Here is a 57,671-nt window from a genome sequence, read left to right as displayed (position 1 = left end):
TCTTTTACAGCTGGGGCGGCGGCGTCCTTGAGGAGCAGTCTAAGACTGGTGCGCTGAAGGATCTGACCGAGGTTTTCGATGCCGATGGCGGCAAACTGCGCCAGGCCTATAATGCGTCTGCAATCGACGGCCTGTCCTTTGACGGCAAGGTCTGGGCCGTGCCTTATCGTGTCAGCCTTGTCAGCTTCTTTTATAACAAGGAACTGTTCGCCAAGGCAGGTGTGAAGGCCGAGGATATCAAGACCTGGGCGGATTTCAGCGCAACCGTCAAGAAGATCAAGGACGCGGGCATCGTGCCGATTGCCGGCGGCGGCGGAGAAAAATGGCCGATCCATTTCTACTGGAGCTACCTCGTCATGCGCAATGGCGGGCAGGCCGTGTTTGATGCCGCCCGCAAGGGCGAAGGCGAAGGCTTCATGGACCCTGCCATCATCAAGGCGGGTGAGCAGCTGGCCGAATTCGGCAAGCTTGAACCTTTCCAGCCCGGTTATCTCGGCTCCACCTGGCCGCAGGCGCTCGGCGTCTTTGGTGACGGCAAGGCTGCAATCATTCTCGGCTTCGACAATACCGAAGCGAACCAGCGCAAGAATGCCGGCGACGGTAAGGGTCTGGCCCCTGAAAACATCGGGCGCTTTGCCTTCCCGGTTGTCGAAGGCGGTGCCGGCAAGGCCACCGATACGCTGGGCGGCCTGAACGGTTGGGCGGTCACCAAGAATGCGTCCAAGGAAGCGATCGATTTCGCCACTTTCCTCACCAGCAAGGAAAGCGAAGAGAAGATGGCGACCGCCGGTATGATCCTGCCGGTTGCCACGGGTGCAGCCGGTGCGGTGAAGAACCCGCTGTTGGCGGATTCGGCCAAGCAGCTCGCCGCCTCCACCTGGCACCAGAACTTCTTCGATCAAACGCTCGGCGCCGCCGTCGGCCGCGTCGTCAATGATATTTCGGTCGAGATCGTATCCGGCCAGATGACCGCCGAAGAAGGTGCCCAGCAGATTCAGGACGCATTCGAGCTGCGCTGATCTGACGATTTCCATGGCAGCGCCGCGAATGTGCGGCGCTGCTTATCTGCCTCCATGAAAGCGGATAGAGATGACGGATATTTCCATGACTTCTGCGTCCATGCCGGCGCGTGGCGCGACAAAGGGTAGGCGCAAGCGGAGTTCAGTCGCGCATGATCGGGCGCTGACCCTATTGGTGTTCCTGCCGCCCGCGCTGCTACTCTTTACCCTGTTCGTCATCCTGCCCATGGGTGAGGCGGCGTGGTATAGTCTTTATCGCTGGAACGGTTACGGCACACCGACCGATTTTGTCGGTCTGAAGAATTTCCAGGTCCTGTTCGGCAATGCCGCCTTTTCACAGGCTTTGCTCAATAACGGCCTGATCATCCTCATCTCGATCCTGATCCAGATACCGCTCGCCATCTGGCTTGCCATGATGCTGGCGCATCGCATTCCCGGCGTCGTTGCCTTCCGGCTGGTGTTCTTTCTGCCTTACGTCCTGGCGGATGTTGCTGCGGGTCTGATCTGGCGCTTCGTTTATGATGGCGACTATGGCCTCTTTGCCGCGATTTCCAACTTCTTCGGATTCGCCAATCCTTACGTGCTGGCCGATAGGGATGTGGCGATCTATGCCGTGCTCGGCGTCATCGTGTGGAAATATTTCGGTTTCCACATGATGCTGTTCATCGCGGGCCTTCAATCCGTCGACAAGAATGTACTGGAAGCGGCCGAAATCGACGGCGCGTCCGGCTGGCAGAAATTCCGCTACGTCACGCTGCCGATGCTCGGCTCCACGGTTCGCCTTTCCGTCTTCTTTGCGGTCATCGGCTCGCTGCAACTGTTCGACATGATCATGCCGCTTACCGGCGGCGGTCCATCCAACTCCACGCAGACCATGGTCACCTTCCTCTACACTTACGGCGTCATGCGTATGCAGGTGGGCCTTGGCAGTGCGGTGGGCGTTGTTCTTTTCGTCATATGCGTGACGCTCGCCTTCGGTTACAAAAGGATATTCATGCGCCATGACTGACACATCCACTTCCGTGCGCATGCCGCTGCAAACCAAGCTTTATCTCTATATCTCGCTGAGCCTGATCGCGGCCGTCGTGCTCATTCCTCTTCTGACGACGGCCCTTGGCGGCTTCAAGACGCTGGGAGACCTGCGCGTCAACCCGTTCGGTATCCCGGCCGAATGGCAATGGGCCAATTACGGCGATATCCTGCTTGGCAAACGCTATTGGCTGCAAATCTTCAATTCGCTGGTCATCGCATTGCTGACGGTCTTTCTCACGCTGACCGTCTCGGCCATGGCCGCCTTTACCTTCGCACATGTAAAATTCTTCGGCTCGTCCTTCCTGCTCAATTATTTCCTGCTAGGGCTGATGTTCCCGGCGGCCACGGCCATCCTGCCGCTGTTCATCCGCATTCGCGATTTGGGCCTTCTCGACACCTATTGGGGTGTGGTGCTGCCACAGGTGGCTTTCGGCCTTGGCATGAGCATTCTTCTGTTCCGCAACTATTTCCGCAATTTGCCGGATGAGTTGTTTCAGGCAGCCTTTGTGGATGGCTGCGGGTATCTGCGCTTCTTCTGGCACATTTCCGTGCCGCTTTCGCGGCCGATCGTGGCGACCGTTGGCATCGTCTCTTTCGTCGGCAGCTGGAACAGCTACATCCTGCCGCTCATCATGCTGAATTCGGAATCGAAATATCCCTGGCCGCTCGGCATCATGGTGTATCGCGGCGAGTTCGGCACGGAATGGCAGCTGGTTCTCGCCTTCATCACGCTGACGATCCTGCCGACAGTCATCGTCTTCTTCCTTGCACAGAAACACATCATCGCGGGCCTGACGGCCGGTGCCGTCAAATCGTGACATGAAAGGAGCAAAATATGGCTTCCGTCGAACTTAAGGATATCCGCAAGTCCTATGCCGCGCTCGATGTCATTCACGGCATCTCACTCGATATTGCCGATGGTGAATTCATCGCGCTGGTCGGCCCTTCGGGTTGTGGCAAGTCCACGCTGTTGCGCATGATCGCGGGGCTGGAGGAAATCACCGATGGGGAGATTCTCATCGGCGACAAGGTGGTCAATGGCATGACCCCGCGCGAGCGCAACATCGCGATGGTATTCCAGTCCTATGCGCTTTATCCGCATATGACAGTGGCTGAAAACATGGGCTTCAACCTGAAACTTGCCGGCCAGCCGAAAAGCGTGATTGAAGAGCGCGTTGCGGAGGCCGCCCGCATGCTCGATCTCGGAAACCTGCTCGACCGTAAGCCCTCGCAGCTTTCCGGCGGCCAGCGCCAACGTGTCGCCATGGGGCGCGCCGTTGTGCGCAATCCGGCCGTCTTCCTGTTCGATGAGCCGCTTTCAAACCTCGATGCCAAGCTACGCGTGCAGATGCGCAGCGAAATCAAGGCGTTGCACCAAAAGGTCGGAACGACCTCGATTTATGTCACCCATGACCAGATCGAGGCGATGACTCTGGCCGACCGGGTGGTGGTGCTCAATCAGGGCCGTATCGAGCAGCAGGGTACGCCGCTCGAACTTTACAAGACCCCCGCCAATCTCTTTGTCGCCGCCTTCATTGGCTCGCCCGCGATGAACCTGATCGAGGGTGTGGTGGATGGCGAGGGCGACCAGCCTGCCGCCCGGCTGAAGGATGGGACGGCGATCCGCATCGCCGCTGACAGAAAGGTCAAGCGCGGCCAGTCGGTCACGATCGGGCTACGCCCGGAACATATCGGTTCGGCGATCGGCGGAGATATCTCGCTTACGGGCAGAACGGTACTTGTGGAGCCAACCGGCGCACAGACCCATGTGGTCTTCGAACTCGCAGGCGATCAGGTCACCGCAGTGGTGGATGGCGAGCAGCTGGTGAAGGTCAATACACCCTTTGCCGCCAGCGTTCATCATGAGCGGGTACATGTCTTCGACAGGGCGAGCGGGCTCGCGCTCTAAGCGCCCCCAATGTTTTGATGGAATGCTGAAATTCTCTTGCCCTTTCGCTTTTGGGGCTTGTCTGAAAATAACGAGCGGTTAGCTTGGCGCTTGGGATCGAAGCGGGTTACCGCGCAACTGTATCGATGCAGGAGGAGATTTTAATGAGAACGATCAAGGGACCGGCGCTTTTTCTCGGCCAGTTCGCAGGCGATGCCGCACCGTTCAACAGCTGGGACAGCATAACCAAATGGGCGGCTGAGAAAGGCTATATCGGCGTGCAGGTGCCGACCTGGGCAAGCCAGCTGATCGATCTCAAAAAGGCCGCGGAATCGAAGGATTATTGCGACGAGTTCGCCGGTGTCGCGCGCCAGAATGGCGTGGAAGTCACCGAGCTTTCCACTCACCTGCAAGGTCAGCTCGTCGCAGTTCACCCGGCTTATGACGAGGCCTTCGATGGTTTTGCCGCACCGGAAGTGCGCGGCAACCCCAAGGCGCGCCAGGAATGGGCGGTGGAGCAGGTAAAGTTTGCGCTGAAAGCCTCAAGAAATCTCGGCATCAAGGCACATGCGACATTCTCCGGCGCGCTTGCCTGGCCGTTCGTCTACCCGTGGCCGCAGCGCCCGGCCGGTCTGGTGGAAACGGCCTTCGACGAACTGGCGAAACGCTGGACCCCGATCCTCGATTATGCCGATGAACAGGGCGTAGATGTCTGCTACGAAATCCATCCCGGCGAAGATCTGCACGATGGCGTGACATTCGAGATGTTCCTGGAGCGCGTGAAGAACCACAAGCGCGCCAACATGCTCTACGACCCCTCGCATTACGTGCTGCAATGCCTCGATTATCTCGACAATATCGACATATATAAAGACCGTATCAAGATGTTCCACGTCAAGGATGCGGAGTTCAATCCAACCGGACGGCAGGGCGTCTATGGTGGTTATCAGGGCTGGGTCAACCGTGCCGGCCGGTTCCGCTCGCTCGGTGACGGGCAGGTTGATTTCGGTGCGGTCTTCTCCAAGATGGCGGCCAATGATTTTGACGGCTGGGCCGTGGTTGAGTGGGAATGCGCATTGAAACACCCTGAAGACGGCGCCCGCGAAGGGGCGGAATTCGTCAAGGCGCATATCATCCGCGTCACGGAAAAAGCCTTTGACGACTTCGCATCAAGCGGCACCGACGATGCGGCCAACCGCCGTATGCTTGGACTTTGAGAGCATTGCAGAGGAAACATTATGGCTATTGAAGGAAAGACAACCGACAAGGCGAACAAGCGGATTCGTCTTGGCATGGTGGGCGGCGGTTCGGGTGCCTTTATCGGTGGTGTTCACCGCATGGCCGCAAGGCTCGACAATCGTTTCGATCTCGTGGCAGGGGCTCTGTCCTCGACCCCGGAAAAATCCCTGGCTTCCGGCCGTGAGCTGGGGCTCGATCCCGAACGATGCTACGGCTCTTTCGAGGAAATGGCCGAAAAAGAAGCGCTGCGAGAGGATGGCATCGAGGCGGTGGCGATCGTCACCCCAAACCATGTCCATTATCCGGCCGCGAAGGCGTTTCTGGAGCGCGGCATCCATGTCATCTGCGACAAGCCGCTGACCTCCAATCTGGAAGACGCCAAAAAGCTGAAGGACGTGGCCGACAACGCGGACGCTCTGTTCATCCTGACGCATAACTACACTGGCTACCCCATGGTACGGCATGCGCGGGAACTGGTGGAATCGGGCGCTCTCGGCACGATCCGTCTGGTGCAGATGGAGTATCCGCAGGACTGGCTGGCGGAACCCATCGAGCAGACGGGCGCCAAGCAGGCCGTCTGGCGCACCGACCCGGCGCAATCGGGTGCGGGTGGTTCCACAGGCGATATCGGCACGCATGCATATAATCTTGGATGCTTCATTTCCGGCCTGGAAGTCGACGAACTGGCGGCGGATGTGCACACCTTCGTCGAAGGCCGCCGGCTGGACGACAACGCGCATGTGATGCTGCGTTTCAAGGCGACGGATGGCAAGCAGGCGGCCAAGGGGCTGCTCTGGTGCAGCCAGGTTGCGGTCGGTCACGAAAACGGGCTGAAAGTTCGTGTGTATGGTGACAAAGCCGGCATCGAATGGACGCAGGCTGATCCGAACTATCTCTGGTTCACGAAGCTCGGCGAACCCAAGCAGTTGATCACCCGCGGCGGTGCAGGCGCCGGGGCTGCGGCGGCGCGCGTCACCCGCATTCCATCGGGCCACCCGGAAGGCTATCTCGAAGCGTTTGCCACCATCTATACTGAAGCGGCCCATGCCATTGAGGCCAGCCGCGACGGCTCGGCGCTGGACAAGGCGGTGATTTATCCGACCGTCGATGACGGGGTAAAAGGCGTCGCCTTCGTTACGGCCTGCATCGAATCCGGCAAAAAGAACGGCGGCTGGGTGAAGCTGTAAGATTGGACACGACCCTGCCCGCGCATTTCTTCTCCCCGCCGGGGAGAAGAAATGCGCGGTACGGGCTCGCTCCTTCGTTATCGCCTGGTCTCAAGGCTCAAGACTATTGATAAGAGCCAGGAGACATCGACTGCACCCGTTGCGTTACGGGGCAACCGTCCTCGATCTTGGTCCAGGACGAAACGTTGAGCTTCATCTCGCAACGTGCGAGATAGGAGCCGCCATCGACCTTCAGGCAGGATGTCTGGCCGAGTTCGAACATGGCACCGCGATTTCGGCATTTGCAATTGTGGGCATCCGCCAAAGTCGGAATAAGGGCCATGATCAGGCCGAATATGAGTACTCCAGAACGCATGGCTGAAGCTCCAAAGGATATCGCGCTAGGTTACTCCTCTCCGAAGGCATAGTCAAAACGTCTTCCCTCCGAGAAGCCCGCGTCGGAAGGCCCATAATAGTCACTGCAAACTTCTCCGCTATTACCCGATCAGAATCGCCCTGATATCATTCACATTCGTCAGGGTCGGTCCCGTGACGACAAGGTCTCCTGCTGCATTGAAAGCGGTGTAGCTGTCGTGGCTCATGAGCGACTGGCGCGGATCGACACCGGCTTTGCGCATGCGGGCAAGCGTGTCCGGTGTCACCACCGCACCTGCCGCATCCTCCACGCCGTCTATGCCGTCGCTGTCGCCGGCAATGGCCCAGATGCCATCCGCACCCTTCAGCGTCAGCGCAAGGCTCAGCAAGAACTCCGTGTTGCGACCGCCCTTGCCTGCCGGTCCCTTGCCGCCAACGCCCCTGTTCAGCGTGACCGTGGTTTCGCCGCCGGAGAGCAGGACGGCCGGGCCTTTGACCGGAAGGCCCTTGCGGCTGGCGGAAAGCGCGATGCCGGCCATGACTGCGCCGACATCTTTTGACTCACCCTCCAGTGAATCTCCGAGGACGAGCGGCGTAAGCCCAAGTTTCACTGCCTCATCCGCTGCCGCCTGCAGGGCGAGCGAGGGGGCGGCGATGAGCCGGATATCTTCCGCGATTTCGCCCGCCTTCGGGGTTTCCTCGCCTTTTTCCAGCACCTTGCGCACGTTTTCGGGAAGATCGAGCGCATAACGGGAGACGATTTCCCGCACGGTTTGAATGTCACTCGGATCGGCAACCGTTGGCCCGGAGGCGATCTCTGAGGGGTCGTCACCCGGAACGTCGGAAATCAGCAGTGAAACGACCTTGGCGGGTTTGGCGGCCAGCGCCAGCCGTCCGCCCTTGATGCGGGAGAGGTGTTTGCGCACCGCATTCATTTCGGAAATCGTCGCGCCGCTGGCAAGCAAGGCACGGTTGACAGTCATCTTGTCCGCAAGCGTCATGCCTTCGGCTGGCGCGACCATCAGTGCCGAACCGCCGCCGGAAATCAGTGCGATCACCATATCGTCGGCGGTGAGCCCTTCGACTGCGGCGAGAATGCGTTTTGCCGCTTCCGCGCTCTTCTCGTCGGGCACGGGATGGGAAGCCTCGATGATTTCGATACGCGCCGTCGGCACGGCATGTCCGTAACGCGTCACCACCACACCTGAGAGCTCCACATGTGGCCATGCCGCTTCAAGCGCTGAGGCCATGGCGGCGGAAGCCTTACCGGCGCCCACGACCACGCAACGCCCTTTGGGCGGGGAGGGGAGGTGGTGTTGCAGCACCTTTGCCGGATCGGCGCTGGCGACTGCGGCCATGAAAATGCGGTTGAGAGCGTCTCTTGCGGAGGTGTCGTTCCATGCGGTCATCAGGTCATGCTCCAAGCCAGAGGAAGCCGAGCGCAAACAATGCCGGCAATGCCTGAATGAACAGGATCTTCATATTGGCAGTGATCGCGCCGAAAATACCGGCGATCAGAACGCAAGTCAGGAAGAAAACCTTGAAGCTGAGCCCGTCATCGCCCTGTGTGAGCCCATAGATCAGCCCGGCTGCGAGAAAGCCGTTATAAAGCCCCTGATTGGCGGCAAGCACTTTTGTCTGCCGGGCGAAATCCGCCGAGAGACCAAAGGCTTTTCGGCCGGCCGGCTTTTCCCACAGCAGCATTTCCAGAATGACGATGTAGATATGAATCGCCGCAACCACGGCAATCAAGATGCTGGCGATCATCGGTGGTTCCTCCAAACCATGATGTCCGTTGCCTGCCGCTGTCGGGGGGAAACAGGCGGCGAGCGGACAATTCCGTTTTAACGATGGGGCAGAGCGCCGCAAGGCCGGAATCCTCTCTTCCCGTGCAAACTGTTGAAGAGCGCCAACCTGTTGCTTGACTCTTTACCGAAATAGGAACAAAACAAGAACAATTAAGATGAATAACCGGAATTGAAACCTGTCATGCCATGCAAAAGCGCGCGGATCAGTTGCTCCTTGTCGAAGAGCTGCGTGAAAGGCTGGAAAGGATCGGTAACGGCGCTCCGCGCCTGCACGAGACTTTGCCTTTCGGCGTGGATGCCCTCGACCATCACCTGCCGGGAGGCGGGCTAAAGCTCGGCTGCCTGCATGAGGTGAGCGGCGGCGGCAATGGCGCTGTCGATGGCGCGGCGGCTGCCCTTTTTGCGGCCGGTGTGGCGGCAAGGCTTTCCGGCAAGGTTTTATGGTGTGTCACCCGACGGGACCTGTTCATGCCGGGGCTGACGCAGGCGGGCCTATCGCAGAACCGGCTCATCATCGTTGAATGCCGCGATGAGAAAGGCGTGCTCGATTGTTTCGAGGAGGGCCTACGCTGCAATGGTTTCGGCGCGGTGATGGGCGAACTGGCGAAATTGCCGATGAACGCCTCGCGGCGGCTGCAGCTGACGGCGGAAACCTCTGGCGTTACCGGCATCGCCATCCGCCGTTTCAGGCGTCCGGCCGATGCGGCGCTGTTCGGCGAGCCGACCGCGTCCGTTACACGCTGGCGGATTTCCGTGCGGCCCTCTTCGCCTTTGCCGGTGCCGGGGGTGGGCAGGCCGCGCTGGTTTCTTGAACTCTTGCGATGTCGCGGCGGCGAAAGCGCCGAATTTGAAGTGGAAGCCTGTGATGCAAAGGGTCGTCTCGCTCTACCTGCCGACATGGCCGACGGATCGCTTCCGGCGTCTTTCGGGGCAGAACGCGCCGCCGGCTGAAAAGCCGCTGGTCATGATTGGCCGCCAGGGCAGCCGCCGGCTGGTGCTGGCGCTCGACAAGGCGGCAAAGGCGGCGGGCATCCGCCCCGGCACGCCGGTCAGCAAGGCGCAGGCGCTGGTGCCGGGTCTTCTTATGGAAGATCTGGACTCGGCTGGTGATGCCCGCGCCCTTGAGCAACTGGCCTTTCATTTTTTACGCATCTACGCCCCCATTGTCGCTGCCGACCCGCCGGACGGGCTGGTGCTGGACACAGCGGGTGCTGACCATCTGCACGGCAATGAGACGCTGATGCTGAGCGGCATGGTCAACCGCCTGCATGCCGCAGGCTTTGCCGCCCGCGCCGCCATTGCCGATAGCTGGGGGGCGGCTCATGCGCTGGCACGTTTCAGCCGTGAGGAAATCAGCATCATACCGCCGGGTAGCCAGAGAGCGGCGATCAGCGGCCTGCCGCTTTCTGCGCTGAGGCTGGAGGAGCGTATCGTTTCCGGGCTGAAAGTGCTCGGCTTCCGCAGCATCGGTGAGCTTGCCGAAGCCCCGCGCGCGCCGCTGACCCTGCGTTTCGGCCCCGAGCTTGTCCGTCGTCTCTCGCAGGCTTTCGGAGAGATCGGCGAACCCATCGAACCGGTGCGGGTGGCCGAGCTGGTGGAGGTGCGGCGCGCCTTTCCTGAACCCATCGCAGCAGCGGAGACGATTGCCCGTTATACGCAGAAGCTCGTTGTCGACCTTTGCGCCGCGCTGGAAAAGCGCGGTCTTGGTGCTCGCCGGGTCGATCTGGTGCTGCACAGGGTCGATAGTGGTCTGCAGGCCATAAGGGCGGGCACATCAAGACCGGTGCGCGATGTCAAACAGCTGGTTCGGCTTCTGACCGACCGTATTGACACCATCGATCCCGGCTTCGGCATCGAGATGATGGCGCTGACCGCCACCCATGCCGAACCGCTTCTCGCCGCACAGGCTCGATCCTCGCTTCTGGAGGAGGGGCGTGCGGACATCGCCGATACGGTCGATGTCATCCTCAATCGTGGCCACAGGGTCTATCGTTACGCGGCGGTGGCGAGCGATGTGCCGGAACGCTCCCTTACCCCCGTTGCGGCGCTTGCGCCAGAAGATAGGCTCGGCTGGCCTGGCCACTGGCCGCGTCCGGTCAGGCTTTTTGCAAGGCCGGAACCCATCGAAACGCTGGCGCTGCTGCCGGACCATCCGCCGCGTTATTTCCTCTGGAAAGGCGTGCGCCACAATGTGCGACGCGCCGACGGGCCGGAGCGCGTGTTTGGCGAGTGGTGGAAACGCGACCGGGAAAAGGCCGCCGTACGCGATTATTTCACGGTGGAAAATGAAAGCGGCGAGCGCTTCTGGATTTTCCGCTCCGGCGACGGCGAACATGCCGAGACCGGTTCGCAAGGATGGTTCATCCACGGGGTCTTCGCATGAGTACGCCGCGTTATGCCGAGCTGCAGGTGACCACGCATTTTTCCTTCCTGCGCGGGGCCAGCTCCTGCGAGGAGCTTTTCGAACAGGCCAAAAATCTTGGCATCGAGGCGCTCGGTATCGTGGATCGCAACAGCCTTGCGGGCATTCCCCGCGCTTACGAAGCCGCCAATAATCATGGCGTCCGCCTCGTCATCGGCTGCCGGCTCGATCTGGATGACGATATTTCCGTGCTCGCCTATCCCATGGATCGCCAGGCCTACGGCCGTCTTTGCCGGCTGCTTTCCGTTGGCAAAAAAAGAGGCGGCAAGGGCAAATGCCGGCTGACATGGGACGATCTCGTCACCTATGGCGAAGGACTGATCGTCGTGCTGCTCGCCGATCTGGCCGACGATCTCTGCGCGCTTCGCCTGCGCCGGCTCAAGGCTGCTTTTTTCGACCGCGCCTATATGGCGCTCAGTCTCAGAAGGCGGCCCAACGACCAGATGCGGCTTTTCGAACTGTCGAAGATGGCGCTAGCCGCAGGGGTGCCGACCGTGGTGACCAATGACGTGCTGTTTCATGTGCCCGAGCGCCGCATGCTGCAGGATGTCGTCACCTGTATCCGGCACAATTGCACCATCGATGAGGCGGGGTTCCGCCGCGAGCGCCATGCCGACCGTTATATGAAACCGCCGGAAGAGATGCACCGGCTGTTCGCCCGTTACCCCGAGGCGCTCTCCCGCAGCCTTGAAATTGCGAAACGCTGCAAATTTTCGCTGAAAGAACTGGTCTACCAATATCCCGAAGAGCGTAGCCTGCCGGGGCTGACGGCGCAGCAGGCGCTGGAAAAGATGGTGTGGGAGGCGGCGCCGGGGCGGTATCCGGATGGTTTGCCGGATAAGGTGGAAAAGGCTTTGCATCACGAACTTGGCCTGATCGGCAGGCTGGAATATGCTCCCTATTTCCTGACGGTGAATGCTATCGTTCGCCATGCACGCTCGCTGGATATTCTCTGTCAGGGACGCGGCTCGGCCGCCAATTCGGTGGTGTGTTACGTGCTTGGCATTACCGCCATCGATCCCGTCAAGGTCGATCTCCTGTTCGAACGTTTCGTTTCCGAGGAGCGACGCGAACCGCCGGATATCGATGTGGATTTCGAACATCAGCGGCGCGAGGAGGTCATCCAGTGGGTCTATGATACCTATGGTCGCGACAAGGCCGCGCTGTGCTCGGTCGTCACCCGTTATCGCGGCCGCGGGGCGTTGCGCGATGTCGGCAAGGTTCTGGGTCTGCCCGAAGATTTGACGAAACTGCTATCCTCACAGGTCTGGCGCTGGAGCGAAGGGGTGGATGAGAAGCAGCTCAAGGAGCTGAACCTCAATATGGAGGACCGCCGCCTGAAACTTGCATTCGAGCTTGCCAACCAGCTTGTTGGTACGCCGCGCCACCATAGCCAGCATCCGGGCGGCTTTGTTCTGACCCATGACCGGTTGGACGAGTTGGTGCCGATCGAACCTGCTGCCATGGACAAACGGCAGATCATCGAATGGGATAAGGATGATGTCGATATCATGAGGTTCATGAAAATGGACTGTCTGGCGCTCGGCATGCTCTCCTGCATGAAGCGCGGCTTCAACATGCTGGAAGAACGTACCGGTGATAAGTACGATCTCGCTACCGTGCCGCAGGATGACGATCCCACCTATGAGATGATCCAGAAGGCCGATACGCTTGGTACCTTCCAGATCGAAAGCCGGGCGCAGATGTCGATGCTACCGCGGTTGAAGCCGAAGATATTTTACGATCTCGTCATACAGGTCGCGATTGTTCGCCCCGGCCCCATTCAGGGCGATATGGTGCATCCTTATCTGCGCCGCCGTGATGGGAAAGAGAAAGAGCATTACCCTAAAGAGGAATTGAGAGGGGTGCTCGGCAAGACGCTCGGTGTGCCGCTGTTTCAGGAACAGGCCATGCGTGTCGCAATCGAATGCGCCGGTTTTTCACCCGGCAAGGCGGATCAGTTGCGCCGCGCCATGGCAACCTTCAAGAATGTCGGTACCATCTCCAAATTCAGGCAGGATCTGATCGATGGCATGGTGGAGCGCGGTTATGAGAAAGAATTCGCCGAACGTATCTTCAAACAGCTCGAAGGTTTCGGCAGCTACGGTTTCCCTGAAAGCCATGCGGCTTCCTTCGCGCTGATTGCCTATGCCTCCTCATGGCTGAAATGCCATTATCCAGATATTTTCTGTACGGCGCTTCTCAATTCGCAGCCCATGGGTTTTTATGCCCCGGCGCAGATCGTGCGAGATGCGCGTGATCATGGCGTGGAGGTGCGCCCAGTCTGCGTCAATAACAGCCGCTTCGATTGCACGCTGGAGCCGACGGGCAAACGAGATGTAAATGGCAAGGAGCGTTATGCCGTGCGGCTCGGCATGCGTCTGGTGAAGGGGCTTGCCAACAAGCACGCTGCCGATATCGTCGCCGCCCGGCAGGACCGGCCTTTTGCCTCGGTGGACGATCTCTGGCGAAGGGCGGGCGTTCCGACCGCCGCCCTAGTCTGCCTAGCTGAGGCCGATGCCTTTCTGCCGTCGCTTTCGCTTGCCAGACGCGAGGCGCTCTGGGCCATCAAGGCTCTGAGGGATGAGCCGCTGCCGCTTTTTGCCGCCGCCGCCAGCCGGGAAAACACTGTCGTGGACGAACTTCAAGAACCCGCCGTCGCGCTCAGGCCCATGACGGATGGCGGTGAAGTGGTGCAGGATTACGGGCATGTGGGACTGACCCTGCGCGAACATCCCATGACCTTTCTGCGGCGCGATCTTTCCCGCCGCCGCATAGTCACCTGCGCGGAGGCGGCGCGTGTGCGGGATGGCACATGGCTGGAAACGGCCGGTCTGGTGCTGGTGCGCCAGCGCCCCGGTTCGGCAAAGGGCGTGATCTTCATGACGCTGGAGGATGAGACGGGCATCGCCAATGCCGTCCTTTGGGTCAAGACCTTCGAAAAATACCGGCGCGTGGTGCTGTCGGCCGGCATGGTCGGCATTTACGGCAAGATCCAGCGGGAAGGCGAGGTGGTGCATCTGGTCGCCCACCGGCTGACCGATCTGTCAGAGGCACTGGCAAGTGTGGGCGAGCGCAACCGCGCCTTTCCCCTGCCGCATGGGCGTGGCGACGAGTTCCACCATGGCACGCCGCCGGAGGATCATCGCGCGTTCCGCAAACGTCCCCAACCTGTCTTGGAGAATGATGACACGGTCGAGCGGATAAAGGTCATTTCACGCAATTTCCACTGAGAAGCTTTTAAGCCGCATCTTCCAACCCGGCCGCATCTTTCCTGCGAAACTGGCTCGGTGGCGCACCGAGCACCCGTTTGAAGGCCCGGCTGAAGGAGGCTTCGGAATCGTAACCGAGCTTTTCTGCCGCCACCGTCACGCGCATGCCTTCGCGCAGCCAGAGCCGTGCCTGATGCATGCGTACGCGCACCACATAACGCGCCGGGCTTTCGCCCACTATGCGGGTGAAGCGTTCCGCGAAACTGGAACGGGATGCACCCATAAGCGAGGCGAGTTCTTCCACGCTCCAGTCTTTTTCTGGGTTGAGATGAATGGCGGCCAGTACCCGGCCGAGTTCGGGATTGCGCACGGCGGCCAGCCAGCCGCTGGAATCGCCGCAGCCATGTTCCACCCATGTGCGGATCAGGGTTGCGGTCAGCACATCGGCAAGCCTTGCCAGAATACCGCCTGCGCCGACGCGGTTCAGCTCCACCTCGCGCGCCATGGCGTCCAAGAGATGGGGAATTGCCGGGTCGCTTTTGGCCAGATCGCTGGTCAGCATCACATCCGGCATCAGCTGCAACAGCGGGTGCAGATTATCCATATTGAACCGCATCGAGGCGGTAAAGGCCACGGTATCGCCGCCCGCGCTGGCGCATTCCATATCAAAAATGCCCTGGCAAACTTCCTTTTTGCCAAACCGGTCAAAGGGAGAGGGCGTCACATTCTCGCCGCTGGCAAGCACATGGGCGTGACCCCTGGGCAGAAGCACGGCATCGCCGCATTTGAGCGTCTGCCATTCGCCGGAAGGCTTCTGCAGTTTCGCCTGACCGACGCCGATGAAATGAAACCGTGCGGCGTCCTGTTCGGGAAAAGCCGTCGCCCAGGGTGTCGCCATGCGGCAACGGCCGTATTCCACACCGTCCAGTCTCAGGCCACGCAGCATCTCGGTCAGGGCATCATTCATGGCAGCTCTTAAAATTCGGACGATCGGTTAAGGAATTTTGATTTTATGGCATGAAAACGCCTGGATGTCACGTGCTGCGTGAAGAGCGGCCTGCGAAGCGGGCCACTGTGGTTCCGTGCCGGAGGGGGCTCTAAACCGTCTTGATCGCGTTCTGCGTGCGGTCCTTGCCGACCTCGATCACGTGACGCATAGCCTTTACCGCCGCATCCGCGTCACGCGCCGCAATTGCATGCACGATGCGCAGATGGTTGGAGGCGATTTCGGCGATGGTGCCCGTCGAAGCGGCTGGCGACGACAGCTGGAAGGAGATGGCCAGCGCGGCTTCAATCAGGCCGCTTGCCGAGCGCATGAAGGGATTGCCGGACATATGCGCCACGGCAAGGTGGAATTCGAGATCGACTTTGGCGATGCTTTCGGGCGTATGTTTCGGATTGTCGAATTTGGCGGCGATGACATAGAGGGACACGATGTCGTCATTGGAGGCCTGTAGGGCCGCTGCGGCTGCCGCCGCCGGTTCCAGCGCCAGGCGGATTTCCGCCAGATGCTTGACGAATTCCTGGTCTATGCCGGCCTCGCAGCGCCAGCCCAGTACATCCGGATCGAAGAAGTTCCAGCTCGAACGGTCGAGAACGCGGGTGCCGACCTTCGCTTTGGGCTCCACCAGTCGCTTCGCCGCCAGCGTCTTCATCGTCTCGCGCAGCACTGTTCGCGAGACGCCGAAGCGCATGGAAAGCTCCGCGTCGTTGGGCAGCAGGGAGCCTTCCGCAATTCTGCCCGAAACGATGGCGCTGCCGAGTTCGGAAACCACATGGGCGTGGCTGTTCCGGCGTTTTCGCCCGCTAATCGTCGTTTCGAGCAGCCCCAAGCAAGCCTCCCTTGGCAATTATGCCGGATGCGGTCCGGCCAGTCTCCTGTTTGAATACCAGATGATTGCGCGCTGCAACACGATGAAGATGAAAAGCAGCACACCGATGACGATTTTCGTCCACCAGGAAGAAAGCGTTCCGTCAAAAACGATGTAGGTCTGGATCAGCCCCTGTATCAGAAGGCCGATGAAGGTTCCTGCCACCAACCCCGTGCCGCCGGTCAAAAGCGTGCCGCCAATGACGACGGCGGCGATGGCGTCGAGTTCCACCCCCACCGTCGCCAGCGAATAACCCGAAGAGGTGTAGAGCGTGTAGACGATACCGGCGAGGCCGGAGAGGAAACCGGAAAGCGCATAGATGCCGATGGTCGTCGCTCCGATCGGCACGCCCATCAGCTCTGCCGATTGCGGGTTGCCGCCAAGCGCGTAGACATTGGCGCCGAAGCGGGTGCGGCTGGCGATCAACATGCCCGCCGCAAAAACGAGGAGCATCAGCATGGCCAGTGCCGTCAGCCTGCCGCCGCCGGGAAAGCGATAATAAAAGCCCTGTATCGCATCGATGAAGGGATGCGAGATCGGCACAGACTGGGTGGAGATGAGGTAAGCCGCGCCACGCGCCAAAAACATGCCGGCCAGCGTCACCACGAAAGGCGGGATCGACAGGAAGCGGATCATCGCCCCCATCAGGCAACCGAACAGCGTCGAGACCGCCAGCACGATGGCGAAGGCGAGCAGCGGATGGATATTATAGGTGCCGACCATCACGGCTACGAAGACGCTGGTAAAGGCGATGACCGAGCCGATGGAGAGATCGATGCCGCCCGACAGGATGACGAAGGTCATGCCGACGGCCGCGATGCCGAGAAAGGCGTTGTCTGTCAGAAGATTACCTATCACCCGTGTCGAGAACATCGCCGGATATTGCAGCACGCAGAGGAAATAGGCGACCACGAAGATCGTCAGCGTGGTGAGGAAGGGCAGGTTGCGGCTGTGGATCATCGCGCGGTTCCTTCCTTGGTCATGCCATCGGCGGCGGCCGGTTTAGCGTTTGGCTTGGGTGGTCTGACGAAGCCCAGCACCGTGATGATTGCCGGCGATTGCAGCGTCAGCACGACCATGATGATGCCGGCCTTGATGATGAGGTTGAATTCCGGCGGAAAGCCCGAGACGAGGATGCCGGTATTGATGGTCTGGATGATGAGCGCGCCGATCAACGAGGCGGTAATGGAGAAGCGCCCGCCATTCAGAGAGCCGCCGCCGATGACTACCGCCAATATGGCGTCCAGCTCCAGCCACAGGCCGGCATTGTTCGCATCCGCGCCGCGAATATCTGCGGTCACGATCATGCCGGCGATGGCCGCGCAGAGGCCGGAAACGGCATAGACGAAGAACAAGAGGAAGCGCGCCTGAACTCCGGCAAGAGCTGCGGCGCGGCGATTGATGCCGGTCGCCTCGATCAGGAAACCAAGCGCGCTCTTGCGCACCAGAAGGCCGATCAACAGCGCCGCCGCCACCCAGACGATGACGGGCAGCGGGATGCCTGCGAACGAGCCGGAGCCGATGGCGGCGAAGCTGTCATTGTTGAAGGTGAGAATGACGCCTTCGGTGATGAGCTGGGCGATGCCGCGTCCCGCCACCATCAGGATCAGGGTGGCAATAATCGGCTGAATGTCAAGAAGGGCGACCAGCACGCCGTTCCACAGGCCGCAGGCAATGCCCACCGCAAGTGAGATGACGATGACCGAGGGAATGGAATGGCCATTGCTGATCAGCGTGGCCGCAACCGCGCCGCAGATGGCGATGACCGCGCCGATGGAAAGATCGATGCCCTTGGTGGCTATGACCAACGTCATGCCGATGGTCAGCAGAGCCACGGGAGCGGCGCGCACGAGAATATCCACCAGACTGCCATAGAGTCGGCCGTTCTGGAACGAAACATGCAGGAAACCCGGAGAAATGATTGTAATCGCTGCCAGAATGATGAAGAGCGCGGCAAGCTGCGGAGCAAGTCGTTTGAAGCGTCGTGTCATTGCTGCCATCATGCCGCCTCCGTTTTCGCCGCATCGGCAATCGCTCGCATGATGTTGTCGGCGGTCAATTCGCCGCCCTTCAATTCGCTGACATGGCGGCGGTCGGACAATACGACGACACGATGGGCGACGGCGGTCAGTTCTTCCAGTTCGGAGGAGATGACGACGAGCGACATGCCCTCGCTGCAGAGTTTTTCGATCATTTTCAGGATTTCCGCATGCGCACCGATATCGATGCCGCGTGTCGGCTCATCGAGGATCAGAAGCCGGGGATGGGTGGCGAGCCAGCGCGCCAGAATGGCCTTCTGCTGATTGCCGCCGGACAGGAATTTGATCGGCCGTTCGGGGTCGGCCGGACGGATATCGAGCGATTTGATGAAGCTTTCGGCAAGTTCCGCTTTTTGCCGGCGGGAGAGCGGCCGTGCCCAGCCCTGCCGGGCCTGCAGCGCCAGCGCAATATTATCAGTGACGGAAAAGTCGCCGATGATGCCGTCTGTCTTTCGTTCTTCCGGACAGAAGCCGAATCCGGCCGCTATCGCGGCCTCGGGCGACGAAATCGCCACCGGTTTTCCGTCTATCGTCGCGTTGCCGGTATCGGGACGATCAATACCGAACAGCAGAAACGCGGTTTCCGTTCGGCCGGAGCCAAGGAGACCGGCGACGCCAACGATCTCGCCTGGGCGGATGCCGAGATCGAAAGGGGCGATGCTGCCGCGTTTGCCGTAACCTTCGAAACGGATCGGGGGTTCACCCTCGATAACGGTATCGTCCGCCGCCTGATGTGCCTGGGTGATGTGCTGCATTTCGCGGCCTAGCATCATCGCAATGAGTTCGGATCGCGGCAGACTGCCGATATCGCGCGTGCCGACGAGGCGACCATTGCGCAGAACCGTGACGCGGTCGGCAATATCATAGACCTGATTGAGGAAATGGGTGATGATGATGATGCCGATGCCGCGCGCGCGCAGGTTTCTCAGCACCCCGAACAGCATTGCGACCTCGTGGGCGTCGAGGCTGGCAGTCGGCTCGTCCAGCACCAGCACCTTGCCGGAAAGATCGACGGCGCGGGCGATAGCAATGATCTGGCGGATGGCGACGGAATAGCTGGAGAGCAGGGCGTTGACGTCGATGGAAAGACCATATTGCGTCAGCAGCGCCTGTGATTGCTTCTGCATTGAGGCGCGGTCGATCATGCCGAAGCGGTGGGGCTGGCGGCCAAGAAAGAGATTTTCCGCAACCGTCAGGTTTTCGAGAAGGTTCACTTCCTGGTAGACGGTGCCGATGCCGAGCGCCTGCGCCTCGCCGACATTGGCGGGCGCAATTTCTGCGCCCTCCAGAAAGATCGAGCCGCTGTCGCGGTGATAAACGCCGGTCAGGATTTTGATGAGCGTCGATTTGCCCGCGCCGTTTTCGCCGAGAAGCGCGTGGATCTCGCCACGTCCGAGCGAAAAATCAACGCCGTCGAGCGCCGTTATACCCAGAAAGGATTTACCGATGGCGCGTGCTTCCAGAAGTGGTGCCGTTTCGGACATTGAGCAGTTTCCGTATTGCAATGGGTCTCGCCACGAGGGCGCAGAATGATCACATAAAGCGAGCGGTGGCCGCTCGTTTCTTCTCCCCGCCGGGGAGAAGGTGGCCCGAAGGGTCGGATGAGGGGGGAAACATTGCCGGATTTCGGAGAGCTTGCCCCCTCATCCCGCTGCCGCGACCTTCTCCCCGGCGGGGAGAAGAAGCAGGCCACACCCGCTCGCTCCATGAAATCATTCAGTATCGGATTTTCGCCCGTCGTTTCACAACCGAAAGAAACGGCGCAGCTCCTGCGCCGTTTCCCCGAAGAAATGGCTTAGTAGCCCAGGCCCTTCTTCGCCTCGTAGACCTTCATCGGGTCATCGGACGCCGTGTAGAGCTTGGATTCGGTCTGAATCCACTTCGGCGGCTCCTTCTTGTCCTTCAGATAGGCTTCAAGGGCGTCGAAAGCGGGTCCCGCCATGTCAGGCGTGAGTTCGACGGTGGCGTTGGCTTCTCCGGCCGCCATGGCCTTGAAGATGTCAGGCACCGCGTCGATGGAAACGATCTTGATGTCGGTTCCGGGTTTCAGGCCGGCTTCCTTGATCGCCTGGATCGCCCCAACGGCCATGTCGTCATTGTGGGCGTAGACAGCGCAGATGTCCTTGCCGCCGCCTTCCGCCTTGATGAAGCTCTCCATCACTTCCTTGCCCTTTGTGCGGGTGAAGTCACCCGTCTGCGAGCGCACGATCTTGATGTTGGCGTGGGAAGCGATGGCCTCTTCGAAACCCTTCTTGCGGTTGATGGCGGGCGAAGAGCCGGTCGTGCCCTGCAATTCCACAACCTTGCAATCCTTGGAGCCGACGTCCTTGACCAGCCAGTCGCCGGCAACCTTGCCTTCGTGAACCTGATCGGAGGTTACGGCCGTCAGGTAAAGATCGTCAGGAGCCTCTATCTGGCGGTCGAGCAGGATGACAGGGATTTTTTCTTCCTTGGCTTCCTTCAGCACGGCGTCCCAGCCCGTTGCGACGACGGGTGCAATCAGGATCGCATCGACGCCCTGCGCAATGAAGCCGCGAACGGCCTTGATCTGGTTTTCCTGCTTCTGCTGCGCGTCGGCGAATTTCAGCGTGACGCCGCGCTTCTCCGCCTGCTGCTTGGTGACGGTGGTTTCAGCCGCGCGCCAGCCGGATTCCGAACCGATCTGCGAGAAGCCGACGGTCAGCGATTGTGCGGAAACACTTGATGCAAGGCACAGCGAAACGGCGACAGTAACTGTCGCGAGAGCTTTTCTCATCTTAATCCTCCCAGAGATGATGTCAGCGTGACGCCAACACTATGAGCATATAGTAATACTCTTGAAAAGAGGCATTTTCGAATAATTGAATTTTCGGGCACGATATTCATTTGCAAATTTTAACATTTAACCTGTAATATCAATTAGATGTTTAATTCGAGTTTATCGTTTCGAACGATCTTGTCTGCCGCGCCTTCTGGTGTCGCCGCGCTTGACAGCGTATGATTTTATCTAATAGTAATACAAATAAGAAAGCGATTTTTGCCGGAACTTTCGCGCCCCCGGGACGAAATTTAGTCGGCAAAAGAGGGAGGGAGATTCCGTTGCGTAATCCCGCGATGGGCGTAAATGCCGAAAAATATTCGGTTAAAGCCGAAGTGCAGCTCGATGCCACTCGTCTGGGCTCACTCTGTCGGTTATGCGTGATCTCCGAAACGCTGATTCCATTTTCCTTGTGCGCAACATAAGCTTGTCGCATTTCGTAATATTTTACCGTTGGCCACTTCCGGCTGGAGACCCGCATCATGACGACATCTGATAATCTTCCTGCAACTCAGGGCAAGCTGCGTTCGCGCGCGTGGTTTGACAATCCCGCGAATGCGGACATGACGGCGCTTTATCTCGAGCGCTACATGAACTTCGGTCTCAGCCAGGCCGAACTGCAGTCCGATCGCCCGATCATCGGTATCGCGCAGACGGGCTCCGACCTTTCCCCCTGCAACCGCCACCACCTGGAGCTGGCAAGCCGCCTGCGTGAAGGTATCCGTGAAGCCGGCGGCATCGCGATTGAATTTCCCGTGCATCCGATTCAGGAAACCGGTAAGCGCCCAACCGCCGGTCTTGACCGCAACCTCGCTTATCTCGGCCTCGTGGAAGTGCTTTACGGTTATCCGCTCGACGGCGTCGTCCTGACCATCGGCTGCGACAAGACCACGCCTGCCTGTCTCATGGCGGCGGCCACCGTCAACATTCCGGCCATCGCCCTTTCCGTCGGCCCCATGCTGAACGGCTGGTTCCGGGGCGAACGCACCGGTTCCGGCACCATCGTCTGGAAGGCGCGCGAACTGCTGGCGAAGGGTGAGATCGATTACCAGGGCTTCGTCAAGCTCGTCGCCTCGTCGGCTCCCTCCACCGGTTATTGCAACACCATGGGCACGGCAACGACCATGAACTCGCTTGCCGAAGCGCTGGGCATGCAGCTTCCGGGCTCCGCCGCCATTCCGGCGCCTTACCGTGACCGTCAGGAAGTCTCCTATCTTACCGGCCTGCGCATCGTCGAAATGGTGAAGGAAGACCTCAAGCCTTCCGACATCATGACCAAAGACGCCTTCATCAACGCCATCCGCGTCAACTCGGCCATCGGCGGCTCCACCAACGCGCCGATCCACCTGAACGGCCTTGCGCGCCACGTCGGCGTCGAGCTGACGGTGGATGACTGGCAGACCTATGGCGAAGACGTGCCGCTGCTCGTCAACCTGCAGCCGGCCGGCGAATATCTGGGCGAGGATTATTACCATGCGGGTGGCGTTCCCGCCGTCGTCAACCAGCTGATGACCCAGGGACTGATCATGGAAGACGCCATGACGGTCAACGGCAAGACCATCGGCGACAATTGCCGTGGCGCGATCATCGAAGACGAGAAGGTCATCCGCCCCTATGAGCAGCCGCTCAAGGAGCGCGCCGGCTTCCGCGTTCTGCGGGGCAACCTATTCTCCTCCGCCATCATGAAGACGAGCGTGATCTCGGAAGAGTTCCGCAACCGTTACCTCTCCAACCCGAACGATCCGGAAGCCTTCGAAGGCCGTGCCGTGGTGTTCGACGGTCCGGAGGACTACCATCACCGCATCGACGATCCGTCGCTGAAGATCGACGCCAATACCATCCTCTTCATGCGCGGCGCCGGTCCCATCGGTTACCCGGGTGCGGCGGAAGTGGTGAACATGCGCGCACCGGATTATCTTCTCAAAGAAGGCGTCAATTCGCTGCCCTGCATCGGCGATGGCCGCCAGTCCGGCACGTCGGGCAGCCCGTCCATCCTCAACGCTTCACCGGAAGCGGCGGCAGGCGGCGGTCTCGCCATCCTGCAGACGGGCGACCGCGTTCGCATCGATGTCGGCCGCGGCAAGGCGGATATCCTGATTTCCGGCGAGGAACTGGCGAAGCGTTACGAGGCGCTTTCCGCCGAGGGCGGTTACAAGTTCCCCGACCACCAGACGCCATGGCAGGAAATCCAGCGCGGTATCGTCAGCCAGATGGAAACCGGCGCGGTTCTGGAACCGGCCGTGAAGTACCAGCGCATTGCCCAGACCAAGGGCCTGCCGCGCGACAACCATTAACATCCATCGTCGGATTTGCGCGGCCTCGAGGTTTTCCCGGGGCCGCTTTTCGTTTGGTTTGATGGTAAACTGAAAATATCGAGGTTACGGCGCTTGTCTGGCGCAGTAGCCCACGCGCCCCGTAGCGATGAGGCAACGGAAAACCTATTTTGCCGATGGTTTAAAAGCTTGCCAGGCAGGCGTCAGATCACCGGGTAAAGCGACCAGAAGAACAGCTCATATTCCTGATCGCGGTCGTCATCGTGCGACTCGTCGTCGGGTCTGCGCGGCGTTTTGTCCTGAAACTCGGTCTCCACCCGCTCCTTGACGACGGGCATCCTTCGGCCGATGCCAAAGAGGTCAAAGGAGAGCATGTTGAAACCTGCTACCATGGCCATTTCCCTTCTTCACGCGAGTTAACAGTGTGTTAAGTTTCGCGCGTTGCCATGATTTCGTCAAGATTGGCCGGGGAATTTGTCTACCATTTTTAACGACAATGCCGTGACTGACATTTCAACGCTGCAGGATTCGGCGCAATGAACGTTTATCAGGGGCGTTGAACGCTGTTCGCAGGAGAGTCAAAATAGGTTTTTTCGGCCGCTTCCAGCGCGGAATCGGTATCTGCGGCATGGCCGAGGCTTTTCAGGGCGCTGGCGAAGGCCGCGATATTGGCTTTCACAGCCTCCGGATGCGCCCGCCGACCGGTGTGATTGAGCCTTATCAGTCGTTCAGCGCCGGGGCCAACACCGTAAGAAAGATCTGCGCCCTGTTTTTTGGATGCAGCCGCGAGAAAATCTCCGGCTTCCAGGGTATCCGGCAGGATCGCCGTGGAAACGAGGGCGGAGGCGTGCGCCTCCTCCACCCAGGTCAGGATACCGAGCGCCCTGATGCCGCTCCGGGTGGCCGCCGCCGCTCTTTCGTGGCGTTCGTTGGCGGATGCCAGACCTTCCGCCTCTATCCTGTCGAGGGCGGCCTCCAGCGCGTAGAATTCCAGCGGAGCGGGCGTTCCGGGCAGCGCGCCGCGGCCGGCATCGAGCCAGAGTTTTTTCTGGTCCAGAAGCGAGAGCATGGAGTTTTCCAGCGCCCTACCATGCGAAAATAGATCCCACGCCCGTTCACTGATGGAAATGGCGGAAACCCCGGCCGGGCCTGCCAGCGCCTTTTGCGGGCCGATGACGGCGATATCGATGCCCAGCCGGTCGACCTCGAAGGTATGGCCGCCGATGGACGCCACGGCGTCGACAAGGGTCACGATACCCCTTTGCCGAGCGAGCGCGGCAATGGCGGGCAGGGGGTTGAGAATGCCGCTTGCCGATTCCGCATGGACGATGGCGAGAAGATCGAAGTCCGGGCCCTCGTTCAGCGCCCGCTCCACCTCCTCCAGCGTGACCGGCTTTGCGGGACTGGTTGTCAGGTTGCGCACCGTCGCGCCGCCTCTATTGAGCCAGCCGCCGAACCATGCGCCATAGGGGCTGGTGACGATGTTGAGCGCTCTAAGACCCGGTCGGGCAAGGCTCGTCGCCGCCGCCTCGAGTGCCAGCACGGCTTCCGCCTGTATGAGAAGGACGTCGTTGCCCGTGCCCATCAAGGCTGCCAGTCGATCAGCCAGAATGGCGTAACGCTCCGCGGGAAAAGCGGGTGGGTCAAGCAGCAATGCATAATCGGGAACGGGCATGTCTTTTCCTTACGTGGCAATGGTCAGGCGCGGTGCGGCGTCGATCAGGGTTCTGGCGGTCGAGGATTGCGGCGCCGAAACGATATTTCCCGTCCTGCCGATTTCAACGATCTGTCCCGCTTCCATGATGGCGACGCGGTGGCAGACGGCGCGGATAACCGCGAGATCATGGGAGACGAAAATACAGGAAACGGCCGTCTCCCGCTGTATTTCCACCAGCAGTTCGAGGATTTGCCGGCGAACCGAAACATCGAGCGCGGAGACGGCCTCGTCCAGAATGAGAAGCGACGGTTCGAGCGCAATAGCCCGTGCAATCGCGACACGCTGTCTTTGGCCGCCGGAAAGCTCGAAGACCGAGCGGCCGGCATAGCTGGCGGGCAGGCCCACGCGCTCGAGAAGACGGTGTATTTCCGCCGCGCGGTCGCGTCTTTTCACCATGCAATGGATGCGCAGCGGTTCACCGATGGCATCCTCGACGCTGGCGCGCGGATTGAAGGCGCCATGCGTGTCCTGAAACACCATCTGCATATGCCGGCGGGCGGCGCGAAGCTTGCCTCCGTCAAGCGCCAGCCAGTCACGGCCTTTGAAATGGATCGTGCCTCCGTCGGGCGGGATCAACCGCATCAGAATGCGCGCCAGCGTCGATTTCCCGCAGCCGGAGGGACCGGCAAGTCCCAGGGTCTCGCCGGGCTGAAGCGAAAAAGAGATGTCGGCAAGCGCCGCCACTGTTCTTGCGCCGGTGCGATAGGTTTTCGACAATCCGTCGACCCGCAGAAGGGCTTCGTTCATGACGCGGCCTCGCTGATGAACGGCGGAGTGGAGAGATCGAGATAATCGGCAAGCAGCGCGCGCGTATAGTCATGGGCAGGCGTGGAAAGCACCCGCCGCGTCGGGCCGTGTTCCACCAGCAGCCCCGCGCGCAGAACCGCGATCTCGTCGGCAAGGCTGGAGGCAAGGCCGATATCATGGGTGATGAACACCAGCGTTTTGTTTTCCCGCCGCACCAGATCGTCCAGCAGCATGGCGATGGCGGCCTGGCTGACAGTATCGAGCGCGCTCGTGGCTTCGTCGGCGATCAGGATCGAAGGATTGGCGGCAATGGCGGCGGCAATTGCCACGCGCTGTCTCTGGCCGCCGGAAAGCTGGTGCGGATAGGCGGCAAGCAGGTGGGAAGGATGCGGCAGCCGCACCCGGTCCAGAAGGTCGCGGGCAAGATCGCGCGCCTTCCTCCACGACAGATCGAGATGCCGAACGGCGCCTTCCGCCACCTGTTCGCCGATGGTGAGAACCGGGTTCAGCGTCGCGCCGGTATCTTGAAAGATCGTACCGATATCGCGTCCGGGCTGCGGCCTGCCGTGAAACAGGCCGCTATCGCGGCTCCAGGAAATATCGCCGGAAACCCGCGCATTGCCGGGAAGAAGACCGGCAATGGCTCTGCCGAGCGTGGATTTTCCCGAACCGCTTTCGCCGATGATCGCCAGCCTCTGCCCCTGCCGGATCGTCAGCGAAACAGTCTGCAGTGCCGGTGCATCGCCTGCCGCATAAAAAACGCTGAGATCGTCGATCCGGCATAGCGCATTTCCGCTCATGGCTCTTGCCTCCTCGTCGCCATCGCCCTGTTGACGCCTTCTGCGAAAAGATAAACGCCGAGAACGGTGACCAGAAGGCCGATGCCGGGGATGACAGATAAAAACGCGGCCGAGCGCAGGACGTTACGTCCTTCGGCAATCATAGAACCCCAGGTGACGATATTGGGATCGCCAAGTCCGAGGAAGGACAGCGCCGCTTCGGTGAGAATGGCTGCCGCGACGATGATGGCGGCCAGCGCCAGAACCGGCGGCAGGGCGTTCGGTAAAATCTGCCGGAAGGCGATTTCTAACGGATGCATGCCGATGGCGCGGGCGGATTGAACATAATCGCGCTCGCGTATGCTCAAGACCTGCGCCCGCATCAGCCGCGCCGGATCCGCCCATGCGCCGAGCGCAATGGCGAGAATGACAATGGGCATGGAAGGGCCGATGGTGCTGACGAAGGCGAGCGCGAGCAAGAAATTCGGCACGATCTGGAAGGCGTCGGTGACGCGCATCAGTGCTTCATCCACGAGGCCACCTGCAAAACCGGCAATGGTGCCGATGACGGCGCCGATCACCAGCGCCGCGGCGGCGGCGCCAATGCCAACGAGCAAAGAGGACTGCGCGCCGTGGGCAAGTTTGGCCAGCACATCTCGGCCGAGCCGGTCGGTGCCGAGAGGCAAAGCGGCATCCGTAAAGGGCGCGATCAGCGGCTCACCGGCGATGGCCAGCGGGTCACCGGGAAAAACGACGGGCGCGGCGAGCGCCGTCACGGCAAGCAGCGCCAGAATGATGGCGCCTGTGGCGCCTTCGAAACTGCGCAGCAGCCGGAGAGCGAAACTCATGCCTGTCGCTCCCCGCTGCCGATGCGCGGATCGAGAACGGCATAGAGAATGTCGACGGCGAGATTGACGAGGATGACGAAGACGGCGCTTGTTAGAATAATGCCCATCAAAAGCGGCGTGTCGCGACCGCTGACCGCCTCCTGCGCCAGCCGGCCAAAGCCGGGAATGGCAAAGACGCTTTCAACTACGACGCTGCCGCCCAGCATGGTTGCGGCCTGCAGGCCAAGCACGGTGACGAGCGGAAGAGCGGCATTGCGCGCGACATGGCGCAGCACGATCCGCCGTTTGGAAAGCCCTTTTGACCTGGCGAACAGCACGAAATCCAGCGGCCAGACCGCCGCCATGGCGGTGCGCATGACGCGCAGGAAAAGCGCGAGATAAATGAGGCCGAGGCTGGCGACCGGCAACACGAGATGGCGGGCAATATCGAGCGCCCTTGCAAATCCCTGTTTGCCCGAGGCGATGGTTTCGATGCCGGACGTGGGCAGCCATTTGAGTTGAACGGCAAAGACGATTGCGAGCACGAGGCCAAGCCAGAAGCCGGGCGTGGCGTAAAGCGCCAGCGAAAACGTTGAAAGCACGCGGTCCGCCAGCCCGCCAGGACGCGCCCCCGCAACGATGCCAAGCCCGGTGCCGAGGATGAAGGCGAGTGTGGTAGCGCTGCCCATAAGGAGAAGCGTGTTCGGCAGTCGCTCGAGGATCAACCCCAGCACAGGGCGGTCGAAGGCAAGCGACCAGCCGAGATCGAGCCGCAGCACCGAGCTGGCATAGAGCCAGAAACGGGCCAGCACCGAACCGTTCAGGCCATATTGCTCGCGCAATACATCCCTGAGCCCGGCATCACCGCCGCCGATGGAGACGAGATAGGCGTCTACCGCGTCTCCGGATGCGTGTTCAAGCAGTACGAAGGTGAAGACGAGGACAATCAGCAGCACCGGAATGGCGCTGACTGCCCTACGCTTCAGCAATGTTGTTGCACGCTTCACGGCGCGTCCTCAGCCGTCGACCGTCGTATCCGCCCAGTTGGAGACGGCCCAGCGGGGATTGCTGGCGACATGTTTGACCGTATCGCGCGCCACGGTAATGAAGCCCCATTCGGCAACGTTGATCAGCGGCAGATCGGCGGCGACCTGCTTCTGGAAATCCTTGTAAAGCGCCGTGCGTACCGCCGTATCGACCGTTATCGCCGCATTGTCGATCAGTTCGTCCAGAGTCTTGTTCTCGTAACCGCCCTGGTTGGAGAAGCCGACGCCGGTCGGAATGCCGGAACGCACGAGAATGGTGGTGGAAATTGCCGGGTCGCCGCGGAAGACCGGCGGCGCGATGGCGAGATCGAAGGCATGATCGGTGTAAACGGCCTTCTGGTGAGCGGCTGAATCATTGTTGACCAATTCGGCATCGATGCCGATTTCCTGCAACGCCTGACGAAGATAGGAGCCGAACTGCCTGGTTTCATTGAAGTAAGGCGCCGGCAGAAGTTTCAGCGAGAAACGTGTTCCGTTCGGGCCGCGTGCATAACCCGCCTCGTCCAGCAGGGCGTTGGCCTTGGCCACATCGAAATCATAGGTCTCGACATCGTCGGTGTAGAATTCAGGGGCGTTCTTCGGTATCGGGCCGGTGGATGCCGTGGCGTAACCGAGGAAGATCTTGTCGATGACGAATTTTTTGTCGATGGCGTGGGCGATGGCCTTCCGGACCTTGAGGTCGGCCAGTTCCTTGCGGCGGTGATTAATTTCCACCACCAGCTGATAGGTCAGCGCCTCGTAACCATCGGCGATAACCTTGATCCCAGGCACCTTCGAGATGCGGTCGAGATCGGCCAGCGGCACGGCGGAGAAGGCGGCCAGCTGTATTTCTTCCGCTTCCAGCGCCGAGGCAGCGCCTGCGCGGTCGGGCAAGACGCGATAGATGATCTCTTCGAGCTGCGGTTCGTCCTTGCCCCAGTAATTGGGATTGCGGGTCAGGCGATAATATTCGCCGGGTTTGTATTCGGCAAAGACGAAAGGCCCGGTGCCGACCGGTTTGGTATTGGCCGGGTTGGTGGCGATATCGGTGCCTTCATAAAGATGTTTCGGCACGACGCTGGTAACGACCGGCAGCGCGTTGCGGATGAGCTGGAACGGCGTTGGCTTGGAGAAGCGGAAGATTGCCGTGTGTTCATCCGGCGTGTCGACCTTATCGAGATTGGCAAAGACCAGCCGTCCGAGGTTTTGCAATGGTTTCCAGACGTAGAGCGCCGAAAAGGCAACGTCCGCGGAGGTAAAGGGTTTGCCATCATGCCAGGTCACGCCCTCACGCAGCTTGAAGGTGGCGCTTAACCCGTCATCCGATCCCGCCCATTCGGTTGCGAGGCGCGGTTCCAGGCCGTCCTTGCCGTTGAAGGAGGCCTCGGCCAGCGGCTCGATGATCTTGCTGGCAATATAAAACACGCCGTTTGAGGCGACGATCGCCGGATTGAGGTTCTTCGGCTCCGAATCGGCCGCAACGATCAACCTTCCGCCGGGCGCCGCCTGCTGCGCAGCGGCAATGCCTGCCAGCCCCGTGGTTGCGGCAAGAAGAAGCGAGGTCTTGAGAAGCGAGCGACGGGACAGATGGACAGGCGACATGATTCACTCCGGAAATGAGGGCTGGACGGGCCTTTCCGCTTGGGCCGCGGCAGGCCGATCTTAAGGCTGCAACCTCGGCAGTGTCCACGTTAATTCGCGGGCTTTACAGCAATGATTTTACGTTGCGCGCACCGTTGCGGAAACAATATGCTTTCCGGCGGCAATACGCTTTTCTCACCGTGTCATCTTGCCCTCGGTAATGCTCTGAAAATTTGATATAACCTAATAAAATTAAGTGGTTGATATGCCATGCTCTCGGTGGCATGTGCCCCGTGCCGCCTGTTGACGGAACGAAAATCTACCTCATCGACCCCGTTTGGAAAGGGGTAATTAACCTTTATTTTTTATTTCAGGGAGACCGAAATATGTACGTTTATGATGAGTGTGCACGCTGCCATGAGCTTCTCCCGATCCAGATTCCAGAATTCGTCCAATAGCGTAGGGGAGGGGAGCGAGAAGGCTCGTCATGCCGGCGGCCAGTCGGTTGCCGGTCAGCAGACGGCGGCGATGAAGGCCGGCGCGGCACCCAAGCCGAATGCCGATGTCAGCGCAGCCGACGCCATCGAAGGCCGCGCCGAGATGCCCGGCTGGCAGAATGCTTTCGTGCTCGGCCCGAATGTCCGTTTCACCCGCACGCCGGAAAGCGCGTTTGCGCGGCGCATGCCGGTCGAGACCCCCAATATTCCGGAGGAGGAAGTCCCTGCTGTCGCTCCGGCTGAAGCACCGGAGCCGGAAGTGGTGGAGCAGCAACAGGCTGTGCAGCAGGAGGTTGCTCCTGTCTCTCAACCGGTCATAAAGCCGGCGGAGCCGCGCATGCCGCCGCCGCGCATGCCGTTCCTGCCGCAGCCGCCGGAGGCCCGGGGTGCGAGGGCGTTGACCTACAAATTGCGGCTGGAGCTTGCCCGCAAGCAGGCGGAAGAGGCGGCTGCCGCTGCCCGGGCGCCGGTTCAGGCGGAGGTTTCCCTAGCTTCAGAAGCGCCCGCGCAGCAGATATTCTCGCCGGTTCAGCCGCCATCCGTCGAACCCGCCATCGATGCAGTTCAGACCACCGCGCCGCAGGCTGCCATTCCGGCTTTCGCCGCCCATCTGCCGGATGAGCTGTTCTGGGAAGTGATGACGCTTGATCTGCCGGGCGCTGCCGGCGAGGGCGTCTCCGCGTCCGCGCGCGCCGTTCTTGCAAATTCGGTCACGGCACCTGCTGTTGTCGCGCCGGTCGCCCTTGCATCGCCGGCGGCCGCGGCGACCGTACTTTCGTCCGTGCCTCCGGTCATCACCGTGCCGGGTGGTTCCGCAATCCGGCTTTACCGCGAGATCGGCGTGCGCCAGTCCGTCGTTCCTGCGGCCCTTCCGGTCGTTGAACAGGAAGTCGCGCCGCCGGCCGTTGCGGAAACGCCAATGGTTGTCGAAGCGCCGAAACCTGTGGAGCAGGTTCAGCCGGTTGAGAGAATTACGGCAGAGCCGCGCTTTACGCCGCGCGCACCCATCCAGGCCTCGCAGCCGATGTTCCGCGACGCGCCTGTCTTTGCCGAAGGCGAATATGAATATCCCTCCATCGATCTTCTGCAGGAAGCCCGTGTCCAGCAGACCACGACCATGACGCCGGAAGCGCTGGAGCAGAGCGCCGGTCTTCTCGAAAGCGTGCTGGAGGATTTCGGCATCAAGGGCGAGATCATCGATGTTCGTCCAGGCCCGGTCGTCACGCTGTACGAATTCGAGCCCGCGCCCGGCGTCAAGTCCTCGCGCGTCATCGGCCTCTCGGACGATATCGCCCGCTCCATGTCGGCGCTTTCCGCGCGTGTCGCCGTCGTACCCGGCCGCAATGTCATCGGCATCGAATTGCCGAACCCGGTGCGTGAGACGGTTTATCTGCGCGAATTGATCGAAGCGACCGACTACGCCGAGACCCGCCAGAAGCTCGCACTTTGCCTCGGCAAGACCATCGGCGGCGAACCTGTTATCGCCGAACTGGCGAAGATGCCGCACCTTCTGGTCGCGGGCACCACCGGTTCGGGCAAGTCGGTCGCCATCAACACCATGATCCTTTCACTGCTCTATCGCCTGAAGCCGGAAGAGTGCCGCCTGATCATGGTCGATCCCAAGATGCTCGAGCTTTCGGTTTATGACGGCATTCCGCATCTTCTGACGCCTGTGGTCACCGATCCGAAAAAGGCGGTGATGGCCCTGAAATGGGCCGTGCGTGAGATGGAAGACCGTTATCGCAAGATGTCGCGTCTCGGCGTGCGCAATATCGACGGGTACAATGCAAGGGCCGCTGCTGCCCGCGCCAAGGGCGAGACGGTGTTCTGCAACGTGCAGACCGGGTTTGATCGCGCCACCGGCGAGGCGGTCTACGAGCAGGAGGAAATGGACCTCACGGCCATGCCTTACATCGTCGTCATCGTCGATGAAATGGCTGACCTGATGATGGTCGCGGGCAAGGAAATCGAAGGGGCGATCCAGCGCCTGGCGCAGATGGCGCGCGCCGCGGGCATTCATCTCATCATGGCAACGCAGCGCCCGTCGGTCGATGTCATTACAGGCACGATCAAGGCCAACTTCCCGACCCGCATCTCCTTCCAGGTAACCTCGAAGATCGACAGCCGCACCATCCTTGGCGAACAGGGCGCGGAACACCTGCTCGGCCAGGGCGACATGCTGCACATGATGGGCGGCGGCCGCATCGCCCGTGTCCACGGCCCCTTCGTCTCCGATGAGGAAGTGGAGAAGGTTGTCGCGCATCTGAAGACCCAAGGACGTCCGGAATATCTCGGCACCGTCACCGAAGATGCTGATGAGGCCGATGAGGAGGTCGAAGAGGAAGCCGCTGTTTTCGACAAGACCGCCATGGGTGAGGACGATAGCGACGATCTCTACGAGAAGGCTGTCAAGGTGGTGATGCGCGACAAGAAGTGCTCCACATCCTATATCCAGCGCCGCCTGTCCGTGGGCTATAATCGCGCCGCTTCGCTGGTCGAGCGCATGGAACAGGAAGGCATTGTCGGGCCTGCCAATCATGTCGGCAAACGCGCGATCATCGCCGGCGAACGCTCTTCTTACGATGCCACGGGAGCGGAAGACTGATTGAGCCTTCGGGCGCGCGATATTCGATTGCAAAAACGCGCCCCGTGAATAGCTTGTGCGGCATGGATTCTGGAATTGGGAGGATTCCCTATGGCGCACAGCACTGAAAAAGCCAACGTCCTGGCGAGGCTGGATGAGCTGGAGCGGTTTTGCCGCGCCGTTTTCCTGGCCGCCGGCACCGATGACGAAACGGCCGATTCGGCGACGCGCGCCATGATGCACGGCACAAGGCTCGGTGTGGACAGCCACGGCGTCCGCCTGCTCGCCCATTATATTACCGCGCTCGAAGGTGGACGTCTCAATCGGCGGCCGCAGATCCGCCGCGTTTCGGGCTTCGGTGCGGTGGAGACGATCGACGCCGACCATGCCCATGGCGCCCGTGCCACCTATGCGGCGATGGACAGCGCCATGGCGCTCGCGGAAAAATTCGGCATTGGCGCGGTGGCGATCCGTAACTCATCGCATTTCGGCCCCGCCGGCGCTTATGCGCTGGAAGCGGCGCGACAGGGTTATATCGGCCTCACCTTTTGCAATTCCGACAGTTTCGTGCGCCTGCATGATGGCGCCATGCGTTTCCACGGCACCAACCCCATTGCCATCGGTGTGCCGGCAGCGGACGGCATGCCCTGGCTGCTGGATATGGCGACGAGTGCCGTGCCCTATAACCGCGTTCTGCTTTACCGCAGCCTTGGCCAGCAATTGCCGCAAGGCGTCGCTTCGGATGGCGATGGCGTCGATACGCGCGATCCCAATGCCGCCGAGATGCTTGCCCCTGTAGGCGGTGAGTTCGGGTTCAAGGGCGCGGCGCTTGCGGGAATGGTCGAGATTTTCAGCGCTGTTCTCTCCGGCATGAAGCTCAGTTTCGATCTCGCTCCCATGGGCGGGCCGGATTTTTCAACGCCGCGCGGGCTCGGAGCCTTTGTTCTGGCACTGAAGCCGGAGGCCTTCCTGGAGCGCGACGTGTTCGACGAGGGCATGAAACGTTATCTCGAGGTTCTGCGTGGATCCCCTGTGCGGGAAGACTGCAAGGTCATGGCGCCGGGTGATCGGGAGTGGGCGGTGGCGGCAAGGCGGGAGAGGGAAGGCGCCCCTGTCGATCCCGTCACACGGGCGGCCTTTTCAGAACTTGCGGAAAAATTCTTGCTCAGCCTGCCCGCCTATCATTAAAGCGGCCAGTACATGAGGGCAATCTGCGCTGACATCGCTGGATCAGGCGGGGCGCAGCAGCATGTTGGGGCGCGGATAGGGCGCCGCCGCCGCGCTCAGCCTCTCGGCCCCGACCGGACGCCCAATATAATAACCCTGCGCGTAGTCGATCTCCATCTGCCGCACGAGCCTCAGCTGTTCCTCGGTCTCCACGCCTTCGATCAGGATCTTGTGGCCGCGATTGCGGATGAGGCGGATCATGTCCTGCAGCATCGCGCGTCCGCGCGGGGCCTTGCTGTCGTGCAGGAAGGAGCGGTCGATCTTGACGGTATCGAAATCCGTCATGCGCAGCCAGGAGAGCCCGGCAAAACCGGTCCCGAAATCATCAAGCCAGATATTTATACCAAGCGTTTTCAGGTCGTTCAGACACCGTAGCACGTCTGAGTGCATTTCCATGTCGACGCCTTCGGTGATTTCGAAGGCGAGCCTGTTGCCGGCAATGCCGGCCTCCACGAGAATGGCGGCCACCGAGGTTGCGAATCCGGGATTCTTCAATTGCATCGGCGAGACGTTGACGCTGACGACGGCCACCTTGTCATCGGCCAGTATTTGTTTGCAAACCGTCTTGATGGTCCACAGGCCAAGTTCCATGATCGTGCCGGTACGTTCGGCAATCGGGATGAAGACGCCAGGCGCGACGGGAGTGCCATCCAGCAGGCGGAGCCGCATCAGCGCCTCTACCCCTGCGGTCTCGTTGGTCGAAACGTTGAGAATAGGCTGATAGACGAGGGAAACGAGATTTTCCGCGACGGCGATTTTCAGCAGGGCGGCAATATTCTCGGTCTCGTCGCTGGTCTGCGGATCGTTCGGATCGAACAGCTTCATGCAGTTGCGGCCATTGCCCTTGGCGATATAGAGCGCGCGGTCGGCTTCATTGATGATCTTTTCCAATTTGCCGTCCGGATTGGGACGGGTGAACGACGCACCTATGCTGACGGTGACAATGAAGGTGCCATCGCGGCGCTGGTCATGCGGGAGCGACAGACTTTCAACTGTGTGGCGGATCGTCTCGGCAAGCTCACCCACCTGCTGCCTGGTCTTGAACGGCGCCAGCACGATGAATTCTTCGCCGCCATAGCGGCCGATGGAAGCGCCGTGTTCGGTGATCGCATCCTGCAGGGCGTTGCCCACAGTCACCAGGCATTTGTCCCCTTCCTGATGGCCGTAACGGTCGTTGTATTTCTTGAAGAAGTCGACGTCGATGAGGAAAACGGCAAAGCCTTCTTCCTTCCTGATCCAATTTTCCCACAGAAGGCGCAGATGGTGGTCGATGGCGCGGCGGTTCTGCAGGCCCGTCAGGGAATCGGTATTGGAAAGCCGCAACAGCGCCTGGCCACGCTCGTCCGCCGCCTTTTGCTGGGCCTTCGCCTCCAGTGCGTTGACGAACACATGGTAGCGTTCCCGGTTCAGGTTCCAGTTCACGTAAGAGGTGAAGACGAAGCAGGAAATGTAGAAGGTGCCGAAGGCGATCTTGTAGAAGCCATCTTCGGGAAACTGCATAGCCGCCACAAAATAGGAGACGAGAATAATTCCTGAAGACACCAGTGACAGATGGAAGCGGAAGGTGAAAAACAGATTGGCGCCCATCATGAATATCGCCCCGAAAACCATGTAATAGGACATGTTTTCAGTATTGTCGGTCAACAGCGAAGGGAGCAGCCAACCGATATATCCCATGACGAGAGCCGTGGCGCAGGTGAGATCGAGCGCGGCAGTACTTGCACCCTTGCGCAGCTGGATTTCCAGCGTCAACAGGGATGAAAGGACGACGGCGAAGCGTGCAAGAATGGTATAGGGCGCGACGTCGGGTATGAGAATGATGTCGGTTGCGGCAAATAGCAGATAGATTAAAACAGCGGTCCACAGGCCCCGGCGGATCGAACCACGGCGGCTGCGTTCACCTTCCTGCTGGTAAAGGGCAAGAAGTTCATCAGAAAACCGGGAGTCCGGCCGCCGATAGTCTTGCTGTCCACTCACCTCTCCCAATGTGTGCTTCATGCACTTTCCCATAGTGTTGCGTATACTTTATTAAGTAACTGCTTATTCCACTTTTCCGTGTGCTTCCGCACCCGTTGCGGGTTCCCGTCGATCTCTGCCGATGCGTGCGGAGAATATGGAAAGGAAGAACGCATTATACGTTCGCAACATTAAGTTTTACTAAATCGCGTATCTGCTTTCTCCCGTCCTCACGAGTGTGACCAAAAAAATACGCTAATTTACTAATGCATCCCTACACCGCTCAAAAATCGAAAGCGAGTGGCCATCCGCCTCCCAGAAACGTATAGTTAACAATGTGTTAATACTGGAGGCTGAAGTGGTGCGGGTAAAGAAAAAAAATCTTGACGGGGCAAGTCTGATCACCCCGGATACTGTCGCAAAGGAGATTTTTGCGCGCAGAACGGAAACATTCGATGAGCAGTTCGCAGTTGCGAAAGCAGAGGTGGCGCTCATTCTCGAATTGGCACAACAGCAATTCGACAATCGTGTTTCAGCACGTGAGATAATACATAGAATAGCAGGTGCACTTCATCTCCTGCGTGATAAGCTCCACTCCAGCGTGTGGGCTGAACTGATACCGCTGGTACAGAATCACCCCGTTTCGCACCGTTTTCTGGAAGACCCGTTCACGCGTTGGTCCTTCGAAAAGCCGCGTGGCTATTCGGGCGACGCGCAGTTGCTGGATTTCATTTATGGCCACGACAGCGTTGCGGAACTGGTGAAAAAGGCCACGCCGCTCGGTGCGGCCCTTTACGACTACACGAAGGACGCCAGTTCCTCGGTCGCCGTGCGCGAGCGGCGCGATTTGCTGACGCGGTTCGTTGACGAGGCCGCAGCCCGGCATGGCGATGAGACGGAAATCCTCACCATCGCTTCCGGCCATCTGCGCGAGGCGGATGCCTCCGTGGCGCTGAAAGAGGGCCGGATCAAGCGCTGGGTGGCGCTCGATCAGGATCCCTTGAGCGTCGGTTCCGTCGCCCGTGATTTCAACGGCAGCTGCATTGAGGCGATCGATGGTTCCGTGCGTGATATCGTGCTGCGCACGCAGGAACTCGGCACTTTCGACCTGATCTATGCGGCCGGTCTTTACGATTATCTGAACGACCGCGTGGCGATCAAACTCACGCGGCGCTGCATGGAGATGCTGAAACCCGGCGGCATGTTCCTCTTCGCCAATTTCTCGGAAGACATCGTCGTCGACGGTTACATGGAAACCTTCATGAACTGGGCGCTGCTGTTGCGCTCCAAGGCGGATATGTGGCGAATCGTCAATGCCAGCGCCGATCCTGCGAGCATCGAGGCGGAGGTGTTTTTCGGTGAGAACCACAATATCGTCTACGCGACAATGCGGAAGAAGGTGTGATGTCCTTCGGACCGATCTCTGTTTGCCAATAACTATTTGATTAAACGCCGGCGCGGCCTTAAGAATCCGCGCCGAATGCGTTGCTGAATGGAATGGCTGAAATGAAAAGATATTATTCGGATATGGGTGGTCTGCCGGGACAGACGGAACTTCTGTCGAGCAAGGCGGTGTTCAAGACCGCCTATGCGGTCATTCCCAAAACCGTCATGTCCGATATCGTAACAAGCGTTCTGCCGCACTGGACCGGCACTCGCGCGTGGATCATCGCCCGGCCGATGACGGGTTTTTCCGAAACCTTCGCGCAATATATCGTCGAGGTGCAGCCGGGCGGCGGCAGTGAGCGGCCGGAACCGGACGCGCGGGCTGAAGCCGCGATCTTCGTCGTTGACGGCGAAATGACCGTGGAATTCGAGGGCGTGCAGCACGCGCTGCGGGAGGGTTCATTCGCCTTCCTGCCTGCCGGTTCCCGCTGGCGGCTTCGCAATTCGGGCAAGGCGCCGGTCAAGTTCCATTGGGTCCGCAAGGCGTTTCAGGCGGTTGACGGGCTGGAGCTTCCGCCGGCGATCTTTTCGCATGAAGACGCGATCGCCCTCTCGGCCATGCCTGACACGGAAGGCAAATGGGCAACGACCCGTTTCATCGATCCGGAAGATGTGCGCTATGATATGCATCTCAACATCGTTACCTTCGAGCCGGGCGCGACCATTCCCTTCATGGAAACCCATGTGATGGAACATGGTCTTTATGTCCTGGAAGGCAAGGCCGTCTACCGGCTGAACGAGGACTGGGTAGAAGTTGAGGCTGGGGACTTCATGTGGCTGCGCGCCTATTGCCCGCAGGCCTGTTATGCGGGTGGACCGGGCCGGTTCCGTTACCTGCTCTACAAGGATGTGAACCGCCACGTGAAGCTCTGGTAACGGGCATCATAGTCACAAAGCTCAGGAATTATCGCCCAATCTGACGGTTTGCGCGATAAATGCTTGCGTTAAATCGAATATCCCTAATAAATCCGGAGATGCGGGCGGCCATTGCTGCCCCGCACCCTTTCGGCCTTCATCCGCATTTACCTCAAGAAGAATGCCCGCATGAGTGAGACGACCGATACCAGCATCTTCAATCTTGCGCCCGTGGCGATGTGGATAGAAGATTTCAGCGAGGTGAAAAGCCAGTTCGATATCTGGCGGTCTCAGGGCGTGGAGGATATCAGGGCGTTTCTTCTCGAAGATTTATCAAGGGTAGCGGCTTGTTCGCAGAAAATCCGTGTGATTAAGGTCAACCCCAGGACGCTGGAGCTGTTCGAGGCCCGTGATCAGGCGCATCTCGTTGACAATCTGCACCGGATTTTTCGTGACGACATGCTGGAAAGCCATGTGAACGAGCTTTCCGAACTCTGGGCGGGCAAGACGGAGTTCACCAGCAACGCGGTGAATTATTCAATCGGCGGCAAGCGACTGGATATTCAGCTGCGCGGCGCGGTCATTCCCGGCCACGAAGAAACACTCGGGCGGCTGCTTTTGACCACCGAGGATGTGACGGAGCGGGAGGAAGCCCGCCGCAAGGAGCTTCTCAACCGTCGTTATGCCGAAGGTATGTTCAAACACTCACCCGTTTCCCTGTGGGTGGAAGATTTCAGCCGGGTGCGGCGATTGATCGAGGAGGTCAGGGACCGCGGCATCGTCGATTTCCGCGTGTTCATGGATGTGCATCCCGAATTCGTGCGGCAATGCATGAGCGAAATCCGCGTCATCGACGTCAACCGCGCGACGCTTGACCTGTTCTGCGCGCCGGACCGGCAGGTCCTGTTGCAGCGGCTAGGCGATATTTTCCGTGGTGAGATGGAAAAGCCGTTCCGGGAACAGCTGATGGAGCTTTGGAACGGCAATCTCACCCACCATCGCGAGGTGGTGAATTATGCGCTTGACGGCTCGGAGCGGCACGTTCTCCTGCATTTTTCCGTTTTTCCGGGCCATGAGCACGACTGGTCGCTGGTGCAGGTGGCGCTGACGGATATTACCGCGCGCAAGAAGGCGGAAGCCTACCTCGAGTATCTCGGCAAGCACGATGTGCTGACCAAGCTGCACAACCGCGCTTTCTATTCGGACGAGCTGAACCGGCTGGAGCGCAGCGCGCTCAGGCCGGTTTCCGCCATCGTCATCGATCTCAACGGCCTGAAGGATGCCAATGACAAGCTCGGCCACGATGCCGGCGACGCGTTGCTGCGGCGGGTGGGCGAGGTGCTGAACGGTGTGGTGACTGCGCCGAACCATGCCGCGCGCATCGGCGGTGACGAATTCGCCATCCTTCTCCCCGGCGCCGACAAGCAGGTCGCCGCCGCCATGGTGGAAACCGTCTACGAACTGCTGAAGATCAACAACCAGTTCTATTCCAGCGCGCCGCTAAGCCTCTCGCTGGGTGTGGCGACCAGCGAGGCCGGCGAGACGATGGAATCGCTGGTGCGCCGGGCCGACATGAATATGTACGAGCAGAAGAACGCCTATTATGCGGCATTGCGCAACAGAGCCGCCGACAATAACGACACGACGAAGGGCGGCCCGCAGCCGGAAGCCTCCTCGCTGAAGCGCCTGTTCTAAGGAAAGGCGAGGGGAGTTCTTGTCTTCCGCGACGGTTTGCATGGTCTCGACGACATCCCTGCGCTTGTCTTACTGCTGTCCGGTTTAAATTTCCGGACAGGCTGCAGTCTCTTGAAGTCGGTGATGAAGGGTGAGCATTCCCTCAATGTCATCCTCGGTCTTGTGCCGAGGATCTAACCACGTCGAATAAAATCGATACGGTGGCAGATCCTCGGGACAGGCCCGAGGATGACGTCGGCGCAATTGGCCCGACTTCTCCCTCGCATTTCACGGTTCCGCTCTTCCTTGGTGTTCTTTCAGGGTCGCACACATCTTCACAAGCGCGTGAGAGCGCTTTTGCACTGCAGCAATTCTATTGCCGAAATTTTACATACGTATTAGTATGTATGTAAATGTGACCTATTTTATGGATTCGGAGCGCAGTATGGCGAAGAGATTTGGGCAGATCGTAGCGGTGTTGTTGACAGGCATCGTCCTGGTCGGGTGTAGCGACGAGCAGGCGTCCGCACCCGCCGCCCCGCCGCCCGGTGCGGTCAAGGTCGTGACCGTGAAGCCGGAAGAACTGCCCATCACCAACGAATTGCCTGGACGCATCGCGCCGACGCGGCTTGCCGAAGTACGTCCGCGCGTTTCCGGCATCATCGTCGAGCGGGTGTTCGAGCAGGGCTCGCTGGTGAAGGAAGGCGACGTGCTCTACCGGATCGATCCCGCACCCTTCCAGGTGCGCGTCGATAGCGCCGAAGGCACGCTGCGCCGGGCGCAGGCTGCGCAACTGCAGGCGCGGCAGACTGCCGACCGTCAGCAGCAGCTGCGCCGCTCCAATGTCGGCTCTCAGCAGGAATTCGACAATGCCGTCGCTTTGCTGGCGCAAGCCGATGCCGAAGTGGCGGTGGCGGAGGCCGGCGTTGCGGAAGCAAGGCTCAATCTGCAATATGCCGATGTGAAGGCGCCGATCAGCGGCGTCATCGGCCGGGCGCGCATCACCGAAGGCGCGCTGGTCAGCGCGACCGGTTCTGAAAGCCTGGCGACGATCCAGCAGCTCGATCCGATCTATGCCGATTTTACCCAGCCGGCCGCCGATCTCATTCGCCTGCGCAAGGCGCTGCAAGACGGCCAGCTGATGACCGGCAAGAACGAGGCCGAAGTCAACCTGCTGTTTGATGATGGCAGCCGTTATCCGGTGTCAGGCCGCCTGCTGTTCTCCGAGGCAGCGGTGGATGAAACCACCGGCCAGGTGACGTTGCGCGGCGAATTTCCCAACCCGAATGGCGATCTTTTGCCGGGCATGTATGTTCGCGTCCAGATCCAGCAGGGTATCCAGAAGGCGGCCTTTGCCGTGCCGCAGCAGGCGGTGCAGCGCGACGCGGGCGGGCAGGCAAGCGTTCTTGTCGTGAATGCCGAAGACACGGTCGAACAGCGGCGCGTGAGCGTGGGACGCTCCATCGGTGATCGCTGGGTGATTTCGGAGGGGCTGAAGGATGGCGATCGCGTCGTTGCCGAAGGTTTCCAGAAAACCGCGCCGGGCGCGAAGGTGAAGCCGGAACCGTGGTCGCCGGAGCCCGATGTCACTGCCGCCGCCGGCAGCGAGAGCGCTGTCCCGGCCGCAAAGCAATAAGGACCGATTTCCATGGCACGTTTTTTCATCGATCGGCCCATTTTTGCCTGGGTCGTCGCCATCTTCATCATGCTGGCGGGCCTGCTCGCCATTCCCATGCTGCCGATTGCGCAATATCCGAATGTGGCCCCGCCACAGATTTCGATCGGCACTAACTATCCGGGCGCCTCGCCGGAAGACATCTACCAGAGTGTTACCCGACCTATCGAGGAAGAGCTGAACGGCGTTCCCGGTCTCATCTACTTTGAGTCGACGTCGGAATCCTCCGGCCGTATTTCGATCAACGTGACGTTCGAGCCCGGCACCAATATCGGTGAAGCCCAGGTCGAAGTCCAAAACCGCATTGCCCGCGTCGAACCCCGTCTGCCGCGCTCTGTGACGCAGCAGGGACTGCGTGTGGAACAGGCCGGCACATCGTTTCTGATGATGGTGGCGCTGACCTCCGTCGACGGCAACACCGATGCCATCGGTCTTGGCGATTATCTCAGCCGCAACGTGCTGGGTGAATTGCGGCGTGTGCCGGGTGTCGGCAGCGCGCAGCTGTTCGCCACCCAGCGCTCCATGCGCATCTGGATGGATCCCGACAAGATGTTGGGCCTCAGCCTGACCTCGGACGATGTCATCAACGCCATTCAGGCGCAGAACTCGCAGGTGGCCGCTGGCCGCATCGGCGCATCGCCGAACCCTGTCGGCCAGCAGATTTCGGCCACCGTCAACGTTCAGGGTCAGTTGACCTCTCCGGAGGAATTCGGTTCCATCGTGTTGCGCGCCAATCCCGATGGCTCATCGGTGCGGCTGCGTGATGTCGCACGTGTCGAAGTGGGGGGCGAGAGCTACAATTTCTCGAGCCGTCTCAACGGCAAGCCCAGTGCGGCCATCGGCGTCCAGCTGTCGCCGACGGCAAATGCCATGCAGACCTCCGAAGGCGTGCGCGCGACGATGGAGGAGTTGTCACGCTATTTCCCGCAGGGCATCGAGTATGAGATACCCTATGATACCAGTCCCTTCGTCAAGATCTCGATCGAGAAGGTCATTCACACGCTGATAGAGGCAATGATCCTCGTCTTTGTGGTGATGTTCGTCTTCCTGCAGAACATCCGCTACACGATCATTCCGACACTGGTGGTGCCCGTGGCGCTGCTCGGCACCTGCGCCGTCATGTATGTCTCGGGGTTTTCGATCAACGTGCTCACCATGTTCGCCATGGTTCTCGCCATCGGCATTCTGGTGGACGACGCTATTGTTGTCGTGGAAAATGTTGAGCGCATCATGGCGGAGGAGCATCTGCCGCCGAAGGAGGCGACCCGCAAGGCCATGGGCCAGATTTCGGGCGCCATCATCGGCATCACGCTGGTGCTGACCGCGGTGTTCGTACCGATGGCCTTTTTCCCCGGAGCCGTTGGCATCATCTACCAGCAGTTCAGTCTGACGATGGTGGTTTCCATCCTGTTTTCGGGCTTCCTGGCACTGTCTCTCACGCCCGCGCTCTGTGCTTCTTTCCTGAAGCCGATCAAGGCAGGGCATCACGAGAAAAAAGGATTTTTTGGCTGGTTCAACCGCAATTTCGATAAGGCGTCGCACAAATACTCCTCGTCGGTGGGGGGCATCATCAAGCGCTCCGGCCGTTTCATGATCATCTATGCGGCGCTGCTTGCCGGTCTCGGCTGGGCCTATATGCAGCTGCCAAGCTCGTTCCTGCCCAACGAGGATCAGGGCTATCTGATCGTCGATATTCAGGCGCCGGCGGAAGCCAGCACCGAGCGCACGCTGCAATCCATCCAGCAGATCGAGAAAATCTTCATGGAAGAGCCGGCGGTGGAGCGCGTCATTGCGATCTCGGGATTCTCCTTCTCCGGCTCCGGCCAGAATGCGGGTCTCGCTTTCGCGACGCTGAAGGACTGGAGCGAACGCGGGCCGGAGGATTCGGCTGCGGCCATCTCCGCCCGGATCAACGGCAAGCTTTGGGGCCTGCCGGATGCCATGTCGTTCGCCTTGTCGCCGCCGCCTATTCAGGGTCTGGGCAACTCGAGCGGTTTCACCTTCCGTCTTCAGGACAGGTCGGGTGCCGGTCAGACCGCGCTCAGCGCAGCGGGCGCCCAGCTCATGGCCGCCGCCCGCCAGAGCCCCATCCTTGCCGGTCTTCGCATCGAAGGCATGCCGGATGCGGCGCAGGTCAATCTCATCATCGACCGTGAAAAGGCCAATACCTTCGGTGTGACCTTCAGCGACATCAACGCCACCATCTCGGCCAATATGGGGTCGTCCTACGTCAACGATTTCCCCAATGCCGGCCGCATGCAGCGTGTGACGGTGCAGGCGGAGCTGGGCCAGCGCATGAAGACCGAGGATCTTTTGAACCTCAACGTCCGCAACGCCAATGGCGGCATGGTGCCGGTCAGCTCATTCGCTTCGGTGGAATGGGTGCGCGGCCCCTCGCAGGTGGTCGGTTATAACGGCTATCCGGCGATCCGTATCAGCGGCCAGTCCGCACCGGGTTACTCCTCCGGCGATGCGATTGCCGAAATGGAGCGTCTGGCGCGCGAACTGCCGGGTGGTTTCGGTTTCGAATGGACCGGCCAGTCGCTGCAGGAAATCCAGTCGGGCTCACAGGCGCCGGCCCTGATCGGCCTTAGCGTGCTGTTCGTCTTCCTGCTGCTGGCCGCGCTTTACGAAAGCTGGTCCATCCCTCTCTCCGTCATGCTGGTGGTGCCGCTCGGGGTCATCGGTTCGGTGGCGGCGGTGATGATGCGCGGCATGCCGAACGACGTCTACTTCCTGGTGGGTCTTGTCGCCATCATTGGTCTCTCGGCCAAGAACGCGATCCTGATCATCGAATTCGCCAAGGATTTGCGGGCGGAAGGAAAATCCACCTATGATGCGACGGTGGAGGCGGCGCATCTGCGCTTCCGACCGATCCTGATGACGTCGCTTGCCTTCTCGCTCGGTGTGTTGCCCATGGCGATCGCATCTGGTGCCAGTGCGGCGAGCCAGAACGCCATCGGCACCGGTGTTCTCGGCGGCATGATCTCGGCGACGATCCTCGCGATCTTCTTCGTTCCCGTGTTCTTCGTTTTTGTCATGAAGTTTTTCGGGGATCGGAAGAAGGGGGACAAGATTGCTGCTGACGCTGTGTCGCCGGCGGAATAAAACGGATGTGACAGCTGGGCGAAAAGTCACATGAATGCGTTCATTTGGCTGACAGCCCGGCACTGCAAACAAGGTACGGTGCGAAAGCGCCGTGCCGCGACTGGAAGGAGACATCAGCATGCGCCGAACCAAGGCCGAGGCGGAAGAGACGCGTCAGGCGATCCTTGCCGCCGCCGAGCGGGTGTTCTTCAAAAAGGGCGTGGCCAACAGCTCGCTGGATGAGGTGGCGGCTGCGGCCGGCGTCACGCGTGGTGCCATATACTGGCATTTTTCCAGCAAGACCGATCTCTTTATCGGCCTCTATCAATCTGTGTCCCTGCCGGAATCGGATTTGCTCGATTTCGGCGACCCCGACGTCAAGGGGCTGGCTCTGCTCGCCAAGATCGAGGAAGCCGCCTGCAAATGGCTGACGCTTCTTTCAAAAGATGAACAGCGCCAGCGCATCATGACCATCAGCCTGCGCACCAATTACTCCGATGAGTTCGCTCCGGTGCTGCACGCGCAGGAAGAACTGGATCGGTATCACAAGGATCGGCTCGAGGCCGCTTTCGCACGGGCGCAGGCGGAAGGCGCATTCAACGACAACTGGACGGCGGACTCTGCGCTCGATGCGCTATACTGGCTGCTGAAAGGCATGTGCTCCGACTGGCTGCTGTTCGGCAAGCGGTTCGATCTGGCCAGGGAGGGTGCCGAAGCCGTGCACCGCCTGATGAAGGGTTTCCAGCGCTCCTCCGCATCATGACGGGACTTCCGGGACCTTCTGGTTTGCGGTTCATACGGTCAAATTTGAGTGTATTCTAAAAGACCAGCGAAAATTGCTTTACGTACCTCAAAACGAACGCTAGCTTCTTCTTCGGGCTTTGGGAGGAGTTCGCACATGGTCATTTCAAATAAAATTAAGGGACAAGCGCCGTCCGTTCCTACGGGACACCGGTGAGGGCGCATGGCTTTTGCTGACGAATCTCCAGACCCGGCCTTGATCCGGACGGTTGGGCTATCGAAGTCTTTCGGTCCGGTACAGGTTCTGAAGGACATCGAGATTGCGGTGCAGGCCGGCGAGGTCCACGCGATCATCGGTGAGAACGGCGCCGGCAAGTCGACGCTGATGAAGCTTCTGGCCGGCAATGAGAAGCCGTCGGGCGGGGAAATCCGCATCGATGGCGAGGCCGTTGCGCTCACCGGACCGGTGGACGCCGAACATCGCGGCATCGTCCTCGTGCATCAGGAAATATTGCTGGCCCCGGATTTGACGGTGGCGCAGAACATCTATCTCGGCCGTGAATTATGCAGAGGTCCGACGGTGGATGATCGCGCGATGCGCGCCGGCGCCCGCAAGGCGATCGCCGATCTTGGCGGTACGATCGATCCGGACGCCATTGTCGGCAGCCTGTCGATTGCCCAGCGGCAGCTCGTGCAGATCGCCCGTGTGCTGCTGGTGCCGCACCGGGTGGTCATTTTCGATGAGCCGACGGCGAGCCTTACCCCCATCGAAACGGATGCGCTGCTGAATGTCATCAGGGACATCCGGGCGAAGGGTGTGGCCGTGCTTTATATTTCGCATCGTCTGCCGGAGGTGAAGGAGATCGCCGACCGGGTGACGGTTCTGCGAGACGGCAGACTGGTCGCCTCCCATCCGGCATCGACGCTGGAGCCTGCGGATATGGCGCGTCTGATGGTGGGGCGCGACGTTGCCAAGCTTTATCCGGACCGTGTCGCCGGCGGAGAGCACGAGCCGGTTCTGCAGGTGGAGCATTTTACCGTTCCGGCCTATGCTCAGGATGCCGGTTTCAGCCTGGGCAGGGGCGAAATCCTCGGTTTTGCCGGTCTGGTTGGCGCGGGCAGAACGGAGCTTATGGAGGGGATACTCGGCCTGCGCGCCGGTCGGGGAACGGTGCGTCATCACGGCAGGCCGGTGCATTTCGCAACGGCGGAAGACAGCCTGAAGGCCGGAATCGTTTACCTGAGCGAGGACCGCAAGGGCAAGGGCCTGCTGCTCGCCAAGGATTTGCGTGTCAATCTCACGCTTGCCGCGCTCAAGAAATTCAGCCGGCTGTTTCAGATCGATACCCGCCGGGAAACGGCGGCGCTCGATGATGCGGTCCGGGATTTCGACATCCGCACCGGCCGCAAGGATTTGCTGGCGGGCCAGCTTTCCGGCGGCAACCAACAGAAGCTTCTGCTGGCCAAGATGATGCTGCTCGATCCATCCATCGTCATCATCGACGAACCGACGCGCGGTATCGATATCGGCACCAAGGAGCAAATTTACCGCTTCATCGCCAGGCTTGCGGATGAGGGGCGTTCGATCATCGTGGTTTCTTCGGAAATGCCGGAGCTGATCGGCATTTGCGACCGCATTCTGGTGATGCGGTCGGGCCGGATCGTCGGTGAGGTGACGGGTGAGCGCATGACCGAGAACGACATCGTGACACTGGCGACGGGTGTTCATACGCAGGAACCCGCCTGAGCGCCCGTGTCCCGGGAAACATGGCCTGACAAAAGAGACTGAGGGGAAATATGACTGAGGCCGCATTTGACAACGGCAAAACGCCGAAGACCTCGAAGGACTGGGACCTGCGCGCCGTCGCGCCGTTCGTGGCGCTGGCCCTGCTGCTGGTTCTCGGCGCCATCGCCAATCCCAATTTCATCGGCATCGACAATTTGTTGAACGTCACTACGCGCAGCGCCTTCATCGCCATCATCGCGCTCGGCGCAACTTACGTCATCACATCGGGCGGGCTTGATCTTTCCGTCGGGGCCATGGTCGCATTCGTCGCCAGCCTGATGATCCTGTTCATGAATAGCGGCGTCATCGCAAGTCCGCTTTTAATGCTGCTCACCGCCATGGCGCTGGCGCTCGCGATCGGTGCTGCCTGTGGGCTAATGAACGGTCTCATCACCACCATCGGCCGTATCGAGCCCTTTATCGCCACGCTCGGCACCATGGGCATCTATCGCGGCTTGACCACATGGTTGTCGCAGGGCGGGGCGATCACGCTGCGCAATCCGGAAATCCAGACGCTTTATCGTCCGGTCTATTTCGGCAATGTCTTCGGCGTGCCGGTGCCGGTCATCGTCATCTTCGTTACCGCTGCAATCGCCGCCTTCGTGCTCTATCGCACCCGTTACGGCCGGCATTTGACGGCCGTCGGCTCCAGTGAGGATGTAGCGCGTTATTCCGGTATTTCGGTCACCCGGGTGCGCACCATCGCCTATGTGGTGCAGGGGCTGTGTGTCGCCGTTGCGGTGCTGCTTTACGTGCCGCGCCTCGCTTCCACTTCGGCCACCACAGGCATGTTGTGGGAGTTGCAGGCCATCACCGCCGTCGTCGTCGGCGGCACGGCGCTGAGAGGCGGGGTAGGGCGCATCTGGGGGACGATCTGCGGAGCCTTCATTCTGGAGATCGTCGGCAACATCATGATCCTGTCGAACTTCGTCAGCGAATATCTGATCGGCGCCATTCAGGGGGCCATCATCATCATCGCCATGCTGGTGCAGCGCTCGCTCAGCCGCAGGTGACGTATCACGCCGCGCCAGTGGGGCAGGCGCGGTCGAAGGAGGAACGCCCCGGTCTTGGGAGGAAAGAGACTATGCGTAGAAAATTCATCGGCGTGGCCTTTGCCGCGCTGGCTGCGGTGCTGGCGGGTCCGGCTCACGCGCAGGACAAGAAGGTCACCATCGGCGTTTCCATTCCAGCGGCCGATCATGGCTGGACGGCGGGCGTCGTCTATCATGCCGAGCGTGTGGCGAAGCTGCTGATGCAGGAGCATCCGGGGCTCAACGTCATCGTCAAGACGTCGCCGGACGCCGCCAATCAGGCAAATGCGCTGCAGGATCTTGCCGTGCAGGGGCTCGATGCGCTTGTCGTGCTGCCATCCGATCCCGATCCGCTGGTCAACGCCATCAAGGAGATCAAGGACAAGGGCACCTTCGTCGCGCTGGTCGACCGCGCGCCGAGCGTCAACGACAATTCGATCCGCGATCTCTATGTTGCCGGCAACAACCCCGCACTTGGCCAGGTGGCCGGCGAATACATCAAGAAGACGACGCCTGACGCCGAAGTCGTGGTCATTCGCGGTCTGCCGATCCCGATCGACCAGCAGCGTCAGGATGGTTTCGACAAGGGTATCGCCGGTTCCAGCGTGAAGGTTCTCGACCGCCAGTACGGCAACTGGAACCGCGATGACGCCTTCCGCGTGATGCAGGACTATCTGACCAAATACAAGAAGATCGACGTGGTCTGGTGTCAGGATGACGACATGGCTATCGGCGTGCTGGAGGCCATCCAGCAGGCGAAACGCACCGATATCCAGTATATCGTTGCGGGCGCCGGCTCCAAGGACATGATCAAGAAGGTGATGGACGGCGACAAGCTGGTGCCTGTCGACGTACTCTATCCGCCGGCAATGGTGGCGACAGCCATGCAATTGACCGCTGGGCACTTCTACGATCAGGTGCCGGTCGCGGGTGAATATATCCTCGATGCGACGCTGATCACCAAGGACAATGCCGAGCAGTTCTACTTCCCGGATTCGCCATTCTGATCTGATTTTCCGCTAGTACCGACGCCCGCCGCAAGGCGGGCGTTTCATTTTGCGGACTACCCGTTCTTCCTGAACCAGGCCGAGAGATAGTCCACGAAGCTGCGCACCTTGGCGGGCAGGTAGCGGCGATGCGGATAGACCGCATAGATACCCCTGTCCTTGGAAATATAATCGTCGAACAGCGTCACCAGTTCGCCGGACTGGATATAGGGTCTGGCGATGAAATCCGGCACGAGCGCGATGCCGAGCCCGGCACGGGCGGCGCGTAGCGTCGCCTGCGGGCTGTTGACCTCGATCGGTCCGCTGATGGTGACGGAGTTCGAACCGCCATCCGGCTCCAGATACCGCACCGTATTGTGAAACCGTGTATTGGTGTCGATGATGAAGGGGACGCGGGAGAAATCCTGCGGGCCATGGAGTGGCCCGTGTTTCGCCACGAAATCTGCCGTCGCCACCGCATAGACCCGGAAATCGGAAAGCTTGCGGGCTATGAGGCCCGAATCCTCCAGCCGGGTTATCCGAACCGCGAGATCGAAACCCTCCTCGATCAGATCGACGAATCGGTCTTCCGCGACGATTTCGAGCGAGAGTTCTGGATTTTCCTTGGCGAAGTCGATCAGGCTCTGGCCGACATCGGCGTCGATGAAGGTGCGGGGAACGGAAATCCTGAGCTTACCCTTCAGATCGGCATTCTTCTCGCGCACCAGATCGGCAAGGTTATCGATCTCCTTCAAAATGTCGGAAGCCGTGCGGTAATAGGTGTGCCCGGCCTCCGTCAGCGAGAACTGCCGGGTGGTGCGATTGAGGAGCAGCGCGCCGAGATCGTCCTCCAGTTCCCGAACATATTTGGACAGGAGCGCCTTGGATCGCCCTGTCTTGCGCGCCGCGGCGGAAAAACCCTCCGCTTCGACGACATCGATAAAGGCGCGGATGCGGGTGAGCGTGTCCATGAAAATCCTCCGGTTCGTTCCATATAATTGAACGGCGAGGACGGACTGTTCAACCCTTAATTCATTGCCGAAAAAATCCGCTCTTTGGTGAAAAAATCCTCTTGATTATGACTGCGAATATTCTTATCTCCCGTGCTGCCCAAAGTCGCACGTGCCCATGTGTGTCCGCCGAGTCCTCGATGTGGTGAGGATTTAGGTAAGGTACCTGGAACTAACCCCTCCAGTCGCTATTCCGGCCAACCGGGAAATGCGAGGACATACGAAGCAACGACGGTGCGGGCCTTTCTGGTTCTCTGCCGGCTTTCCATCAGCCGGGGTACTAAAGAGGCACACCATCATTGCCTGAAGTGCGGTCGGGTCATTCCCTCCAATCAATGGCAGACAAAGCCGAATGATGCTCTGGCAGGGCGTCGTTCACATTCGCGCCTTGAGCGTGTGCTATCGATTCTGCGCCTCCACCGGCTGATTCGAATGCATATCTCGAGCGTCCTTTGTCCTTCGGATTTTTCCGAAGCCGGTTTAACAGGGAATACATCGATGACGACTGCACGCATTCTCGACTTCATCAAGACCCGACGTCCCGAAGGCCCTTGCCTCGTGGTTGATCTCGACGTCGTGCGCGACAATTTCAACGCTTTCCGGCACTCCCTGCCGAACAGCGCCATCTACTATGCCGTCAAGGCAAACCCGGCTCCGGAAATCCTGAAGCTGCTCGCTTCGCTCGGCTCCAACTTCGATTGCGCCTCCGTGGCTGAAATCCAGATGGCGCTCGATGCCGGTGCGACGGCCGACCGTATCTCCTTCGGCAACACCATCAAGAAGGAACGCGATGTTGCACGCGCCCATGCGCTCGGCATCGATCTCTTCGCCGTGGACAGCCATGAGGAAGTCGAGAAGGTCGCCCGCGCCGCTCCCGGCGCGCGCGTCTTCTGCCGCGTGCTGACGGATGGCGAAGGTGCGGAATGGCCGCTGTCGCGCAAGTTCGGCTGCGTGCCGCAGATGGCTGTCGACGTTCTGGTCTATGCACACCAGCTCGGCCTCGAATCCTATGGCGTATCCTTCCATGTCGGTTCGCAGATGATGAATCTCGACGCATGGGATGCGGCGCTGGCCGATGCCAAGCGCGTCTTCGCGTCGCTTGCCAAGCAGGGCATCCATCTGCAGATGGTCAATATGGGTGGCGGTTTCCCGACCAAGTATCTGCGCGACGTTCCGGCTGCCGAAGAATACGGCCAGGCGATCGACACGGCGCTGCGCAAGCACTTCGGCAACCAGATCCCGAAGACGATCATCGAGCCGGGCCGCGGCATGGTGGGCAATGCCGGCGTCATCAAGGCGGAAGTCGTTCTTGTCTCGAAGAAGTCCGACAATGACAACCACCGCTGGGTGTTCCTCGACATCGGCAAATTCGGCGGTCTCGCCGAGACGATGGACGAGGCGATCCGTTACCCGATCCGCACCGAGCGCGATCAGGACGAGATGGAGCCCTGCGTTCTGGCCGGCCCGACCTGCGACAGTGCCGATGTGCTGTATGAAAAGAACATGTACCCGCTGCCGGTCTCTCTGACTATCGGCGATGAAGTTCTGATCGAAGGCACGGGCGCCTATACGACCACCTATTCGGCGGTCGCCTTCAACGGCTTCGAACCGCTGAAGGCTTACGTCATCTAAGCATCGGGCCGAAAAGTGTAACGCGGTTTTCGGAAAACCCGATGTGCAGGTCAAAAAGTCCGAGCGCCGTCCGCTGAAAAGGGCGGCGTCTCGACCAAGCTTCCGTTCCGGCCCTGCCGATTGTGCTGTTGCGCAAATCCCTGCTTGCTGCACCTCTTCCAGCCGAGGAAAGCGTGTCGGCGGGCCGGAACGGCTCCACCAATTTTCATCAAGGGCCGCGTGTGGGCGGTAGTGTGACGGGAGGCCAAGGATGGCCGCTCTTTTGAATTCGGTACGGTCGTTTTTCACACCGCAGACATTTCATATCGATCAGGAAAATCCGGGCGATGTCGTCGCCCGTGAGAACCTGCTGGACCGTACCATGGGCGCAGGCCGCCGCCGCAAGTCTTCCGAAAAGCTGCGCGCCGGCCGCGTTCCGGCCGAAGGCTTGGCGCTCGTCGCCCGCGATGAGGACGGCCATGTCATCGGCACGGTGCGCCTGTGGAACGTCGAGGCCGGCATCTCGCGCGAAGGCCGCGCCGTCGAAGCGCTGCTGCTCGGCCCGCTGGCCGTCGATGCCGCCCATGAGGGGAAAGGCATCGGCTCGGCGCTGATGCGCGCTGCCATTGCCGAGGCAACCAAGCGAGGCCACGGCGCCGTTCTTCTGGTTGGCGATGCACCTTATTACGAGCGCTTCGGCTTTTTCCCCGACAAGGCCCAGCACCTCATCATGCCCGGCCCGTTCGAGCGCAGCCGTTTCCTGGCGCTGGAGCTGAAAGCCGGCTGGCTTGATGGCGTTGCCGGCCTGCTGGTGGCAAGCGGCCGCAGGCTCTCTGCCTGAGACAAGCCCGATACTGATATCAACCCCCGGCCTAAAACCGGGGGTTTGTTTTTACGCTGTGATCCGAGCGTGCGGCTTTTCCCGTCGATAGTTTTCAGTCGCCTCTTGCGCATAGAAATTTACGGGTATATACCCGAGACAAATGCCAAATGATCGTTGCCACTGCATTCTGTTGCGCAAAGCATCCCGCAAGGTTTCGTCTTATTATGACGAAGCCCTGGCGCCGCTTGGCGTCAATATCGGTCAGTTCAGCCTGTTGCGGAATATCAACCGCACCGCGCCTGTCTCGCTGACCGATCTGGCCGCGCGGGTGGAACTGGATCGTTCCACAGTCGGCCGCAACGCTAAGGTGCTGGCTCGCATGGGTCTGGTGGCCATCGGCCATGGTGAGGATCAGCGGGAAGCGATGCTGACCGTGACGAGGGAAGGGCATGCGATCCTGAAAGCGGGCGCGCCGCTCTGGGATGGCGTGCAGGATGAAATCGAGGCCCGGCTTGGGCCTGAGAAGACAGCACAATTACAGGAACTGCTCGCAGCTCTGTAATTTTTTGGAACATAAGCGGGTATCTGCCCGCAATACAGGGTATATACCCGTAAACTATCGACCGCGGCCGCTGGAAAGGGAAATTGAACATGCTCTCCACACGCCTCGCCAGCTGGATGGCCGGCAGAAATCTGCATTATGGCTGGCTTGTTGCTGCAACCACCTTCCTGACGATGTTGGCCACCGCCGGTGCGATGGGGTCCGCAGGGGTGATGATCCAGCCGCTGCATCAGGAATTCGGCTGGGATATCGCCGATATTTCCTCCGCAATGGCCGTCAGGCTGGTGCTTTTTGGTCTGCTCGGGCCTTTTGCCGCTGCCTTCATGAATCATTTCGGCGTCCGGCAGGTGGTGTCCACCGCGCTTGCCCTGATCATGGGCGGCATTGTCGCCTCTTTCTTCATGACTGAGGTATGGCAATTGCTGCTGCTCTGGGGCGTGGTGATCGGTGTCGGCACCGGTATGACCGCGCTGGTATTGGGCGCCACCGTGGCGACACGCTGGTTCTCCAAGCGTCGCGGCCTGGTGATCGGCCTCATGACGGCGAGCAACGCTACTGGCCAGCTGGTTTTCCTGCCGCTGCTGGCGGCGTTGACGGAAGCCTACGGTTGGCGAACCGCTTTGACCCTTTCCGTTGCGGTGATCGCAACCGCGATGGTCCTCGTGCTGCTTTTGATGCGTGACCATCCTGCCGATGTCGGCCTGCCGGCCTATGGCGAGACAGCGGTGGCAAAACCGGTCAAGCAGGATCACAATCTCCTCGCCACACTGGCATCGCCGCTGGTGACCTTGAAGAGCGTATCGGGCAACCCGGTGTTCTGGGTGCTTTTCGGCACTTTCTTTGTCTGCGGGCTTTCGACCAACGGCCTCATCCAGACCCACTGGATTTCGATCTGCGGCGATTTCGGCATGGCCGCGGTGACGGCGGCGGGTACGCTGGCGGTAATCGGTATTTTCGATTTCTTCGGCACCATCTTTGCCGGCTGGCTTTCCGACCGGTTCGATAATCGCTTCCTGCTTTTCTGGTTCTACGGTCTGCGTGGCCTGTCCCTGCTTTATCTCTCATTCTCGGGGTTCAGCTTCGTGGAGCTTTCGGTCTTCGCCGTCTTTTATGGGCTGGATTGGGTGGCGACCGTACCGCCGACGGTGAAACTTGCCGCCGAGAATTTCGGCCGTGAAAAGGCCGGTCTCGTTTTCGGCTGGGTGTTTGCCGGCCATCAGCTGGGAGCCGCCACCGCCGCCTTTGGCGCCGGGTTCTTCAAGAGCGATTTCGATACCTATATGCCCGCACTGCAGATTGCCGGTCTGATGTGCATGATCGCGGCCGTCTCGGTTCTGCTTCTGCGCAAGCCGGGCTCCGCAACCCTGACGCCCCAGGCCGCGTGATAGAGATGATGCACTGGAAGGAGGCCTGCAAATGCGGGCCTTTTTTTTATTTTTCCGGTATCTGTCGGGCGCGTTGTGCATCCGCTTTTCGATCGCTGGACGGCGCTTGTTGCGTAATTGTCACAATGTTTGCCGGTTGATCGTTCCGATCCATGATCGGCGTCCCGGTTTGATCCATCTCAATCGGCCTGCCTTCCCCTTCGTCATAGTGGTTCCGAAGCGGTTGCGGCGGGCGAAGATTCGCTAAAGCCCGCCGTCATCAGCCGGTTCCGGGGACTTGCCCGGCTGCGGTGCGCTATAGGAGAGATGGAATGACGAACAGAAACAAAAAAACCGCCTTGTTTGCCAGTGTCGCGGCTGGTGTTGCGGCCATGCTGGTATCCGCCAATGCCATGGCCGCCGACCTGGCCCAGGCAGCGCCGACCCCCACCGCCGAAGAGGCGATTGCGGCGGCAAGCCCGTGGATGCTGCGCGTGCGCGGCCTCGGCGTCATCACCCATGCCAGCGGCAGCGTCGATGGCGTGCCGGGCGCGGGCCTGTCCTATTCGGACACCGTGATCCCGGAACTCGACATCAGCTATTTCTTCACCGAAAACTTTGCGGCCGAACTCATCCTCGGCACCACCTATGCCAAGATCAACGGCGAGGGCGTGCTCGCCGGCACGCCTGTCGGCAAGACGTGGTTGCTGCCGCCGACACTGACGCTGCAATATCACTTCACCGATTTCGGTGCGTTCAAGCCTTACATCGGCGCGGGCGTGAACTATTCGCTGTTCTATAACCAGTCGGAAAAGCCCGGTTTCAGCAATCTCGATGTCAAGAACAAGCTAGGTGCTGCCGTGCAAGTCGGTTTCGACTATATGCTGGACGAACATTGGGGCGTGAACTTCGACGTGAAGAAAATCTTCCTCAAGACCGACTGGACCGCCGAACTGGGTGGCACGCCGATCAGCGGCAAGGCCAAGCTCGATCCCTGGCTGATCGGCGCGGGTATCACCTATCGCTTCTGATCACGGGATCGGCTGAGCGCTGCCTTTGACGGGCGACGCTTTCTGAGCTATAGGGACGGCCACGGGCGTAAGAGCCCCGGCCGTCCGCAGGCGTTTACGCCCTTGGTGAAGCTCTTTCTTCAATAACGGTCATCCCATGTTTTGCATGTCGTCGATGGCAACGCGGACCCCCTTCGGAATAGTCGGCATGCGCATGTTGGAGAACCGTTATGAACGTGTCCAAACCGCTTCCCGCGCTTGAGGGGCTGAAAGAACAGGCAAAACGCCTGCGCGCCGCCCTTGAGGATCAGGGGCAAGCAATCACCCATTCGAAAGCGCTGGAACTCATCGCCGCGCAATATGGCTTCCGCGACTGGAACACCCTCCACGCATCGGCCGGCAACCGCCCCGCCTTCAACCCCTATCTTCTGGGGTCAAGGGTGGAAGGTTTTTACCTCGGCCAACCCTTCGTGGCTTCCGTTCTAGGTGTGCAGGCGCTCGGCGGCGATCCCGAACGCTACCGGCTGACCCTGCATCTCGATGATCCCGTGGATGTGGTGACTTTCGAAAGCTTTTCCGCTTTCCGGCAGCGCGTTCATTGCAATGTCGATACGTCCGGTCGCACCGTGGAGAAAACCTCCAATGGCCGGCCGCAAGTGGAACTCGTCTGGTAAGGAACTGGCGGAGATTCTAGCGATAGTGCGAGCACCCGCCGACTGGCGGGTGTCCGTTTTCGTAGGCAAGTTTAGATTCTCTTCCCCGCCGCATCGAACAGGTGAAAATCCTTTGCCTGTGCGGCTATCTTCAGCGTTTCGCCGATGCGCAGTTGCGAGCGGCCGTGAACGCGGAAAACGATGGTGGTGCCGTCAGCGAAGGAGCCGTGCACGTAGCTTTCCGCGCCCACCAGCTCGACGGCGTCCACCTGCACGGTTCCGGTGAAGGCGGCATCTGCGGGGGCTTCATCGGCAAGAGTAATATCTTCGGGGCGGATGCCGAGCGTGGCGACGCCCTGCGGCAGTGCCGGGGTTCCCTGCACCGACCAGCCGGAAGAGCCGTTTGCCGATGTCGCGTCATGGTTCAGCAGGTTCATGGAAGGCGAGCCGATAAAGGTGGCGACGAAGGTGGTGGCCGGTTTTTCGTAAAGCTCGATCGGCGTGCCCATCTGCTCGATGCGGCCGGCATTCAGCACTACCAGCCGGTCGGCCAGCGTCATGGCCTCCATCTGGTCATGGGTGACATAAACGCTTGTCGTGGCGAGCGAGCGTTGCAGGCGGCGGATTTCCACGCGCATCTGCACACGCAGCTTGGCATCGAGGTTGGACAGCGGCTCGTCGAACAGGAAGGCCGCCGGCTTGCGCACGATGGCGCGGCCCATGGCCACACGCTGGCGCTGGCCGCCGGAAAGCTGGCGCGGTTTGCGCTCCAGGAACTGTTCGATCTCCAGCGCCTTTGCCGCCTCGGTAATTCGCCGTTCGATCTCCTCCTTCGGCGTATTGCGGTTCTTCAGGCCATAGGCAAGGTTTTGGCGCACCGTCATATGCGGATAAAGCGCATAGTTCTGGAACACCATGGCGATATCGCGGTCGGAGGGCTCGAGATCGTTGACGACCCGGTCGCCGATGACGATCTGGCCGCCGGAAATACCTTCCAGACCGGCGATCATGCGCAGTAGGGTAGATTTTCCACAGCCGGAGGGGCCGACCAGCACGATCATTTCGCCGTCGGCGATGTCCATCGACACGCCCTTGATGGCCTCGACATTGCCGCCATAAACCTTGCGGACGTCTTTCAGCGCAATTTTTGCCATTACTTCTCGGTCTCCACCAAACCTTTGACGAACCAGCGCTGCATCAGCACCACAACGATAATCGGGGGGATGATGGCGAGGATCGCCGTCACCATCACATAATTCCAGGGCGTCGAAGCGTC

At 60.2% G+C, this 57,671-nt stretch carries 47 protein-coding genes (2 of these 47 only partly in view); 27 read left to right on the top strand and 20 right to left on the bottom strand.

The window, feature by feature from the left end; genetic code table 11:
• The 6 genes from ACQZ48_RS00785 to ACQZ48_RS00760 form a co-directional block, all read left to right on the top strand.
• Positions 1 to 1,019, top strand: the 3' portion of a protein-coding gene (locus ACQZ48_RS00785) for an extracellular solute-binding protein (RefSeq protein WP_137411680.1). The gene continues 283 nt to the left of window position 1, outside the view; the window shows 1,019 of its 1,302 coding nt (coding positions 284-1,302); its start codon lies off the left edge, out of view; its stop codon occupies positions 1,017 to 1,019.
• A gap of 70 nt (positions 1,020 to 1,089) precedes the next feature.
• Positions 1,090 to 2,028, top strand: coding sequence for a carbohydrate ABC transporter permease (locus tag ACQZ48_RS00780; RefSeq protein ID WP_269824127.1), 939 nt, complete (start codon positions 1,090 to 1,092; stop codon positions 2,026 to 2,028).
• Positions 2,021 to 2,869, top strand: coding sequence for a carbohydrate ABC transporter permease (locus tag ACQZ48_RS00775; protein WP_077984279.1), 849 nt, complete (start codon positions 2,021 to 2,023; stop codon positions 2,867 to 2,869). Before ACQZ48_RS00780 ends, ACQZ48_RS00775 begins: the two co-directional genes overlap by 8 nt.
• Positions 2,870 to 2,886: 17 nt before the next feature.
• Positions 2,887 to 3,960, top strand: coding sequence for an ABC transporter ATP-binding protein (locus ACQZ48_RS00770; protein WP_269824126.1), 1,074 nt, complete (start codon positions 2,887 to 2,889; stop codon positions 3,958 to 3,960).
• Positions 3,961 to 4,103: 143 nt separating this feature from the next.
• A complete protein-coding gene (locus ACQZ48_RS00765) occupies positions 4,104 to 5,156 on the top strand; it encodes a sugar phosphate isomerase/epimerase family protein (protein ID WP_077984277.1) in 1,053 nt (350 codons plus the stop codon).
• A 21-nt stretch (positions 5,157 to 5,177) separates the two neighbouring features.
• Positions 5,178 to 6,365 (top strand): Gfo/Idh/MocA family protein, encoded by a 1,188-nt coding sequence (locus ACQZ48_RS00760; RefSeq protein ID WP_448728364.1) that lies wholly within the window; start codon positions 5,178 to 5,180, stop codon positions 6,363 to 6,365.
• A gap of 103 nt (positions 6,366 to 6,468) precedes the next feature.
• On the opposite strand, the gene ACQZ48_RS00755 is transcribed toward ACQZ48_RS00760, so the two are convergent.
• The 3 genes from ACQZ48_RS00755 to ACQZ48_RS00745 all read right to left on the bottom strand — a co-directional run bounded on the left by ACQZ48_RS00755 (position 6,469) and on the right by ACQZ48_RS00745 (position 8,486).
• On the bottom strand, positions 6,469 to 6,720 hold the full coding sequence (locus ACQZ48_RS00755) for a hypothetical protein (RefSeq protein ID WP_077984275.1): 252 nt from the start codon (positions 6,718 to 6,720) through the stop codon (positions 6,469 to 6,471).
• A 121-nt stretch (positions 6,721 to 6,841) separates the two neighbouring features.
• Positions 6,842 to 8,128 (bottom strand): glycerate kinase type-2 family protein, encoded by a 1,287-nt coding sequence (locus tag ACQZ48_RS00750; protein ID WP_448728363.1) that lies wholly within the window; start codon positions 8,126 to 8,128, stop codon positions 6,842 to 6,844.
• A 4-nt stretch (positions 8,129 to 8,132) separates the two neighbouring features.
• On the bottom strand, positions 8,133 to 8,486 hold the full coding sequence (locus ACQZ48_RS00745) for a DUF1304 domain-containing protein (RefSeq protein WP_077984274.1): 354 nt from the start codon (positions 8,484 to 8,486) through the stop codon (positions 8,133 to 8,135).
• Positions 8,487 to 8,713: 227 nt separating this feature from the next.
• Here ACQZ48_RS00745 and ACQZ48_RS00740 point away from each other — a divergent pair, with 227 nt between their 5' ends.
• From ACQZ48_RS00740 to ACQZ48_RS00730, 3 genes are read left to right on the top strand one after another with little or no spacing between them, the layout of a single operon-like run.
• The gene (locus ACQZ48_RS00740; RefSeq protein WP_448728362.1) at positions 8,714 to 9,478 is read left to right on the top strand and encodes an ImuA family protein; all 765 of its coding nucleotides are present in this window, start codon (positions 8,714 to 8,716) and stop codon (positions 9,476 to 9,478) included.
• Positions 9,393 to 10,910 carry a Y-family DNA polymerase gene (locus ACQZ48_RS00735; protein WP_448728361.1) on the top strand — a complete coding sequence of 506 codons (1,518 nt, stop codon included), beginning with the start codon at positions 9,393 to 9,395 and terminating at the stop codon, positions 10,908 to 10,910. Before ACQZ48_RS00740 ends, ACQZ48_RS00735 begins: the two co-directional genes overlap by 86 nt.
• The gene (locus ACQZ48_RS00730) at positions 10,907 to 14,182 is read left to right on the top strand and encodes an error-prone DNA polymerase (protein WP_448728360.1); all 3,276 of its coding nucleotides are present in this window, start codon (positions 10,907 to 10,909) and stop codon (positions 14,180 to 14,182) included. Before ACQZ48_RS00735 ends, ACQZ48_RS00730 begins: the two co-directional genes overlap by 4 nt.
• Positions 14,183 to 14,189: 7 nt before the next feature.
• Here ACQZ48_RS00730 and ACQZ48_RS00725 read toward each other — a convergent pair whose 3' ends face one another.
• The 6 genes from ACQZ48_RS00725 to ytfQ form a co-directional block, all read right to left on the bottom strand.
• Positions 14,190 to 15,128 carry an AraC family transcriptional regulator gene (locus ACQZ48_RS00725; protein WP_077984271.1) on the bottom strand — a complete coding sequence of 313 codons (939 nt, stop codon included), beginning with the start codon at positions 15,126 to 15,128 and terminating at the stop codon, positions 14,190 to 14,192.
• A gap of 130 nt (positions 15,129 to 15,258) precedes the next feature.
• Positions 15,259 to 15,993, bottom strand: a complete 735-nt coding sequence (locus ACQZ48_RS00720; protein WP_077984270.1) for a FadR/GntR family transcriptional regulator — start codon at positions 15,991 to 15,993, stop codon at positions 15,259 to 15,261.
• An 18-nt stretch (positions 15,994 to 16,011) separates the two neighbouring features.
• Positions 16,012 to 16,992 (bottom strand): galactofuranose ABC transporter, permease protein YjfF, encoded by a 981-nt coding sequence (gene yjfF / locus ACQZ48_RS00715; RefSeq protein ID WP_077984269.1) that lies wholly within the window; start codon positions 16,990 to 16,992, stop codon positions 16,012 to 16,014.
• Positions 16,989 to 18,035 carry an ABC transporter permease gene (locus ACQZ48_RS00710; RefSeq protein WP_137411689.1) on the bottom strand — a complete coding sequence of 349 codons (1,047 nt, stop codon included), beginning with the start codon at positions 18,033 to 18,035 and terminating at the stop codon, positions 16,989 to 16,991. Before ACQZ48_RS00710 ends, yjfF begins: the two co-directional genes overlap by 4 nt.
• A complete protein-coding gene (locus ACQZ48_RS00705; protein WP_448728359.1) occupies positions 18,032 to 19,555 on the bottom strand; it encodes a sugar ABC transporter ATP-binding protein in 1,524 nt (507 codons plus the stop codon). The genes ACQZ48_RS00710 and ACQZ48_RS00705 overlap by 4 nt, the downstream gene beginning before the upstream one ends.
• Before the next feature lie 311 nt (positions 19,556 to 19,866).
• Complete coding sequence (gene ytfQ / locus ACQZ48_RS00700; RefSeq protein WP_137411691.1) at positions 19,867 to 20,826, bottom strand: galactofuranose ABC transporter, galactofuranose-binding protein YtfQ; 960 nt, start codon at positions 20,824 to 20,826, stop codon at positions 19,867 to 19,869.
• A 524-nt stretch (positions 20,827 to 21,350) separates the two neighbouring features.
• Here ytfQ and ACQZ48_RS00695 point away from each other — a divergent pair.
• Positions 21,351 to 23,162, top strand: a complete 1,812-nt coding sequence (locus ACQZ48_RS00695; RefSeq protein WP_269824117.1) for an IlvD/Edd family dehydratase — start codon at positions 21,351 to 21,353, stop codon at positions 23,160 to 23,162.
• A gap of 182 nt (positions 23,163 to 23,344) precedes the next feature.
• Here ACQZ48_RS00695 and ACQZ48_RS00690 read toward each other — a convergent pair whose 3' ends face one another.
• The 7 genes from ACQZ48_RS00690 to ACQZ48_RS00660 all read right to left on the bottom strand — a co-directional run bounded on the left by ACQZ48_RS00690 (position 23,345) and on the right by ACQZ48_RS00660 (position 29,838).
• Positions 23,345 to 23,539, bottom strand: coding sequence for a hypothetical protein (locus ACQZ48_RS00690; RefSeq protein WP_162927625.1), 195 nt, complete (start codon positions 23,537 to 23,539; stop codon positions 23,345 to 23,347).
• 149 nt (positions 23,540 to 23,688) lie between these two features.
• Positions 23,689 to 24,816, bottom strand: a complete 1,128-nt coding sequence (locus ACQZ48_RS00685; RefSeq protein ID WP_448728358.1) for a pyridoxal-phosphate-dependent aminotransferase family protein — start codon at positions 24,814 to 24,816, stop codon at positions 23,689 to 23,691.
• Positions 24,817 to 24,825: 9 nt separating this feature from the next.
• Positions 24,826 to 25,605, bottom strand: a complete 780-nt coding sequence (locus ACQZ48_RS00680; protein ID WP_448728357.1) for an ABC transporter ATP-binding protein — start codon at positions 25,603 to 25,605, stop codon at positions 24,826 to 24,828.
• Positions 25,602 to 26,405, bottom strand: coding sequence for an ABC transporter ATP-binding protein (locus tag ACQZ48_RS00675; RefSeq protein WP_137411694.1), 804 nt, complete (start codon positions 26,403 to 26,405; stop codon positions 25,602 to 25,604). The genes ACQZ48_RS00680 and ACQZ48_RS00675 overlap by 4 nt, the downstream gene beginning before the upstream one ends.
• Positions 26,402 to 27,232, bottom strand: a complete 831-nt coding sequence (locus ACQZ48_RS00670) for an ABC transporter permease (protein ID WP_448728356.1) — start codon at positions 27,230 to 27,232, stop codon at positions 26,402 to 26,404. Before ACQZ48_RS00670 ends, ACQZ48_RS00675 begins: the two co-directional genes overlap by 4 nt.
• Entirely contained in the window at positions 27,229 to 28,218 is a 990-nt protein-coding gene (locus ACQZ48_RS00665; RefSeq protein WP_448728355.1) for an ABC transporter permease, read from the bottom strand. The genes ACQZ48_RS00670 and ACQZ48_RS00665 overlap by 4 nt, the downstream gene beginning before the upstream one ends.
• A 9-nt stretch (positions 28,219 to 28,227) precedes the next feature.
• On the bottom strand, positions 28,228 to 29,838 hold the full coding sequence (locus ACQZ48_RS00660; protein WP_448728354.1) for an ABC transporter substrate-binding protein: 1,611 nt from the start codon (positions 29,836 to 29,838) through the stop codon (positions 28,228 to 28,230).
• Between the two features lie 375 nt (positions 29,839 to 30,213).
• On the opposite strand from ACQZ48_RS00660, the gene ACQZ48_RS00655 reads away from it, so the two are divergent.
• The gene (locus ACQZ48_RS00655) at positions 30,214 to 32,919 is read left to right on the top strand and encodes a DNA translocase FtsK (RefSeq protein ID WP_448728353.1); all 2,706 of its coding nucleotides are present in this window, start codon (positions 30,214 to 30,216) and stop codon (positions 32,917 to 32,919) included.
• Positions 32,920 to 33,009: 90 nt separating this feature from the next.
• Entirely contained in the window at positions 33,010 to 34,086 is a 1,077-nt protein-coding gene (locus tag ACQZ48_RS00650; protein WP_448728352.1) for an Ldh family oxidoreductase, read from the top strand.
• Between the two features lie 42 nt (positions 34,087 to 34,128).
• Here the strand turns inward: ACQZ48_RS00650 and ACQZ48_RS00645 are convergent, their stop codons facing one another.
• On the bottom strand, positions 34,129 to 36,123 hold the full coding sequence (locus ACQZ48_RS00645; protein WP_448728351.1) for a putative bifunctional diguanylate cyclase/phosphodiesterase: 1,995 nt from the start codon (positions 36,121 to 36,123) through the stop codon (positions 34,129 to 34,131).
• Between the two features lie 316 nt (positions 36,124 to 36,439).
• Between ACQZ48_RS00645 and ACQZ48_RS00640 the strand changes: the two genes are divergently transcribed.
• From ACQZ48_RS00640 to ACQZ48_RS00600, 9 genes are all read left to right on the top strand, one after another.
• Positions 36,440 to 37,486, top strand: coding sequence for a class I SAM-dependent methyltransferase (locus ACQZ48_RS00640; RefSeq protein ID WP_162520321.1), 1,047 nt, complete (start codon positions 36,440 to 36,442; stop codon positions 37,484 to 37,486).
• 92 nt (positions 37,487 to 37,578) lie between these two features.
• On the top strand, positions 37,579 to 38,403 hold the full coding sequence (locus ACQZ48_RS00635; RefSeq protein WP_149147599.1) for a bifunctional allantoicase/(S)-ureidoglycine aminohydrolase: 825 nt from the start codon (positions 37,579 to 37,581) through the stop codon (positions 38,401 to 38,403).
• 168 nt (positions 38,404 to 38,571) lie between these two features.
• Positions 38,572 to 40,077 carry a diguanylate cyclase domain-containing protein gene (locus ACQZ48_RS00630; RefSeq protein ID WP_448728350.1) on the top strand — a complete coding sequence of 502 codons (1,506 nt, stop codon included), beginning with the start codon at positions 38,572 to 38,574 and terminating at the stop codon, positions 40,075 to 40,077.
• A gap of 424 nt (positions 40,078 to 40,501) precedes the next feature.
• On the top strand, positions 40,502 to 41,692 hold the full coding sequence (locus ACQZ48_RS00625; protein ID WP_448728349.1) for an efflux RND transporter periplasmic adaptor subunit: 1,191 nt from the start codon (positions 40,502 to 40,504) through the stop codon (positions 41,690 to 41,692).
• A 12-nt stretch (positions 41,693 to 41,704) separates the two neighbouring features.
• A complete protein-coding gene (locus ACQZ48_RS00620) occupies positions 41,705 to 44,839 on the top strand; it encodes a multidrug efflux RND transporter permease subunit (RefSeq protein WP_448728348.1) in 3,135 nt (1,044 codons plus the stop codon).
• 118 nt (positions 44,840 to 44,957) lie between these two features.
• Positions 44,958 to 45,581, top strand: a complete 624-nt coding sequence (locus tag ACQZ48_RS00615) for a TetR family transcriptional regulator (protein WP_149147596.1) — start codon at positions 44,958 to 44,960, stop codon at positions 45,579 to 45,581.
• Positions 45,582 to 45,782: 201 nt separating this feature from the next.
• On the top strand, positions 45,783 to 47,306 hold the full coding sequence (locus ACQZ48_RS00610; protein ID WP_077984251.1) for a sugar ABC transporter ATP-binding protein: 1,524 nt from the start codon (positions 45,783 to 45,785) through the stop codon (positions 47,304 to 47,306).
• A 50-nt stretch (positions 47,307 to 47,356) separates the two neighbouring features.
• The gene (locus tag ACQZ48_RS00605) at positions 47,357 to 48,358 is read left to right on the top strand and encodes an ABC transporter permease (RefSeq protein ID WP_448728347.1); all 1,002 of its coding nucleotides are present in this window, start codon (positions 47,357 to 47,359) and stop codon (positions 48,356 to 48,358) included.
• Between the two features lie 71 nt (positions 48,359 to 48,429).
• On the top strand, positions 48,430 to 49,383 hold the full coding sequence (locus ACQZ48_RS00600; protein WP_448728346.1) for a substrate-binding domain-containing protein: 954 nt from the start codon (positions 48,430 to 48,432) through the stop codon (positions 49,381 to 49,383).
• Positions 49,384 to 49,439: 56 nt separating this feature from the next.
• On the opposite strand, the gene ACQZ48_RS00595 is transcribed toward ACQZ48_RS00600, so the two are convergent.
• On the bottom strand, positions 49,440 to 50,333 hold the full coding sequence (locus ACQZ48_RS00595; RefSeq protein WP_077984248.1) for a LysR family transcriptional regulator: 894 nt from the start codon (positions 50,331 to 50,333) through the stop codon (positions 49,440 to 49,442).
• Between the two features lie 537 nt (positions 50,334 to 50,870).
• On the opposite strand from ACQZ48_RS00595, the gene odc2 reads away from it, so the two are divergent.
• The 6 genes from odc2 (at position 50,871) to ACQZ48_RS00565 (ending at position 56,416) form a co-directional block, all read left to right on the top strand.
• A complete protein-coding gene (gene odc2, locus ACQZ48_RS00590) occupies positions 50,871 to 52,004 on the top strand; it encodes an ornithine/lysine decarboxylase (protein WP_080796126.1) in 1,134 nt (377 codons plus the stop codon).
• A 250-nt stretch (positions 52,005 to 52,254) separates the two neighbouring features.
• Entirely contained in the window at positions 52,255 to 52,824 is a 570-nt protein-coding gene (locus tag ACQZ48_RS00585) for a GNAT family N-acetyltransferase (protein ID WP_448728345.1), read from the top strand.
• A gap of 142 nt (positions 52,825 to 52,966) precedes the next feature.
• Complete coding sequence (locus tag ACQZ48_RS00580) at positions 52,967 to 53,368, top strand: MarR family winged helix-turn-helix transcriptional regulator (protein WP_137411706.1); 402 nt, start codon at positions 52,967 to 52,969, stop codon at positions 53,366 to 53,368.
• Positions 53,369 to 53,457: 89 nt separating this feature from the next.
• Positions 53,458 to 54,753 (top strand): MFS transporter, encoded by a 1,296-nt coding sequence (locus ACQZ48_RS00575; protein ID WP_149147541.1) that lies wholly within the window; start codon positions 53,458 to 53,460, stop codon positions 54,751 to 54,753.
• A 311-nt stretch (positions 54,754 to 55,064) separates the two neighbouring features.
• Positions 55,065 to 55,763, top strand: coding sequence for an OmpW/AlkL family protein (locus tag ACQZ48_RS00570; RefSeq protein WP_448728344.1), 699 nt, complete (start codon positions 55,065 to 55,067; stop codon positions 55,761 to 55,763).
• A gap of 209 nt (positions 55,764 to 55,972) precedes the next feature.
• Positions 55,973 to 56,416, top strand: a complete 444-nt coding sequence (locus tag ACQZ48_RS00565; protein ID WP_077984241.1) for a glyoxalase superfamily protein — start codon at positions 55,973 to 55,975, stop codon at positions 56,414 to 56,416.
• 71 nt (positions 56,417 to 56,487) lie between these two features.
• On the opposite strand, the gene ACQZ48_RS00560 is transcribed toward ACQZ48_RS00565, so the two are convergent.
• Both ACQZ48_RS00560 and ugpE read right to left on the bottom strand, forming a co-directional pair.
• Complete coding sequence (locus ACQZ48_RS00560) at positions 56,488 to 57,549, bottom strand: sn-glycerol-3-phosphate import ATP-binding protein UgpC (RefSeq protein WP_269824098.1); 1,062 nt, start codon at positions 57,547 to 57,549, stop codon at positions 56,488 to 56,490.
• On the bottom strand, positions 57,549 to 57,671 hold the 3' portion of the coding sequence (gene ugpE, locus ACQZ48_RS00555; protein ID WP_077984239.1) for a sn-glycerol-3-phosphate ABC transporter permease UgpE. Its footprint extends 726 nt past the window's final position; the window shows 123 of its 849 coding nt (coding positions 727-849); its start codon lies beyond the right edge, outside the window; the stop codon is at positions 57,549 to 57,551. The genes ACQZ48_RS00560 and ugpE overlap by 1 nt, the downstream gene beginning before the upstream one ends.

The organism is Agrobacterium sp. 22-209-1, assembly GCF_053522485.1.
The sequence above is the reverse complement of the archived record's forward strand: the minus strand, read 5'-3'. Positions and strand labels throughout refer to the sequence as shown.

Excerpts from the sequence above, each read along its gene's own strand:
- ACQZ48_RS00780 (WP_269824127.1), top strand. The coding sequence starts at position 1,090 with ATGACGGATATTTCCATGACTTCTGCGTCCATGCCGGCGCGTGGCGCG.
- ACQZ48_RS00775 (WP_077984279.1), top strand. The coding sequence starts at position 2,021 with ATGACTGACACATCCACTTCCGTGCGCATGCCGCTGCAAACCAAGCTT.
- ACQZ48_RS00770 (WP_269824126.1), top strand. The coding sequence starts at position 2,887 with ATGGCTTCCGTCGAACTTAAGGATATCCGCAAGTCCTATGCCGCGCTC.
- ACQZ48_RS00765 (WP_077984277.1), top strand. The coding sequence starts at position 4,104 with ATGAGAACGATCAAGGGACCGGCGCTTTTTCTCGGCCAGTTCGCAGGC.
- ACQZ48_RS00760 (WP_448728364.1), top strand. The coding sequence starts at position 5,178 with ATGGCTATTGAAGGAAAGACAACCGACAAGGCGAACAAGCGGATTCGT.
- ACQZ48_RS00755 (WP_077984275.1), bottom strand. The coding sequence starts at position 6,720 with ATGCGTTCTGGAGTACTCATATTCGGCCTGATCATGGCCCTTATTCCG.
- ACQZ48_RS00750 (WP_448728363.1), bottom strand. The coding sequence starts at position 8,128 with ATGACCGCATGGAACGACACCTCCGCAAGAGACGCTCTCAACCGCATT.
- ACQZ48_RS00745 (WP_077984274.1), bottom strand. The coding sequence starts at position 8,486 with ATGATCGCCAGCATCTTGATTGCCGTGGTTGCGGCGATTCATATCTAC.
- ACQZ48_RS00740 (WP_448728362.1), top strand. The coding sequence starts at position 8,714 with ATGCAAAAGCGCGCGGATCAGTTGCTCCTTGTCGAAGAGCTGCGTGAA.
- ACQZ48_RS00735 (WP_448728361.1), top strand. The coding sequence starts at position 9,393 with ATGCAAAGGGTCGTCTCGCTCTACCTGCCGACATGGCCGACGGATCGC.
- ACQZ48_RS00730 (WP_448728360.1), top strand. The coding sequence starts at position 10,907 with ATGAGTACGCCGCGTTATGCCGAGCTGCAGGTGACCACGCATTTTTCC.
- ACQZ48_RS00725 (WP_077984271.1), bottom strand. The coding sequence starts at position 15,128 with ATGAATGATGCCCTGACCGAGATGCTGCGTGGCCTGAGACTGGACGGT.
- yjfF (WP_077984269.1), bottom strand. The coding sequence starts at position 16,992 with ATGATCCACAGCCGCAACCTGCCCTTCCTCACCACGCTGACGATCTTC.
- ACQZ48_RS00710 (WP_137411689.1), bottom strand. The coding sequence starts at position 18,035 with ATGATGGCAGCAATGACACGACGCTTCAAACGACTTGCTCCGCAGCTT.
- ACQZ48_RS00705 (WP_448728359.1), bottom strand. The coding sequence starts at position 19,555 with ATGTCCGAAACGGCACCACTTCTGGAAGCACGCGCCATCGGTAAATCC.
- ytfQ (WP_137411691.1), bottom strand. The coding sequence starts at position 20,826 with ATGAGAAAAGCTCTCGCGACAGTTACTGTCGCCGTTTCGCTGTGCCTT.
- ACQZ48_RS00695 (WP_269824117.1), top strand. The coding sequence starts at position 21,351 with ATGACGACATCTGATAATCTTCCTGCAACTCAGGGCAAGCTGCGTTCG.
- ACQZ48_RS00690 (WP_162927625.1), bottom strand. The coding sequence starts at position 23,539 with ATGGCCATGGTAGCAGGTTTCAACATGCTCTCCTTTGACCTCTTTGGC.
- ACQZ48_RS00685 (WP_448728358.1), bottom strand. The coding sequence starts at position 24,816 with ATGCCCGTTCCCGATTATGCATTGCTGCTTGACCCACCCGCTTTTCCC.
- ACQZ48_RS00680 (WP_448728357.1), bottom strand. The coding sequence starts at position 25,605 with ATGAACGAAGCCCTTCTGCGGGTCGACGGATTGTCGAAAACCTATCGC.
- ACQZ48_RS00675 (WP_137411694.1), bottom strand. The coding sequence starts at position 26,405 with ATGAGCGGAAATGCGCTATGCCGGATCGACGATCTCAGCGTTTTTTAT.
- ACQZ48_RS00670 (WP_448728356.1), bottom strand. The coding sequence starts at position 27,232 with ATGAGTTTCGCTCTCCGGCTGCTGCGCAGTTTCGAAGGCGCCACAGGC.
- ACQZ48_RS00660 (WP_448728354.1), bottom strand. The coding sequence starts at position 29,838 with ATGTCGCCTGTCCATCTGTCCCGTCGCTCGCTTCTCAAGACCTCGCTT.
- ACQZ48_RS00655 (WP_448728353.1), top strand. The coding sequence starts at position 30,214 with ATGATGAGTGTGCACGCTGCCATGAGCTTCTCCCGATCCAGATTCCAG.
- ACQZ48_RS00650 (WP_448728352.1), top strand. The coding sequence starts at position 33,010 with ATGGCGCACAGCACTGAAAAAGCCAACGTCCTGGCGAGGCTGGATGAG.
- ACQZ48_RS00645 (WP_448728351.1), bottom strand. The coding sequence starts at position 36,123 with ATGAAGCACACATTGGGAGAGGTGAGTGGACAGCAAGACTATCGGCGG.
- ACQZ48_RS00635 (WP_149147599.1), top strand. The coding sequence starts at position 37,579 with ATGGCTGAAATGAAAAGATATTATTCGGATATGGGTGGTCTGCCGGGA.
- ACQZ48_RS00630 (WP_448728350.1), top strand. The coding sequence starts at position 38,572 with ATGAGTGAGACGACCGATACCAGCATCTTCAATCTTGCGCCCGTGGCG.
- ACQZ48_RS00625 (WP_448728349.1), top strand. The coding sequence starts at position 40,502 with ATGGCGAAGAGATTTGGGCAGATCGTAGCGGTGTTGTTGACAGGCATC.
- ACQZ48_RS00620 (WP_448728348.1), top strand. The coding sequence starts at position 41,705 with ATGGCACGTTTTTTCATCGATCGGCCCATTTTTGCCTGGGTCGTCGCC.
- ACQZ48_RS00615 (WP_149147596.1), top strand. The coding sequence starts at position 44,958 with ATGCGCCGAACCAAGGCCGAGGCGGAAGAGACGCGTCAGGCGATCCTT.
- ACQZ48_RS00610 (WP_077984251.1), top strand. The coding sequence starts at position 45,783 with ATGGCTTTTGCTGACGAATCTCCAGACCCGGCCTTGATCCGGACGGTT.
- ACQZ48_RS00605 (WP_448728347.1), top strand. The coding sequence starts at position 47,357 with ATGACTGAGGCCGCATTTGACAACGGCAAAACGCCGAAGACCTCGAAG.
- ACQZ48_RS00600 (WP_448728346.1), top strand. The coding sequence starts at position 48,430 with ATGCGTAGAAAATTCATCGGCGTGGCCTTTGCCGCGCTGGCTGCGGTG.
- ACQZ48_RS00595 (WP_077984248.1), bottom strand. The coding sequence starts at position 50,333 with ATGGACACGCTCACCCGCATCCGCGCCTTTATCGATGTCGTCGAAGCG.
- odc2 (WP_080796126.1), top strand. The coding sequence starts at position 50,871 with ATGACGACTGCACGCATTCTCGACTTCATCAAGACCCGACGTCCCGAA.
- ACQZ48_RS00585 (WP_448728345.1), top strand. The coding sequence starts at position 52,255 with ATGGCCGCTCTTTTGAATTCGGTACGGTCGTTTTTCACACCGCAGACA.
- ACQZ48_RS00580 (WP_137411706.1), top strand. The coding sequence starts at position 52,967 with ATGCCAAATGATCGTTGCCACTGCATTCTGTTGCGCAAAGCATCCCGC.
- ACQZ48_RS00575 (WP_149147541.1), top strand. The coding sequence starts at position 53,458 with ATGCTCTCCACACGCCTCGCCAGCTGGATGGCCGGCAGAAATCTGCAT.
- ACQZ48_RS00570 (WP_448728344.1), top strand. The coding sequence starts at position 55,065 with ATGACGAACAGAAACAAAAAAACCGCCTTGTTTGCCAGTGTCGCGGCT.
- ACQZ48_RS00565 (WP_077984241.1), top strand. The coding sequence starts at position 55,973 with ATGAACGTGTCCAAACCGCTTCCCGCGCTTGAGGGGCTGAAAGAACAG.
- ACQZ48_RS00560 (WP_269824098.1), bottom strand. The coding sequence starts at position 57,549 with ATGGCAAAAATTGCGCTGAAAGACGTCCGCAAGGTTTATGGCGGCAAT.